This is a genomic window from Noviherbaspirillum galbum, from assembly GCF_010974945.1.
Taxonomy (GTDB): Bacteria; Pseudomonadota; Gammaproteobacteria; order Burkholderiales; family Burkholderiaceae_D; genus Noviherbaspirillum; species Noviherbaspirillum galbum.
Genome location: NZ_JAAIVB010000012.1, coordinates 225,750 through 283,420 on the forward strand (window position 1 = coordinate 225,750; position 57,671 = coordinate 283,420).

The 57,671-nt window shown below is 65.6% G+C and carries 44 protein-coding genes (2 of these 44 cut by a window edge); 10 read left to right on the top strand and 34 right to left on the bottom strand.

The features are described from left to right. The 7 genes from G3574_RS05115 to G3574_RS05145 form a co-directional block, all read right to left on the bottom strand. Window positions 1–630: the 5' portion of a sodium-translocating pyrophosphatase gene (locus G3574_RS05115; RefSeq protein WP_163960924.1), read on the bottom strand. 1,518 nt of this gene lie to the left of the window's left edge; only the first 630 of its 2,148 coding nucleotides appear in the window; it begins with the start codon at window positions 628–630; its stop codon lies beyond the left edge, outside the window. A gap of 211 nt (window positions 631–841) precedes the next feature. Further along, window positions 842–1,498 carry an adenylate kinase gene (adk, locus tag G3574_RS05120; RefSeq protein ID WP_163960925.1) on the bottom strand — a complete coding sequence of 219 codons (657 nt, stop codon included), beginning with the start codon at window positions 1,496–1,498 and terminating at the stop codon, window positions 842–844. Window positions 1,499–1,645: 147 nt separating this feature from the next. Further along, on the bottom strand, window positions 1,646–2,428 hold the full coding sequence (gene kdsB, locus G3574_RS05125; RefSeq protein WP_163960926.1) for a 3-deoxy-manno-octulosonate cytidylyltransferase: 783 nt from the start codon (window positions 2,426–2,428) through the stop codon (window positions 1,646–1,648). A 53-nt stretch (window positions 2,429–2,481) separates the two neighbouring features. Then, window positions 2,482–2,664, bottom strand: coding sequence for a Trm112 family protein (locus tag G3574_RS05130; protein ID WP_163960927.1), 183 nt, complete (start codon window positions 2,662–2,664; stop codon window positions 2,482–2,484). Further along, window positions 2,645–3,658 (bottom strand): tetraacyldisaccharide 4'-kinase, encoded by a 1,014-nt coding sequence (gene lpxK, locus G3574_RS05135; RefSeq protein ID WP_407941619.1) that lies wholly within the window; start codon window positions 3,656–3,658, stop codon window positions 2,645–2,647. The genes G3574_RS05130 and lpxK overlap by 20 nt, the downstream gene beginning before the upstream one ends. Before the next feature lie 9 nt (window positions 3,659–3,667). Continuing rightward, complete coding sequence (locus tag G3574_RS05140) at window positions 3,668–4,099, bottom strand: ExbD/TolR family protein (protein WP_163960928.1); 432 nt, start codon at window positions 4,097–4,099, stop codon at window positions 3,668–3,670. A 23-nt stretch (window positions 4,100–4,122) separates the two neighbouring features. Continuing rightward, the gene (locus tag G3574_RS05145; RefSeq protein ID WP_163960929.1) at window positions 4,123–4,728 is read right to left on the bottom strand and encodes a MotA/TolQ/ExbB proton channel family protein; all 606 of its coding nucleotides are present in this window, start codon (window positions 4,726–4,728) and stop codon (window positions 4,123–4,125) included. A 416-nt stretch (window positions 4,729–5,144) separates the two neighbouring features. Between G3574_RS05145 and xseA the strand changes: the two genes are divergently transcribed. The 3 genes from xseA (at window position 5,145) to G3574_RS05160 (ending at window position 8,291) form a co-directional block, all read left to right on the top strand. Then, the gene (gene xseA / locus G3574_RS05150) at window positions 5,145–6,509 is read left to right on the top strand and encodes an exodeoxyribonuclease VII large subunit (protein WP_235953026.1); all 1,365 of its coding nucleotides are present in this window, start codon (window positions 5,145–5,147) and stop codon (window positions 6,507–6,509) included. A 135-nt stretch (window positions 6,510–6,644) separates the two neighbouring features. Next, window positions 6,645–7,223 carry a superoxide dismutase [Fe] gene (gene sodB / locus G3574_RS05155; RefSeq protein ID WP_163960930.1) on the top strand — a complete coding sequence of 193 codons (579 nt, stop codon included), beginning with the start codon at window positions 6,645–6,647 and terminating at the stop codon, window positions 7,221–7,223. 153 nt (window positions 7,224–7,376) lie between these two features. Beyond that, window positions 7,377–8,291, top strand: a complete 915-nt coding sequence (locus tag G3574_RS05160) for a LysR substrate-binding domain-containing protein (protein WP_163960931.1) — start codon at window positions 7,377–7,379, stop codon at window positions 8,289–8,291. 49 nt (window positions 8,292–8,340) lie between these two features. On the opposite strand, the gene G3574_RS05165 is transcribed toward G3574_RS05160, so the two are convergent. From G3574_RS05165 to G3574_RS05195, 7 genes are all read right to left on the bottom strand, one after another. Then, on the bottom strand, window positions 8,341–9,345 hold the full coding sequence (locus G3574_RS05165; protein WP_163960932.1) for a TRAP transporter substrate-binding protein: 1,005 nt from the start codon (window positions 9,343–9,345) through the stop codon (window positions 8,341–8,343). A gap of 59 nt (window positions 9,346–9,404) precedes the next feature. Continuing rightward, window positions 9,405–10,259: an HpcH/HpaI aldolase/citrate lyase family protein gene (locus G3574_RS05170; RefSeq protein WP_163960933.1), complete on the bottom strand. Its 855-nt coding sequence runs from the start codon at window positions 10,257–10,259 to the stop codon at window positions 9,405–9,407. A 1-nt stretch (window position 10,260) separates the two neighbouring features. Then, on the bottom strand, window positions 10,261–11,622 hold the full coding sequence (locus tag G3574_RS05175) for an MmgE/PrpD family protein (RefSeq protein WP_163960934.1): 1,362 nt from the start codon (window positions 11,620–11,622) through the stop codon (window positions 10,261–10,263). 21 nt (window positions 11,623–11,643) lie between these two features. Further along, complete coding sequence (locus tag G3574_RS05180; RefSeq protein WP_163960935.1) at window positions 11,644–12,822, bottom strand: CaiB/BaiF CoA transferase family protein; 1,179 nt, start codon at window positions 12,820–12,822, stop codon at window positions 11,644–11,646. Window positions 12,823–12,831: 9 nt separating this feature from the next. After that, complete coding sequence (locus tag G3574_RS05185) at window positions 12,832–13,992, bottom strand: acyl-CoA dehydrogenase family protein (RefSeq protein WP_163960936.1); 1,161 nt, start codon at window positions 13,990–13,992, stop codon at window positions 12,832–12,834. A 12-nt stretch (window positions 13,993–14,004) separates the two neighbouring features. Then, a complete protein-coding gene (locus G3574_RS05190) occupies window positions 14,005–14,874 on the bottom strand; it encodes an FAS1-like dehydratase domain-containing protein (RefSeq protein ID WP_163960937.1) in 870 nt (289 codons plus the stop codon). Window positions 14,875–15,022: 148 nt separating this feature from the next. Further along, complete coding sequence (locus G3574_RS05195) at window positions 15,023–15,622, bottom strand: TetR/AcrR family transcriptional regulator (RefSeq protein ID WP_205609665.1); 600 nt, start codon at window positions 15,620–15,622, stop codon at window positions 15,023–15,025. Between the two features lie 169 nt (window positions 15,623–15,791). On the opposite strand from G3574_RS05195, the gene G3574_RS05200 reads away from it, so the two are divergent. Then, complete coding sequence (locus G3574_RS05200) at window positions 15,792–16,610, top strand: metal-dependent hydrolase (RefSeq protein WP_163960938.1); 819 nt, start codon at window positions 15,792–15,794, stop codon at window positions 16,608–16,610. A 26-nt stretch (window positions 16,611–16,636) separates the two neighbouring features. Here the strand turns inward: G3574_RS05200 and G3574_RS05205 are convergent, their stop codons facing one another. From G3574_RS05205 to G3574_RS05220, 4 genes are all read right to left on the bottom strand, one after another. Continuing rightward, complete coding sequence (locus G3574_RS05205) at window positions 16,637–18,313, bottom strand: N,N-dimethylformamidase beta subunit family domain-containing protein (RefSeq protein ID WP_163960939.1); 1,677 nt, start codon at window positions 18,311–18,313, stop codon at window positions 16,637–16,639. Window positions 18,314–18,439: 126 nt separating this feature from the next. Continuing rightward, window positions 18,440–20,731 (bottom strand): CHASE2 domain-containing protein, encoded by a 2,292-nt coding sequence (locus G3574_RS05210; protein WP_163960940.1) that lies wholly within the window; start codon window positions 20,729–20,731, stop codon window positions 18,440–18,442. Between the two features lie 12 nt (window positions 20,732–20,743). Continuing rightward, window positions 20,744–22,372 carry an HD family phosphohydrolase gene (locus G3574_RS05215; protein ID WP_235953034.1) on the bottom strand — a complete coding sequence of 543 codons (1,629 nt, stop codon included), beginning with the start codon at window positions 22,370–22,372 and terminating at the stop codon, window positions 20,744–20,746. Window positions 22,373–22,400: 28 nt separating this feature from the next. Further along, complete coding sequence (locus G3574_RS05220) at window positions 22,401–23,171, bottom strand: MBL fold metallo-hydrolase (RefSeq protein ID WP_163960942.1); 771 nt, start codon at window positions 23,169–23,171, stop codon at window positions 22,401–22,403. A 313-nt stretch (window positions 23,172–23,484) separates the two neighbouring features. Here G3574_RS05220 and G3574_RS05225 point away from each other — a divergent pair, with 313 nt between their 5' ends. After that, on the top strand, window positions 23,485–25,857 hold the full coding sequence (locus G3574_RS05225; RefSeq protein WP_163960943.1) for a GspE/PulE family protein: 2,373 nt from the start codon (window positions 23,485–23,487) through the stop codon (window positions 25,855–25,857). Window positions 25,858–26,787: 930 nt separating this feature from the next. Here the strand turns inward: G3574_RS05225 and G3574_RS05230 are convergent. The 3 genes from G3574_RS05230 to G3574_RS05240 are packed head-to-tail and all read right to left on the bottom strand — an operon-like array spanning window position 26,788 to window position 35,227. Beyond that, a complete protein-coding gene (locus G3574_RS05230; protein ID WP_163960944.1) occupies window positions 26,788–27,678 on the bottom strand; it encodes a FecR family protein in 891 nt (296 codons plus the stop codon). Further along, window positions 27,647–33,607: a beta strand repeat-containing protein gene (locus G3574_RS28065; protein WP_205609666.1), complete on the bottom strand. Its 5,961-nt coding sequence runs from the start codon at window positions 33,605–33,607 to the stop codon at window positions 27,647–27,649. The genes G3574_RS05230 and G3574_RS28065 overlap by 32 nt, the downstream gene beginning before the upstream one ends. 21 nt (window positions 33,608–33,628) lie before the next feature. Then, window positions 33,629–35,227: a ShlB/FhaC/HecB family hemolysin secretion/activation protein gene (locus G3574_RS05240; protein WP_163960945.1), complete on the bottom strand. Its 1,599-nt coding sequence runs from the start codon at window positions 35,225–35,227 to the stop codon at window positions 33,629–33,631. A 402-nt stretch (window positions 35,228–35,629) separates the two neighbouring features. On the opposite strand from G3574_RS05240, the gene G3574_RS05245 reads away from it, so the two are divergent. Beyond that, window positions 35,630–38,665 (top strand): bifunctional diguanylate cyclase/phosphodiesterase, encoded by a 3,036-nt coding sequence (locus G3574_RS05245; RefSeq protein ID WP_235953073.1) that lies wholly within the window; start codon window positions 35,630–35,632, stop codon window positions 38,663–38,665. Window positions 38,666–38,690: 25 nt separating this feature from the next. Here the strand turns inward: G3574_RS05245 and G3574_RS05250 are convergent, their stop codons facing one another. Then, window positions 38,691–39,434 carry a Mut7-C RNAse domain-containing protein gene (locus G3574_RS05250; protein WP_163960947.1) on the bottom strand — a complete coding sequence of 248 codons (744 nt, stop codon included), beginning with the start codon at window positions 39,432–39,434 and terminating at the stop codon, window positions 38,691–38,693. A 178-nt stretch (window positions 39,435–39,612) separates the two neighbouring features. Here G3574_RS05250 and G3574_RS05255 point away from each other — a divergent pair, with 178 nt between their 5' ends. After that, window positions 39,613–40,452, top strand: a complete 840-nt coding sequence (locus G3574_RS05255; protein ID WP_163960948.1) for a universal stress protein — start codon at window positions 39,613–39,615, stop codon at window positions 40,450–40,452. Window positions 40,453–40,607: 155 nt separating this feature from the next. Here the strand turns inward: G3574_RS05255 and G3574_RS28640 are convergent, their stop codons facing one another. The 5 genes from G3574_RS28640 to G3574_RS05280 all read right to left on the bottom strand — a co-directional run bounded on the left by G3574_RS28640 (window position 40,608) and on the right by G3574_RS05280 (window position 46,747). Further along, window positions 40,608–42,293, bottom strand: coding sequence for a methyl-accepting chemotaxis protein (locus G3574_RS28640; RefSeq protein WP_163960949.1), 1,686 nt, complete (start codon window positions 42,291–42,293; stop codon window positions 40,608–40,610). Window positions 42,294–42,541: 248 nt separating this feature from the next. Beyond that, window positions 42,542–42,916: a DUF1850 domain-containing protein gene (locus G3574_RS05265; protein WP_163960950.1), complete on the bottom strand. Its 375-nt coding sequence runs from the start codon at window positions 42,914–42,916 to the stop codon at window positions 42,542–42,544. After that, entirely contained in the window at window positions 42,913–45,003 is a 2,091-nt protein-coding gene (locus G3574_RS05270) for a TRAP transporter permease (protein WP_163960951.1), read from the bottom strand. The genes G3574_RS05265 and G3574_RS05270 overlap by 4 nt, the downstream gene beginning before the upstream one ends. Before the next feature lie 109 nt (window positions 45,004–45,112). Next, window positions 45,113–46,072, bottom strand: a complete 960-nt coding sequence (locus G3574_RS05275; protein ID WP_163960952.1) for a TAXI family TRAP transporter solute-binding subunit — start codon at window positions 46,070–46,072, stop codon at window positions 45,113–45,115. Between the two features lie 321 nt (window positions 46,073–46,393). Next, complete coding sequence (locus G3574_RS05280) at window positions 46,394–46,747, bottom strand: hypothetical protein (protein ID WP_163960953.1); 354 nt, start codon at window positions 46,745–46,747, stop codon at window positions 46,394–46,396. Between the two features lie 612 nt (window positions 46,748–47,359). On the opposite strand from G3574_RS05280, the gene G3574_RS05285 reads away from it, so the two are divergent. Next, complete coding sequence (locus tag G3574_RS05285) at window positions 47,360–47,653, top strand: hypothetical protein (protein ID WP_163960954.1); 294 nt, start codon at window positions 47,360–47,362, stop codon at window positions 47,651–47,653. A gap of 228 nt (window positions 47,654–47,881) precedes the next feature. After that, window positions 47,882–48,151: a GlsB/YeaQ/YmgE family stress response membrane protein gene (locus G3574_RS05290; RefSeq protein ID WP_163960955.1), complete on the top strand. Its 270-nt coding sequence runs from the start codon at window positions 47,882–47,884 to the stop codon at window positions 48,149–48,151. An 83-nt stretch (window positions 48,152–48,234) separates the two neighbouring features. Here the strand turns inward: G3574_RS05290 and G3574_RS05295 are convergent, their stop codons facing one another. The 3 genes from G3574_RS05295 to G3574_RS05305 all read right to left on the bottom strand — a co-directional run bounded on the left by G3574_RS05295 (window position 48,235) and on the right by G3574_RS05305 (window position 51,065). Beyond that, window positions 48,235–49,464, bottom strand: coding sequence for an acyl-CoA dehydrogenase family protein (locus G3574_RS05295; protein ID WP_163960956.1), 1,230 nt, complete (start codon window positions 49,462–49,464; stop codon window positions 48,235–48,237). Between the two features lie 115 nt (window positions 49,465–49,579). Further along, window positions 49,580–50,350 carry an SDR family oxidoreductase gene (locus tag G3574_RS05300; RefSeq protein WP_163960957.1) on the bottom strand — a complete coding sequence of 257 codons (771 nt, stop codon included), beginning with the start codon at window positions 50,348–50,350 and terminating at the stop codon, window positions 49,580–49,582. 7 nt (window positions 50,351–50,357) lie between these two features. Continuing rightward, window positions 50,358–51,065 carry a histidine phosphatase family protein gene (locus G3574_RS05305; protein WP_163960958.1) on the bottom strand — a complete coding sequence of 236 codons (708 nt, stop codon included), beginning with the start codon at window positions 51,063–51,065 and terminating at the stop codon, window positions 50,358–50,360. A 103-nt stretch (window positions 51,066–51,168) separates the two neighbouring features. Between G3574_RS05305 and G3574_RS05310 the strand changes: the two genes are divergently transcribed. Then, a complete protein-coding gene (locus G3574_RS05310) occupies window positions 51,169–52,155 on the top strand; it encodes a LysR family transcriptional regulator (RefSeq protein ID WP_163960959.1) in 987 nt (328 codons plus the stop codon). A gap of 58 nt (window positions 52,156–52,213) precedes the next feature. Here G3574_RS05310 and G3574_RS05315 read toward each other — a convergent pair whose 3' ends face one another. The 4 genes from G3574_RS05315 to G3574_RS05330 all read right to left on the bottom strand — a co-directional run. After that, window positions 52,214–53,761: a methyl-accepting chemotaxis protein gene (locus tag G3574_RS05315; RefSeq protein WP_235953036.1), complete on the bottom strand. Its 1,548-nt coding sequence runs from the start codon at window positions 53,759–53,761 to the stop codon at window positions 52,214–52,216. Between the two features lie 234 nt (window positions 53,762–53,995). Beyond that, window positions 53,996–55,387, bottom strand: coding sequence for a class II fumarate hydratase (gene fumC / locus G3574_RS05320; protein ID WP_163960960.1), 1,392 nt, complete (start codon window positions 55,385–55,387; stop codon window positions 53,996–53,998). A 74-nt stretch (window positions 55,388–55,461) separates the two neighbouring features. Continuing rightward, window positions 55,462–56,115, bottom strand: a complete 654-nt coding sequence (locus G3574_RS05325) for a DUF599 domain-containing protein (protein ID WP_163960961.1) — start codon at window positions 56,113–56,115, stop codon at window positions 55,462–55,464. Window positions 56,116–56,193: 78 nt separating this feature from the next. Beyond that, window positions 56,194–57,671 carry the final stretch of an EAL domain-containing protein gene (locus G3574_RS05330; protein ID WP_163960962.1) on the bottom strand. Its footprint extends 1,786 nt past the window's final position, so the window shows 1,478 of its 3,264 coding nt (coding positions 1,787–3,264); its start codon lies off the right edge, out of view — the gene reads right to left on this strand; its stop codon occupies window positions 56,194–56,196.

Genomic DNA, 57,671 nt, shown 5'->3' on the forward strand with positions numbered 1-57,671 from the left:
CACGGCCGGGTTGCGCGGATCGTCCTCGGGGATGCCGGCTTCCACCTTGCCTACAAGGTCAGCGCCCACGTCGGCGCCCTTGGTGAAGATGCCGCCGCCTAGGCGCGCGAAGATCGAGATCAGGGAAGAGCCGAAGGCCAGCCCCAGCAGGGGCTTGAGCGTGCCGGCGTCGATGGTCTTGCCATTGGTGATGAACCAGTAGAACAGGGTGACGCCCAGCAGGCCGAGGCCGACGACGAGCATGCCGGTGATGGCGCCGCCGCGGAAGGCCACCGCCAGCGCGGGGCCGATGCCGCGGGTGGCCGCCTGCGCGGTGCGCACGTTGGCGCGCACCGACACGTTCATGCCGATGAAGCCGCAGGCGCCGGACAGCACGGCGCCGATGATGAAGCCGATGGCGGTGGTGACGTCGAGGAAGACGCCGATCAGGATGGCGAGCACGACGCCGACGATGCCGATGGTCTTGTACTGCCGCGCCAGATACGCTCCGGCGCCCTGCTGGATCGCGGCGGCGATCTCCTGCATGCGGGCGTTGCCGGCATCCTGCGCGAGAATCCAACTGCGTGATACCAGTCCGTAGATCACGGCGATGATGCCGCATGCCACGGCTATCCACAAGCCTGTTGCCATTTCGACTCCTCCATGTTGTATACGACTTAGTTAGAACAACCACGTAATCGGAGGACGGCCAGACTGCCTGCGTCGACCCCGACGACGTACTGCAACAACTTTGCGCTACCGGATTCGAGAACCTGCTTGCTGCTTGCTGCTGGCGCGATGGCATGGGGCCTGGGTCACGCGCCATGAAAAAAGCGGACACAAGGTCCGCTTTGTTAGTAACTTACTCGGCTAGGGCCGCGAACGCCTTGTCGCGGATCGTATCTACGGGCCCTACCCCGGAAATCTTCCTGTATTTCGGTGCGCCCGACTGACCGGACTGCGCCCACTTGTTGTAGTACCCGACCAGCACTTCGGTCTGTTCGTGATACACCGCCAGGCGCTTGCGCACCGTCGCTTCCTTGTCGTCGTCGCGCTGGATGAGTTCCTCGCCGGTGACGTCGTCCTTGCCTTCCGCTTTCGGCGGATTGAATTTCACGTGATAGGTCCGGCCCGACGGCTGGTGCACGCGGCGGCCGCTCATGCGCTCGATGATGGCTTCGTCGGGCACGTCGATCTCGAGCACGTAGTCGATGGCGACGCCGGCTTCCTTCATCGCGTCTGCCTGCGGGATCGTGCGCGGAAAGCCGTCGAACAAGTAGCCGTTGGCGCAATCGGACTGCTTGAGGCGGTCCTTCACCAGGCCGATGATGATGTCGTCGGAAACCAGGCCGCCGGCGTCCATGACCTTCTTGGCTTCGATGCCCAGCGGCGTGCCGGCCTTGACGGCAGCGCGCAGCATGTCGCCCGTGGAAATCTGGGGAATGTTGTACTTTTCCTTGATGAAATTGGCTTGGGTGCCTTTACCGGCACCGGGCGCTCCGAGAAGGATGAGGCGCATTTGGGGTTTCCTAACAAGTTTAGATTCTTTTGCCGTGGTCTGGTGCCGCGATGGGGGACCGCTCCTGACCGGTCCGAGACATGCTTTTTACCACACGAACTTTGCATGAAACTTACCACAGAATTTCACCGGATCGGTGTTTTCCTGTCAATTCTTCGCGTTTCCTTGAGCGAAATGCAGGCGCACGCGGGCCAGGTCTTCGGGGGTGTCGACACCAGAGGCGGGAGCATCCGGCGTGAGGTGCACAGCGATCGGATAACCATGCCAGAGCACCCTGAGCTGCTCCAGCGCTTCGATGCGTTCCAGCGGCGATTGCGCCAGTCCGGGGTACGCTTGCAGGAATGCATTGCTGAAGGCATACAGGCCGATGTGGCGCAGCGGCCTGTAGCCGTCGGGGAGCGCGCCGGCATCGCGGACAGAGGCGTCGCGGGCGAAGCCGTCGCGGTGCCAGGGAATGGTCGCGCGCGAAAAGTAGAGCGCCCTGCCCGCCTTGTCGAGCACGACCTTGACCACGTTGGGATTGAATGCGTCCTCGGCGCTGCCGATGGGATGCGCGGCGGTCGCCATCGGCACGTCCGCGCCGATCAGCGCGGCGGTCGCGGCGATCAAGCCGGGATCGATCAGGGGTTCGTCGCCCTGCACGTTGACCACCACCGCATCCGGCGCCAATTGCATGGCGGCAGCCACCTCGGCGATGCGGTCGGTGCCGGAGGGATGGTCGGCGCGGGTCATGCGCGCCTGCACGCCGTGCGCCTCGCAGGCGGCGAGGATGTCGGCATGATCGGTCGCCACCACCACCCGGCTCGCGCCGGACAGGGCGGCACGTTCGGCGACGCGCACTACCATGGGCTTGCCGGCGATGTCGGCCAGCGGCTTGTCGGGCAGGCGGGTGGATGCCAGGCGCGCGGGAATGATGACGGTGAAGGTCATGGGTGAGCAGCGAATAAGTAAGAAAGCAATGGCCGCAATGGCGGCCGTGCGGCCTACTTGGCGGCGGGCGGCGCGTTCAGGTCGCGCGCCTGGTCGGCCCACATGATGGGTATGCCGTCGCGGATGGGATAGGCCAGCTTGTCGGCGTTGCAGATGAGTTCCTGCGCGGCCTTGTTGTATTCCAGCGGGCTCTTGCAGATGGGGCAGACAAGGATGTCAAGCAGTCGGGCGTCCACGACATTTCTCCAGGATTCGTTCAGCGAGCGCATCGTCGATGCGCGCCGACACGGGCACGACCCACAGGCGCGGATCGTTTCTCAACGTGTCGATTCGCCTACATTTTACTGCATCCTTCTCCGTCAGCAGGATGATCTCGGCCTGCACGCCGGCGAAGGGATCGTTCCCGAAATCGAAATGGTCCGGCAAAGGCAGTTCGCGGAAGGCGATGCCATGGCCGCGCAGCATGCCGAAGAACCGCGCCGGGTTGCCGATGCCCGCGGCGGCAACGATATGCTCCCTGGCACGAAGCGAGGCTAGCGGCAGCGATTGCGAGGGATCGGAAAGACGCTCCGCCCGGTCGCCTTCCAACCGCATGCGGTAGGCCGGCTCCGGGATGCCAGGCGGCGGCGACTCGGCGTTGTAGACCGTGAAGTCGCGCCTGCGGCCGGGCGGCTCGCGCAGCGGGCCGGCGGGGAGCACCAGGCCATTGCCATTGCCGCGCGCATCGCAGATCACGATCTCGACATCGCGCGCCAGCGCGTAGTGTTGCAGGCCGTCGTCGGACACGATGACGTCGACCTCGGGGTGGGCCGCCAGCAGCGCCCTGCCCGCCTCCACCCGCCGGCGCCCGACCATCACCGGGCAGGCGGCCCGCTGCGCGATGAGGACCGGCTCGTCGCCGGCTTCCGCGGGCGAAGACCCGGGATGCACTTCGCGCACGCCCTCGGCCGCCGCGCCATAGCCGCGCGAAATCACTCCCGGATGCAGGCCGGCGTCGCGCAGCTTGCCGGCGAGCCAGATGGTGAACGGGGTCTTGCCGGTACCGCCGACGAAGATGTTGCCGACCACGATGACCGGCACGGGAAGCCGCTGGGGCTGGGCGGCGCGCCTGCGCAATCCGGCGAGCGCGCAGAAGGCGAGCGACGCCGGCCACAAGGCGCAGGCCAGCGGACCGCGCCTGGACCAGGCGCGCATCAGGATGTGTTCGAGCTTGTCGGCGTCGCGGGGCAAGGCCGGCCGCTACTTCTTGCCTGCCTGCGCGGCGAACGTGACTTTCTCGAAGCCGGCAAGGCGCGCGGCTTCCAGCACGTTGATCACAGACTGGTGCGCCGCGGTGGCGTCGGCATTGATGATGATGACCGGGTCCTTGCGTCCCTGGCCCTTGGCGTTGGCGGCGTTCTTCAGTTCTTCGGCCAGGGCGGCGGCATCGCGCGCCGCCACCTGGGCGTTGTCGATGGCGTAATGTCCTTGCGCATCTACGCCCACGTTGATTTCCAGCGGCTGCTCGATCGCCTTTTCGGCGTCCGCCGTCGGCAGGGTGATCTGCAGCGCGGTGAACTTGCTGTAGGTGGTCGTGACCATGAGGAAGATGAGGATCACCAGCAGCACGTCGATGAACGGGATCAGGTTGATTTCCGGATCCTCGCGATGCTTGCCTTTGCGGAAATTCATGGCGCGGTTTCTTCCTGTTCAGCTTACTTGCGATTGCCGTGAACGGTATCGACGAACTTGACGGCCTGCTGCTCCATCTCGACCACGAAGCTGTCGACCAGCGCGCGGAAGTGGCGGTAGAACACCAGCGCGGGCATGGCGACCGCGAGGCCGAAGCCGGTGTTGTAGAGGGCGACGGAAATGCCGTGCGCGAGCTGGGCGGGATTGGTGCCGGCGGCATTCTGCGCGCCGAAGATCTCGATCATGCCGACCACCGTGCCGAACAGGCCCATCAGCGGCGCCAGGGTGGCGACGGTGCCCAGCGTGGTCAGGAAGCGCTCGAGTTCGTGGGCGGCGGCGCCGCCGGCTTCCTCGATGGATTCCTTCATCACGTCGCGCGGCGCGTTGACGTTGCGCAGGCCGGCGGCAAGCACGCGGCCCAGCGGCGAATTGGCTTCGAGGTTGGCGATCACCTCCGGCGTAGTCTTGCCGTTGTGGTACACCCGGATGACTTCGTCGAGCAGGCTGGGCGGGAGGATGCGGCTGCGGCGAAGGTACAATAGCCGCTCGATGATGAGCGCCAGGGCGATGACGGAAGCGATCAGCAGCAGATAGATGGGCCAGCCGGCGGCCTGGATGATGGCGAGCAAAACGAGCTCCTTGAAACGTTGGGCGGTGGTTCGGTGGTTCGGCAAGATCGCCGGCGGCCACGCGTGTCGATGGCGATGCAGCGCGGAGCCGTCCGGCAAAAATTCTTTGGATGCAGAATGTATCCTGTCGGGACCCGCGGGGCAAGGCCACAATGGCATGATCGGCAGCGGCGGCCCGGCGAACGTTTGTCGAAAAGTTTTACACAGGCTTGTGGATAACTTTGTGCGCAACTTCTTTGGCTTTTCGCAAAGTGCTTGATTCGTAAGAATTTTCCGATTCCACCCGGAAAAATTCCCACCCGCCTGGTCATAAGAAAATCAAGCACTTAGCACGAATCAACCTTGATTGTAAATAAGTGTGTCGGCTTGCGTCAGCGCATGCATGCCTGTGGACATGTTTGTTTTAGGGAGAACTCTTGAGTCGCGAATTTGAAGCGGAACAAGGCGCCGAGGCCGCGCCGGCGGTGCTGACCGTCTCCGCCCTGAACCAGGCGGTGGCCCGGATGCTCGAGCGCAGCTTTCCGCTGGCCTGGGTGTCGGGAGAGATCTCGAACTTCACCCGCGCGTCGTCCGGCCATTGGTATTTCACTCTCAAGGACGATGCCGCCCAAGTGCGGGCGGTGATGTTCCGGGGCCGCGCGCAACACGCCGGCTTCACGCCGCGGGAGGGGGACAAGGTCGAGGTGCGCGCCCTGGTCACGCTGTACGCGGCGCGCGGCGACTACCAGCTCAACGTCGAGGCGATCCGGCGCGCCGGCATCGGCAACCTGTTCGAGGCCTTCCTGCGCCTCAAGGAAAAACTGGAAGCGGAAGGCCTGTTCGATTCGGAAAGAAAGCGGCCGATTCCCGTCTTCGCCCGTACCATCGGCATCGTCACCAGCCCGCAGGCCGCCGCCCTGCGGGACGTGCTGACCACCTTGCGCCGGCGCGCGCCGCACGTCAGGGTGATCCTGTATCCGACGGCGGTGCAAGGCGAGGGAGCCGGTTTGAAGATCGCGCAGGCGATCGCCACCGCCGCCGCGCGCCAGGAAGTCGACGTGCTGCTGGTGTGCCGGGGCGGCGGCAGCATCGAGGACCTGTGGGCATTCAACGAAGAGGTGGTGGCACGCACCATCGCCGATTGCCCGATGCCCGTGATTTCCGGCGTGGGCCACGAGACCGACTTCACCATCGCCGACTTCGCCGCCGACCTGCGCGCGCCGACGCCGACCGCCGCGGCGGAACTGGCGACCGCCCCGCGCGATGCCTGGCTGGCGCTGCTGGAATCGCATGCCGATGACATCCACCGCGCCATGCGCCGCCGCCTGTCGGATGCGTCGCAGACCATCGACTGGCTGTCGCGCCGCCTGGTCAGCCCGGCCTCGGCCATCACGCGCGACCGGCTCAGAGTGCAGGCCTTGCAGGCCCGCCTCGGCCATGCCACGCGCACGCCGCTGGTCGAGGCGCGCCACAGCCTGCGCCAGCTCGAGATACGGCTGGCCGCCAGGCAACCCGACCTCGCGCCCTTGCGCGGCCGGATCGCCGACCATGGCCGCCGCCTCGCCGCCGGCTTGTCGGTCCGACTGGCGCAGCGCCGGCAGGCGCTGGATGCGCTGCAAGCCCAGCTCGAGCTGCTGAATCCGCAGCGAACCCTGGAACGCGGCTACGCCATGATCACCGATGCCAAGGGCAGGATCGTGCGCGATCCGAAGCAGCTGCATCCGCGCGAGCTCGTGACCATGCAGCTTGCCGCGGGTAGCGCGGAGGTCGGCATCGCCAGCGTGCAACCCTTGCTGGAATGAGCCGCGGGCCCGGACGATGCCGGGCTTCGCCGAGATCAAGGCAAGCGGCCGCGCCCATGCAGCCGATCCGCTTCCGACATACAATTGGGTTCTTTCAAAAAGAGCATCGACAGCACACAACAGAAAGGAACCACGATGGAACACACTCTCCCGCCCCTGCCCTATGCAATGGATGCGCTGCAGCCCCACATGTCCAAGGAAACGCTGGAATTCCACTACGGCAAGCATCACCAGACCTACGTCACCAACCTGAACAACCTGATCAAGGGCACCGAGTTCGAAAACGCGTCGCTCGAAGACATCATCAAGAAGTCGTCCGGCGGCCTGTTCAACAATTCCGCGCAGGTGTGGAACCATACCTTCTTCTGGAACTGCCTGAAGCCGCAAGGCGGCGGCGCTCCGACCGGCGCGGTGGCCGATGCCATCAACGCCAAGTACGGTTCCTTCGACAAGTTCAAGGAAGAGTTCACCAAGTCCGCCGTCGGTAATTTCGGTTCCGGCTGGACCTGGCTGGTGAAGAAGGCGGACGGCTCGGTGGACATCGTCAACACCTCCAACGCCGGCACGCCGCTGACCTCGGCCGACAAGCCGCTGCTCACCGCCGACGTCTGGGAACATGCCTACTACATCGACTACCGCAATGCCCGCCCGAAATTCCTCGAGGCATTCTGGAACCTGGTCAACTGGGATTTCGTGAACAAGAACTTCGCCTGATTTTCCTTTGCCGCAACAGCCGCCGTTGCCCGTGCACCGGCGGTTTACAAGGCCCGCCGCGCGCGGGCTTTTTCTTTCCTGGCGCATTCATCGCCTGACGAGCACTTTCCCCACGTACAATAGGCATTCCCTGCCATATTGCTCATCATTGCCATGCTGTTCGATCTGACCGACCTGCGGCTGTTCATCGCCATTGCCGAACTCAAGAGCATGACGCGCGCCGCCGAGCGCCTGCACCTGTCGCTCGGCGCGGCGAGCAGCCGCATCAAGGAACTCGAGGCCCGGTTCGGCGTACGCCTGCTGTATCGCGAAAGCAAGGGCATGCAACTGTCGCCCGCCGGGGAAACCCTGCTGGCGCATGCCCAGCAATTCATGCAGCAGGTCGAGCGGCTGAAGTCCGACATGCAGCAGTACAACAACGGCATCAAGGGACATATCCGCATCTTCGCCAACACCACCGCCGTGACCGAATTCATGCCGGAAGTGCTGGGCGATTTCCTGGTGTCGCATCCCCAGGTGGACGTGGCGCTGGAAGAAAGGCTGAACCACGACATCGTGCGCGGCGTGCAGGAAGGCACCGCCGACATCGGCATCATTGCCGGCGACATGCAGGTGCCGGGCCTGGAAGTGCTGAACTTTTCCACCGACCGCCTGGTGCTGGTGACGCCCGCGAACCATCCCCTCGCCGGCAAGGGCGCGGTGCTATTCTCAAGCACCCTGGAATTCGACCACATCGGGCTGCACGAAGGCAGCACCCTGCATCACTTCCTCAAGCGCATCGTGACCGAGAGCCGGCAGCAGCTGAAGCTGCGCATCCAGGTCCGCAGCTTCGAGGCGATGTGCCGCATGATCGAGGCGAAAGTGGGCATCGGCATCCTGCCGCAGTCGGCGGCGCAGCGGCTGAGCGCCTCCATGGCGATCGCGCTGGTCGACCTCGACGATCCATGGGCGGTACGGGAACGCAGCGTGATCGTTCAGCACCTCGACCAGCTTCCCGGCTACGCGCGCGAGCTGGTCGAATGCATCCGGGGCTGGGGCAAGGGGTCGGCCGGCGGCGCGGCGAAATGACAGGCGGCGCCCCTTCCCGGCCTGGGGAAGGAGCGCGCGATGTGGAGCCTTACTTGAAGCCGAGCGCGGCGGATTCCTTGTTCACCGAGTTCACGAGGTCGGCGCCGATGCGGCCGGCCATCTCCTTCTGCACCGGCAGCATGGCCTTGCGCCATTCCTCGCGCTGGGCGTCGTTCAACTGGTAGATGGTCGTCTTGCCGGCCTTCTTGATGCCTTCCATCGCCTGGTCGTTTTCCTGCTGCGCGATGGCGTTGGTGTACTTGGTGGCATCCTTCATCGCGCCTTCGAGCGCGGTGCGGATGTCGGGCGGCAGGCCGTCCCAGAACTTCTTGTTCACGATGACCGCATAACCGATGTAGCCATGGTTGGACATGGTCAGGTTGGTCTGCACCTCATGCATCTTCTGGGTGTAGATGTTCGACGGCGTGTTCTCGGTGCCGTCGACCACGCCGGTCTGCAGTGCCTGGTACACCTCGGAGAACGCCATCACCTGCGGGTTGGCGCCGAGGGCGCGGAACTGAGCGTCGAGCACCTTGGAAGACTGGATGCGCATCTTCAGGCCCTTGAAGTCGGCCGGCGTGCGCAGCGGCTTGTTGGCGGACATGACCTTGAAGCCGTTGTCCCAGTAGGCCAGGCCGGTGATGCCCTTCGATTCCAGCTTCTTGAACAGGTTCTTGCCGATCGGGCCTTCGGTGACGCGATAGAGCACGTCCTTGCTGGGGAAGATGTAGGGCAGGTCGAAGACTTCGAATTCCTTCACGCCCAGTGGGCCGAACTTGGCCAGCGAGGGCGCGAGCATCTGCACCGCGCCGAGCTGCAGGGCCTCGAGCTCTTCCTTGTCCTTGTAGAGCGTGCTGTTGGGATAGACCTCGACCTTGACCCGGCCGTTGGTGGCTTTCTCGGCCAGCTCCTTGAAGCGTTCCGCGCCCTTGCCCTTCGGCGTATCGTGCGCGACCACGTGGCTGAACTTGATGACGATGGGGGCCTGTGCGAAGGCGCTGCCGGTGCAAGCCAGGGCGGCCGCGAGGACCAGATGGACGATGCTGCGGTTCATGATGTCTCCTTTGTTGTGAAGTGATCGGGCTCGGCGTCCCGTCATTGTCTTGCTTGGTGCTACGTTGCGTCACCTGCCTTGCCGCCAGCGGCATCGCGTGCTGCCATTGCGGCGATCCTTTCCGCGCGCAGGATGACCGGCCGGTCGATCATCTTGCCGTCGAGGGCCACCGCGGCGCCCTGCGCGTCGCGCGCGGCCTGCAGGACGCGCACGGCCCAGGCCGCTTCTTCCGCGGTCGGCGCGAAGCCGGCATGCACCGCCCCGATCTGCCTGGGATGGATGCACAGTTTGCCACCGAAGCCGAAGCGGCGTGCGCGCAGGGTATCGCGGCGCACCTCTTCCTCGGCATCGATGGCCGTGCAGACGCCGTCCACCGGCGGCGCGAGGCCCGCGAGCCGCGACGCCAGCACCAGTTGCGAACGGAAGAAGGCAAGCTCTTCGTCGTCGCCCTCGATGCCGAGGTCCAGCTTCAGGTCGATGGAGCCGAACATTAGGCGCCGCACGCCGGATGCCGCCGCCACTTCCTGCAGCCGCGCGAATCCGGCGCCTGATTCCATGAGGGGATAGATGCGCCGGCAGCCCGCCGCCGCGACCCGCCCGATGACGTCCGCGCTGTCCGCCTTGGGCAGCACCACGCCGGCCACGCCGGGCATGCCGCACAAGGCAAGGTCATTCTCGAACCATTCCGTGTCGGCGGCATTGATGCGCACCAGCACTTCATGCCGTGGCGACAGCCAGGCGCGCAGCGCGTCGCGCGCTGCCGTCTTGCCGGCGGGCGGCACTGCGTCCTCCAGGTCGACGATGACGGCGTCGGCGCCGGCCGCGCAGGCGCGCTCGAAGCGCTCCGGGCGGCTGGCGGGCACGAAGAGATAGGAGCGCGCCGTGATCTTGGCCAAGTCGGCCAGGTCAGCCATGTCAGCCGCCTACAAGGAAATGGCCGACCGGCCGGTCGCTCGCCAGGTTCCAGATCCGCTCGGAGGCGAGCTGCATTTCCTGCAGCGTCGCGCCGCCGCTGAAGTCGGCGAGGCGCATGACCTTCTGTTCGAGCTCCATGCGGCTCAGCGTGTTGCCCGGGTCGCCCTTCGGTTCGTCGACCCGTCCGTGGAATTCGCGGCCATCCACGGTGCGCACGATGGCCTTGCCGATCCAGCGCGCGGGATAGGCGCGGTCGACTTCCTCGTCGAGCTCCATGCTGACCTTGCCGCGGAATCCCGCAATGCCCGGGTCGTTGAAATGATCGGCGAATTCCTTCATGCCGGCGCGGTGGAACTGCGCCACCAGGCCCAGCACCGTGCCCATGGAAAACTTCGCCTGGTGCACGGTGCGCGGATCGACCACCGGCCCGAGCACGTCGATCGCGCCCTGGTGCACGAGCGTCCGCACGGAAGCGATGTCCTGCGGCGTCAGGTTGTGCTGGCTGACGATCTGCAGCAAGGCATCGGCCGCCGGATGGGTATGCCGGCAGGATGCGTGGAACTTGAAGGAGGTCTCCGCCAGCGCCCAGCGTTCGCCGAGACGGTCGGTGAGGCGCGACGGATCGGCCTCGCGCGTCATGCCGGCGGCCATGCCCTGCGGGCCTTCCAGGATGTGCTTGGCGCCGGTAAAACCGTCCTGGGCGAGATAGGCTGCCATCAACCCGCTCGCTGCCGCGTGCGCGGTGTGCAGCTGCTTGGAGTCGGCGGCGTCGCGCAGGAATTCCCACAGGCCCGCGGCCTGGGTGCCGGCCGACCCGAAGGCGTCCAGCATCTGTTCCGGCGTCAGGCCGAGCAGGCGGCCGGTCGCGGCGGCCGCGGCCACCGTGCCCACCGTGCCGGTGGTATGGAAGACCTTGTAGTGCGAACGGCCGAGGAACTCGCCGATGCGGATGCCGACCTCGTAGCCGGCCACCACCGCCACCAGGAATTCCTTGCCGCTGCGGCCAAGTTCCTGGGCCACCGCCAGCGCCGGCGGAAACACCACCGCTGCCGGATGGAACACCGAGCCGTTGTGCACGTCGTCCTGTTCGGCAAAATGCGAAGCCGCCGCGTTCACCATGGCGGCGAACAGCGGCGTGGTGCGGCGGCGGGAGACAAGCACCTCGGCCTTGCCCTCGCCCGGGCCCATGGCGCGGGCGAAGCGTTCGATGGTCTCGACCGGGCGCGCGCCCTTGCCGGCGACGGCCGAGCCGAACCAGTCGAGGAAAAGGTCTTCGGCGCGGCGGACCACCGCGTCGGGAATGTCTTCGAAGCACAGCTGCGCGGCGAAGGTGGCGAGGGTCTTGCTGGGATGATCGTTCATGGCGGAATTCGTCGAAAGAAATCAGATGGCTTTTTCCTGGCGCAGGCGGGCGATGGCCTCGCCGTCATAGCCGAGCGACCCGAGGATGGCCTCGGTATGCTGGCCCAGCGCGGGAATGGGGTCCATGCGCGCCGACCAGGCGTTGACCGCGCCGGCGGGCAAGGGGGCGGGAACCGGGCCGGCCGGCGTGCCGACCGGCACCCAGCGTTCCCGGGCCTTGAGCTGGGGATGGTCCCAGAGGTCGTGCATGTCGTTCAGGTGGGCGTTGGCGATCTGCGCCTCGTCGAGGCGGGCGATGACCTGCTCGCCGCTGAGCGAGGAAAAGACCTCGACGATGATGGCGCGCAGCTCGGCGCGGGCGGCGTTGCGCCGCGAATTCGAGCAGAAGCGTTCGTCGGTGGCGAGCGCCGGCTGGCCGAGCACCTTGTCGCAGAAGGCCACCCATTCGCGCTCGTTCTGCAGGCCGAGCATGACGGTCTTGCCGTCGCCGGCCGGGAACGGCCCGTAGGGATAGATGGTGGCATGCGCGGCGCCGGCGCGCGGCGGCGGCGTTGCGCCGTCATAGGCGTAGTACAGCGGATAGCTCATCCACTCCACCATGCTCTCCAGCATGGACACGTCGATGCTGCAGCCCTTGCCGGTCTTGCCGCGCTGGATCAGGGCGGCAAGGATGTTCGTGTAGGCATACATGCCGGCGGCGATGTCGGCGATCGAGCAGCCGGCCTTGGCGGGGTCGTCGGGCGTGCCGGTGATGGACAGGAAGCCGGATTCGCTCTGGATCAGCAGGTCGTAGGCCTTCTTGTCGCGGTAGGGGCCATCCGCGCCATAGCCCGAGATGTCGCACACGATCAGGCGGGGATACCTTTCCTTCAGCGCGTCCCAGGACAGCCCGAGGCGCGCCGCCGCGCCGGGCGCGAGGTTCTGCACCAGCACGTCGGCCTGCTCCAGCAGGCGGTGCAGGATGTTGTCCGCCTCGTCATGCTTGACGTCGAGCGTGAGGCTTTCCTTGGAGCGGTTGGTCCAGACGAAATGCGAGGCCATGCCCTTGACCCGTTCGTCGTAGGCGCGCGCGAAGTCGCCCACGCCCGGCCGCTCTACCTTGATGACGCGCGCGCCGAGGTCGGCCAGCTGGCGGGTGCAGAACGGCGCGGCGATCGCGTGCTCGAGCGTGACGACGGTGATGCCATCGAGTGGTCGCATGCCGGCTCCTCAGAATGAACGGGGCAGGCCGAGGATGTGCTCGGCCACGTAGGACAGGATCAGGTTGGTGGAGATCGGCGCCACCTGGTAGAGCCGGGTCTCGCGGAACTTGCGCTCGACGTCGTACTCGTGCGCGAAGCCGAAGCCGCCGTGGAACTGCAGGCAGGCGTTGGCCGCTTCCCAGGACGCATCGGCGGCCAGCATCTTCGCCATGTTGGCCTGCGCGCCGCAGGGCTGGTGGGCGTCGAAAAGCTCGCATGCCTTGTAGCGCATCAGGCTGGCGGCCTCGATATTGACGTAGGCCTTGGCGATGGGAAACTGCACGCCTTGGTTCTGGCCGATGGGACGGCCGAACACCACGCGCTCGTTGACGTACTTCGTGACCTTGTCGATGAACCAGTAGCCGTCTCCGATGCACTCGGCGGCGATAAGCGTGCGTTCGGCATTGAGGCCGTCGAGGATGTACTTGAAGCCCTTGCCCTCTTCGCCGATGAGGTTTTCCTCGGGGATTTCCAGGTTCTCGAAGAAAAGCTCGTTGGTCTCGTGGTTGACCATGTTGATGATGGGGCGCACCGCCATGCCCTTGCCGATGGCCTGGTGCAGGTCGACCAGGAAGATCGACATGCCTTCGGACTTCTTCTTGACCTCGGCCAGCGGCGTGGTGCGCGCCAGCAGGATCATCAGGTCGGAGTGCTGCACGCGCGAGATCCAGACCTTCTGGCCGTTGATGACGTAGCGGTCGCCCTTCTTCACCGCGGTTGTCTTGATCTTCGTGGTGTCGGTGCCGGTGGTGGGCTCGGTGACCGCCATCGATTGCAGGCGCAGCTCGCCGCTGGCAATCTTCGGCAGGTAGGCGCGCTTCTGCGCTTCGGAGCCGTGGCGCAGCAGCGTGCCCATGTTGTACATCTGGCCGTGGCAGGCGCCGGAGTTGCCGCCGGCGCGGTTGATCTCTTCCATGATGATCGAGGCCTCGGTCAGGCCGAGGCCGGAACCGCCGTACTCCTGCGGAATCAGCGCGGCCAGCCAGCCGGCCTTGGTGAGGGCATCGACGAATTCCTCGGGATAGCCGCGCGCCTCGTCGATGCGGCGGAAGTAATCGGCGGGGAATTCGGCGCACAGGCTCCGCACGGCATCGCGGATGTCCTGGTAAGCATCGTGCTGCACTTGCATGGATTCTCCAGATCAGGAAAGGATGGCATCGGCCTGCATGGCGAGTTCGCCGCGCAGGTTGGCGGCCCACAGCTTTACGCTGCGGCCGTCGGGGGAAGGTTCGCCGCAGACCTCGAAGGGCTCGATGTCGAACAGCGGCCCGACCGCGCGGAAATTGAATTCCGCCAGCCGGGCATTCGGAAGATGGCGATGCAGCAGGTCGGCCAGCATGGTGGCGATCAGCGGACCGTGCACGATCAGGCCGGGATAGCCTTCGACTTCGGTGACGTAGCTGCGGTCGTAATGGATGCGGTGGCCGTTGAAGGTCAGCGCGGAATAGCGGAACAGCAGCACCGGGTCGGGCTTGACGAGGCGGGTCCAGGTGGCTGTCTGCGGCGCCGGCGCCCCAGCCTTTGTCGTTGCCGCGGCGCTGCCCGGCGCCGGCATGTCGCGGTAGACGATGTCGTGTTCCTCGGTGACGGCAACGACGCCATTGCTGGCGATTTCATGCTTAACGGTAACGAAGGCCAGCGAGCCGGTGCGTCCTTCCTTCGCATCGACCTTCATGATGCGCGAGGTGCGCGTCGCCTGCGCGCCGACAGGCAGCGGCGCCTCGAAGCGCAGTCGGCCGCCGGCCCACATGCGGCGCGGCAAGGGCACGGGCGGCAGGAAGCCGCCGCGTTTCGCGTGTCCGTCGGGCCCGACTTCGGATTGCGGATGCACGGACCAGAAATAGATCCAGTGCCAGAGCGGCGGCAGGGCCTCGCCGGGCGCGGGCGCCTGGTTGCGGTCGAGCACCGCGGACAAGGCGGCGGCCATCCCGGGATGGATCAGGTCATGGTGCTGTTCGGACTTGTCTATCCATTGCCGCAGCAGGGGCAGGTCGATTGCAGTGTTTTCCATCTGGCTTGGAGCAAGAATTGCAAGGTTGGTGCCCAGTTTCCCGCAGCGCGATGGGCCTCGCAATGCGGATTTTCCGAAGGGGGGCTTCGGCACCATCGGCAGGCCGGCCGCTGCTTCGGCCCTGCCTGCGCCTTGCATTCAGCCAGCGTCAGGCGACCGATCTGACCAGCTGCACGGAGGGGGCCACCAGCTCGCGCAGCGAAGATTCCCGTCCATCTTCGATCGCCTGCAGCACGAGCTCGTTGATGCCGCCGACCACGGCCATCGCCATCTCCGCGCTCAGGGCCTTGCCGGGATCCAGGTCGGGATTGCCATTCACGACCTGCAGCATGAAGTTGGCGATTTCGGTGTTCATGCGCCGGCGCGCGGCGAGGCCTGGCGCTCCCAGGCCGAGGATCTCGATGAACAGCGTTCGCAGCAGGACAGGATTCTGCGACAGGCAGGAGAAGTAGGCCGACAGTGCCTGCTCGACCTGCCCGTGCCAGTCCCGGGCCGGATCAATGGCTTGCCGCAGCACGTCGAGCGCATTGCGGCTGGCGGCCTCGTACAGGGCGATGAGACATTCGGCCTTGGTCTGGAAATGCTCGTAGAAGGTACGGCGGGAAACGGCCGCCTCCCGGACGATGTCCGCGATCGTGGCGTCGGCATAGCCCTTCACGGCGACGGCCTTGCTCATGCCATCCAGCAAGCGCTGGCGATGGCTGGCGATGCTTGCGTGCAAGGCTGTAGGCGTGGTCGGATGGTTCATGTTCGGGCTGGAAAGAGTGGCGTTGCAAAGGCAAGGCGCCGGTCGGCCATGTTCACGATTGGTACTTGACAGTACCACGGAACGCTTCCAATATGATGCCATGGTACGGTGTCGTACCAATGTTTTGTTTCATTCAAGATAGCCCAAACGGGTTTTCACGGAGACCGCCATGACCGAACTCGTCGTACGCCGCCTGCTGATCGACCTCGACACCCCGCTCGGACGCCATTGGTTCGGCGGCGATGCGTTCCGCACGGCGTTCTTCAATGCCCTGTCGATGAGCTTCCCGGTGGGCGAGCAATTCTTCATCGATTCGGTAAGGAACGGCTACAAGGCGCTGCCTCTGGAGCAGCAGGAAAGCTACAGGCAGGAAGTGCAGGGATTCATCGGCCAGGAAGCGACGCATCGCCGCATCCACGGCCTGTTCAACGCGCACCTGGAAAAACAGGGCCTGGTCAACGCCTGGGCGCCGCGGGCGCAGAAGCGCATGGCCCTGCTCGAAGGCACCGACCCGCGGCATGCGCTTGCGATCACCGCCGCCAACGAGCACTTCACCGCCATCTTCGCCGAATGGATGCTGGCCAACCACGACCTGCTGGATGGCGCCGAACCGCGCCTGAAGACCATGTGGCTGTGGCACAGCGCCGAGGAGTCGGAACACAAGAGCACCGCGTTCGAGCTGTATCGCGCGCTCGGCGGCAGCGAAAGCTGGCGGCTTGCGTGGTTCCGGCGCGTGACGTGGATCTTCCTGAGCGATGCCTTGCGCCAGACGGTCAATAACCTGCGTCGCGACGGCACGCTCTGGCGCTGGAGCACCTGGAAGAGCGGCGCCGCCTACCTGCTGGGGAGGCGCGGCTTGCTGCGCCAGGCCTATGGCGCATGGCGGGACTACTTCCGCGCCGATTTCCATCCCGCGCAGCAGGAGAACCGACACTCCGCGCAATGGCTGGCGGACAACGCCGGGCAATACTCGCTGGTGGGACGGTAGGTTTAAACGCGGGCCGCCCGGCGCGGTCAATGCGCCCTGGTGAAGCGGTCCATTACGTTCTTCATCATGCGCTGCGCCGCCGGGTTCGCCCTCCCCGCCGCTTCGCCGAAATCATCCAGTCCCCAATGCCACTGGATGGACCCGGTGGAGAACACGCCCGCGCCGCTGTCCGCGGTGTAGTACACCATGCTCGAACGCCTGACCTCGAGCACCGGGCATCCCGCGCCCGGGCAGGACGGCGACCGCACCTCGTAGGGAGAAGACGCGAGCACCTGCAGGTTCGGCGGCGAGCTTGCAGGATCGATGCGGTCGACTTCATAGCCCAGCAATCCGCGCAGCACCGAGCCCTTGCGCAAACCAGAGCCTTCGCAGATCCAGCCGGAACAGTCGTCCATGACCATGTCGAGATCGACGGAGTTGTAGTCGTACATCACGCCCACGAGCGCCGCTTCCGGGCGCGCGGGCCGGCCTGGGCGCCCGCTCCTCCACAGTTCGGTCGCGAGTGTGGGCCTGCTGCCATACAGCGGATCGGCCACCGGCGCATCATACTTGTAGCAGACCACCGTGCGTCCCTGGGCGCCGTCGCCGCCCGCTTCCAGGCGGACCTGCCAGTACCCGGCGTTCGCGCCGAGGAAGGCGAGGTTGACGCCGGCGTCGCGCGCGCCCTCGATTGCATCGCGCATGGCGAGCGTCCAGTATTCGTCGTGGCCGGCGGAGATGAAGGCGCGCGACCGCCGCAGCATGGCGGGATTGGCGTCGGTATCGATGTTGGTACAGTACTTGACGTCGACGCCCTCGCGTTCAAGATAGCGCACCAGCATGATTTCCCAGCTGAGGAAGTCGCCGGCGCCCTTGCCGTTGAAGGGCCGCATGGGATTGCGGTACGGCCGGTTGAGGGACACCTTGTAGGCCGCCTTGCCGTTGAGCGAATAGGAAACGTAGAGACAGTAACCGCCCCAGTTGTTGTAGGCGGCGTAGGTCGTCACGCCCGACTGCACCAGCGCGGCGGCATCTCGCTCATCGTCGCGCACGGTAAAGATGATGTAGCTCTGCTTGCGGCTGCGCCCGGCGGTAAGCTTGACGAGGTAGACGCCGCTGGCCCAGTCGGTCGGATCATCGGGATTGCGGGGAATGTCGAGCACGTAGGGATCGACCCACTGGCATTCCACGAGCCGCGTGGACAGGTCCGCCGACGGCGCCGGCTGGCGGCGTCCCTGCCGCGTGACCGGGCCGGCGACGAGACGGCCGCCGCTGCCGCCATACCAGCCGATGCGGTACACCGCCAACGTGTACTGCGGCTCGGCGGTATTGACATACAACTGGATGGAGTCGCCGCGCGCCACGCTGGCCGCCGATGCATACCCCTCGATCTCGCCGGCCGAGGCAGTGTTGGCGTCCGCGATCAGCCAGTCCTCGGTCACGCCCTCGTCGCGGCCCTTGGCGTTCTCGCGCTGGATGGCGTTGCCGCTCGGCGCCGGCGCAGGTGCAGGGGTGGGTGCCGGCGTTGGGGCGGGCGAAGGCGAAGGCGTGGGCGCTGGCGATGGTGCGGGTGAAGGCGACGGAGCAGGCGGGCTCGGCCGCGGTGCGTCGAATGCCGGCGCCACTACGCTGGCGGGTGTCTTGTCGCCACCGCCGCCGCCGCAGGCGGTGGCCGCCATGGCGGAGAGAAGCGAGAGAAAGCGTCGTCGGGAATAGCGGGCCATTTGTTGTTATCTGTCGAGCGAACGGCAGGTTGTTTGCTCACAGAGTCTAGCGCCGGCGATGTTCCCCGCTTTGATCGGTTTCAACGGCGAGCGATGGCGCGCTTCGCCAGATTGATGTCATCGGTGTCACTTGGTGTCGAAGGTGGTCACGCCGTCCCAGCCTTCGCCCGGCGGCTGCTCGCGGTAGCGGCGCACGCGCCCGAGGTAAAGCTGGTAAAGGCGGCGCTCCGGCGCTTGCCTTAGCAGCTCCTGCAGCAGGCCTTCCGCCGCATCCCACTGCTGCGCGCGAACCATGGCCAGCGCCTCGTGCCAGCGCCCGATCTCGGCCTGCATCGTTTCATTGACATCGCCGGACCGACCGACGGGTTCGTAGATGGGCACCGGCTCGTTCTTGCCCTTGACCCGCACGCGGTCGAGTTCGCGGTACACAAAGCCCGGCGCGGCCAGCCGGGTCGCCTCGCCCACCAACAGCCCGACGCCGTATTCCTTGGTGATGCCTTCGAGCCGCGAGCCGAGGTTGACCGCGTCGCCCATCACCGTATAGGCGCGCCGGATGCGCGAACCCATGTCGCCCACCCGCATCTCGCCGGTGTTGAGGCCGATGCCGATGTTGAGCGCGGGCCAGCCGCGGGCGCGGAAATCGGCGTCCAGCCTGGCCGCGGATTCGAGCATCTTGAGGGCGGTGGCGACGGCGCGGCTGGCGTGGTCGGGCAGCCGCACGGGCGCGCCCCAGAATGCCATGACGGCATCGCCGATGTACTTGTCCAGCGTGCCCCGGTTGCCGCGGATGTCTTCCGACATGGCGGTCAGGTAGAGGTTGATGTACTCGCGCAGCGCGTTGGCGTCGAGGCCTTCCGAAATCGTGGTGAAGCCGCGCACGTCGCAGAACAGCACGGTGAGCTCGCGGGTCTCGCCTTCCATGCTGTAGCTCGCCGGGCTTTCCGCCATTTCCGCGACCAGCTCGGGGGCGACGTACTCGCCGAACAGGCTGACCATCGCGCGGCTCTTGCGGAACTCGAACAGGTAGCCCCAGGCCAGGTTGAACAGGAACAGCGCCGCGACCAGCAGCAGCGCGGGCGCCACCGGGATCACATAGTCGAGCGTCTCGAACATGTAGAGGTTGCTGGCGATCACCGCCCCGCCCGCGGCCAGCGAAACGGCGATGGACGCCAGCGGTGCCAGGGCCGGCAGCAGCAGGCCCAGCGCCAGGCCAAGGCCGACCGCATAAGCCAGCTGCACCGCGTAGTGGAAGTCCGGCTGCTGCTTGTAGACGCCGTCAAGGATGGAAGAAATTATGTTGGCGTGCATCTCGACGCCGGGATAATCGACATTGGTCGGCGATACGCGCAAATCCTTCAGGCCCGCCGACGTCGTGCCGACCAGTACGATGTTGTCCGCCAGGACATCCACCGGCAGCCGCTCCTTGAGCACGTCCACTGCCGAGACATAGCGGTATTGCCCGCCCGCCGGGCCGCCGGTGCCGCGGTAGTTCACGAGCATGCTCAGGTCGCGGTCCAGGGGAATCATCATCGGCCGGGGTTTGGTGTTGAGCTCGAGCCCCTTCAGCGCGCCGTAGGCGCGTGCCGACGCCGCGTCGAGGTGCAGTTCCTCGGCGGTGTAGAAGACCGGCTTGACCCGGCTCGCCCCCAGCGCCATGCGAACGGTGGAGAAGGCGAGCGATTCGTAATACCCGTCGCCATGCCGCACCAGCAAGGGCAGGCGCCGAATGATGCCATCGTCATCCGGCCAGGGGTTGATGAAGCCGCCGGCCCGCGCGGACTGCTGCAGCAGGGGCAGGTTGCCCGTGTATTTGCGGTACTCCTGGGCGTCCAGGTCCTGGCCGCCCAGCGCCGCCGTGGTGAACGCCGGCCGGGGCAGCATGCCCTTGTTGACGTCGCGTTCCTCGTTCGAGAAGAAATACCCCAGCACCGCCGGACGCTCGGCCAGGGCTTGGGCGAACCGCGCGTCGAAGTCGAACTGCGGACGGATCTTGTCGAGCCGCTGGGCGAAACGCGGGATGTCGCCGAATTCGCGCTGGGCGATCGTCTGCAGGGTGGCGAAGCCGGCGCTGTTGTCCGGTTCGGGAAAGGTGACGTCGAAACCGACCGAGCTCACATGGTATTTGTCGTCGAGCTTGCCGACGAGGTCGGCGAGCACGTCGCGGCTCCACGGCCAGCGCCCGACCTCGCCGATGCTTTTCTCGTCGATGTCGACGATCACCACGCGCGGATCGAGTTCGCCATGCTGGGCCCGGATCCGCGAATCGTAGGCGAAGACTTCCAGCCTGTCGACGATGCGCGAACCGATCTCTTCCTTGATGTAGAGGCAGGCAAGCAGGGTCAGCCCGGCCGCGACGGCCCACTGCGCCCCGTACTTCCTCGACAGCCGCCCCGGCAGGATCAGTCGCGTCAGCTTCATGGTCGCCGGGCGCTAGGGACGGTAGCCGGGAATGAGGGATTCGTCGACCTCGTCGATCTGGGACGGGTCCATGAATTTTTTCGCGTACTGCAGGTAGACCTTCTGCCGGACGAAGATGTCGAACAGGTCGGGGTCGATGTGATTGCGTTGGCGGAAGCCGCCGAGGATGACGAGCGACTCGGACAGGGTGTTGCCCTTCTTGTAGGGGCGGTCCTTGGCGGTCAGGGCCTCGAAGATGTCGGCGATGGCCATGATGCGGGCCTGCACCGACATCTGCTCGCCGCGCAGGCCGCGCGGATAGCCGTTGCCGTCCATGCGCTCGTGATGGCCGCCGGCATACTCCGGAACGAGTTCCAGGTGCCGCGGCCAGGGCAGCGACTCGAGCATGCGGATGGTGACCGAGATATGGTTGTTGATGATCTCGCGCTCGGCCTCGTTGAGCGTGCCGGCGCGGATGGTGAGGTTCGCCACTTCCTCGGCGTCGAGCAGGTCGCGTTCGTTGCCGTCCGGCGCGATCCAGCGATGGCGCGCGATCTGCCTCACCCTTTCCTGGTCTTCCGGCCGCATGAATTCGCCGCCCACGTTGGCGCGCCGCAGGAAGGCGCGGTCCTCGTCCAGCCCGGCGAGGCGCGCGGACAGCAGCTGGTTGATCTCGGCGTGGCGCCTGGCATCGTTGCCGGCGGCGAGCTTGTCCTTGAGCGACTGGATCTCGGCATCGCGCTTGAGCACTTCGAAACGGGCGTCGACCAGGTGGATGCGGTCGAAGATCGTTTCCAGCTTGGTCGCCTTCTCGACCACGTGCACCGGCGTCGTGATCTTGCCGCAGTCGTGCAGCAGGCCGGCGATCCACAAGGCCTTGCGGTCGCGGTCGCTCATGCTGAAGGCGGCGAACGGCCCGTTCGCGGTCTCGTGCACCGCCTGGGCCAGCATCATGGTCAGCTCCGGAACGTGCTCGCAGTGGCGTCCGGTGTGCGGCGATTTTTCATCGATGCCGATGTTGATCAGCTTGACGAAGGCCTCGAACAGTTCTTCCAGCGTCTTGATCAGCGACTGGTTGGTGATGGCGATCGCGGCCTGCGAGGCCAGCGCCTCGATCAGGCGCTGGTCGGACTCGCTGAAGGCCTGGATCGCGCCGGAGCGCTTGTCCCGGGCATTGATCAGCTGCAGCACGCCGGTCAGCGCGCCCTCATGGTCGCGCATCGGCACGGTCAGGAAGGATTGCGAATGGTAGCCGTGCGCAACGTCGAACTGGCGCATGCCCGAGAAGTTGAAGCCCTCGGCCTGGTAGACATCCGGGATGTTGACCGAGACGCCGGTATTGGCGGCGTAGGCCGCCACCGCGGCCATGTTGGGCGCGCCGGACGCGGTGGACAGGGGAATGTCCGGCAATGTGACGGGTTCGCCGCCCTGCCCGCCCAGGTACATGCCAAGGGTATCGTTGATCGAGATGCAGAAGCTAAGCGCGCAGCGGTCGCGGGTGACGCGGTACAACGTACCGCCGTCGGCGCGGGTCATGTCCTTGGCCGCCCTCAGGATGCGTTCCAGCAGCGCGGCGGTATTGGTGTTGGCGCTGAGCTCGACGCTCAGTTCGGTCAGGCGTTCGAGGCGCTGGGCGACCTCGGCATGGGTAAGGTCGCTCAAGGGGCGGCTCCGGCGGGACGTTGGGCGTTCATTCGAAATCGAAGACGTCGCCGCCGCGCAAGGCGCGGAACGGCCGGCCGCCGGCATCGCCGCGCAGCTCGTCCATGATCTGGTCTTCCTGGCCTGGCTTGAGGTGGTAGATCAGGAACTCGACCGCCCGCGGGACGCCGGCGATGTCGTCGAGCAGGGTGCGCGGGCAGAAATGCATGGACAGGTTGGCAAGCTCGAGCTCGGCGTTCGGGAAGGAGCAATCGACGATCACCCGGCTCAGGCGCGGCTGCGCCGCGAGCGCCTGCCACAGTTCGGGGGTGCTGCACATGTCGCCCGAGAACACGAAGCCGTCGCGGCCGTTGTCCACGTGGTAGGCCATGGATCCGCGGGAATGGCGCACGGCGTGCGGCGTGACCACGCGGCCGCCGAGTTCGATGCGGTCGCCGGGACGGAAGGGCTGCAGGCGGCAGGTCGGATCCTCGGCGCTGGGGATGGCGGTGAAGTCCGGCCACAGGACCCAGTTGAAGAGCGAAGTCTTCAGCGCCTCGATCACCTGTTCCGAGGCATGCACCGTCACCGGCCCGGACCGCTTGCCCCGCACCGCGTCCACCAGCAGCGCCAGCCCGGCCACGTGGTCGAGATGGGCATGCGTCACGAAGACATGATCGATGCGCACCAGCTCGTCGATGTCGAGATTGGTGATGCCGGTGCCCGCGTCGAACAGGATGTCGTGGTCGAGCCGCAGGCAGGTGGTGAACCGCTGGTGGCCGCCGATGCCGCCCGCGCAGCCGAGTATGTGAAGCTTCATGATCCCGATCCGTTTCAGAACGGGGCGAGGAACGCGTGACAGCACCGAGCGCCGCTTCGAACGAAGCCGTTCCCGCCGGTCTTGCGCCGTTTTCCTAGCCTCCCGTTGTTTTTCCGAATTGTAGACTGAAACACGGGGCTTGCGGCTGCCTGCCTTCCCGTTTTCGGCGCAGCCAAACCGATCCGCAAATATTCCGCATCCCCGATGACACTTATTTGCAACGCGACTTATATAATCGGGAATGGATCAGGAAGGCGCATCCGGCCGGCCGGGACGCCCTGCTCCGCTTCCCATGACAGATGGATAACACACGATGAGCGCGGTTCTCGGCACCCAGACGCCGGCAGGCTCCCAGGATGAAGTCGCGTCGCGGCTGGACTTCCTCAGGAAGCTGCAGGCGGTCACCAACAAGATTCACTCCACGGCCAACGTCGACGAGATCATGCTCGACCTGTCGCAGGACATCTGCGACCTGTTCGACGCCGACCGCCTGACGATCTACGCCCTGGCCGAGGACAAGGCCTCGATCGTTTCCAAGATCAAGACCGGACTGAATTCCGTCAACCAGCTCAAGCTGCCCATCTCCGACCAGAGCGTGGCCGGCTACGTCGCCCTGGTGCGGCGGGCGGTCAACATCCGCGACGTCTACGACGAGCAGGAGCTCAAGGCGCATTCGCCGAAGCTGCATTTCCTGCGCGAGGTCGACAAGCGCACCGGATACCGCACCAAGCAGATGCTGGTCGGTCCCATCGTCGACGAAGCCAGGGGCGAGTTGCTCGGCGTGGTCCAGCTCATCAACCACCGCGACGGCGACACCTTCCCGGCGGTGCTCGAGGAAGGCATCCGCGAATTGTGCAAGACGCTCGCCATCGCCTACACCCAGCGCCTGCGTCCGGCGCCGCTGCTGCGGTCCAAGTACCACCAGCTCGTCTCCGACGCCGTCCTGTCCGCCGGCGAACTCGAGGAAGCCACGCGCGCCGCGAGGAATTCCGGCAGGCTGGTGGAAGACCACCTGGTCGAGGAGTTCCAGGTCAAGCTCGCCTGGATCGGCGTGGCCCTGTCGCGCTTCTTCGGCCTGCCCTACGAACCGTTCCGCCAGGACCGGGTGAGGCCCTCCGACCTGCTGAAGAACCTCAAGCGGGAATTCATGGAGCAAAGCCAGTGGCTGCCCATCGAGGACGGCCCGGAAGGCATGGTGATCCTCGCCACCGATCCCGAGCAGGTGAGCAACGCGCGCGTCATCAACACCATCTTCCCCAAGGCCAGGCTGGCCTACCGCGTCACCACCCATGCCGAGTTCCGGCAGACGCTCGACCAGTTCTTCGGCGCGGAGAGCAGCCTGGAAACCGTCGTCGACCTCCTGTCCGGCCTCGACGACGACGATGACGACGGCACCGACATTTCCGAAGCCGACCTGTCCGCCGCGGCCGAGAACGAACTCGTCAAGCTGGTCAACAAGATCATCATCGACGCCTACCGCGCCGGCGCGTCCGACATTCACATCGAGCCCCGTCCCGGCAAGGAAAAGACCGTCATCCGCTTCCGCAAGGACGGCTCGCTGGAAAACTACATCGAGGTGCCGGCGAGCTACCGCAACGCCCTTGCCGCGCGCATCAAGATCATGTGCGAGCTCGACATCTCGGAGCGCCGCAAGCCGCAGGACGGGAAGATCCGGTTCAAGAAGTTCGCGCCGCTCGACATCGAGCTGCGGGTCGCCACGATTCCCTCGGCGGGCGGCGTGGAAGACATCGTCATGCGCATCCTGGCCGCCGGCGAACCCATCCCGCTCGAAAAGCTTGGCGTGCTGCCGCACAACCTCGAGCGCCTGAAGAACACCGTCACCAAGCCCTATGGCCTGTTCTTCGTCTGCGGTCCCACCGGCTCCGGCAAGACCACCACCCTGCACTCGGTGCTGCACTACCTGAACACGCCCGACACCAAGATCTGGACCGCGGAAGACCCGGTCGAGATCACGCAACGTGGCTTGCGCCAGGTGCAGGTCAACCGCAAGAGCGGCCTCGACTTCGCCACCGCCATGCGCGCCTTCCTGCGCGCCGACCCGGACGTCATCATGGTCGGCGAAATGCGCGACAAGGAAACCGTGGCCATGGGCATCGAAGCCTCGCTCACCGGCCACCTCGTCTTTTCCACCCTCCACACCAACAGCGCGCCGGAATCGATCGTGCGACTGCTGGACATGGGCATGGACCCGTTCAACTTCGCCGACGCCCTGCTCGGCGTGCTCGCCCAGCGTCTCGCCAAGCGCCTGTGTTCCCACTGCAGGCAGGCGTACGAGCCGACCGCGGAAGAACTCGAACTGCTGCTGGCGGAATACTGCGAGGAATTGCGCGGCACCGAGTCGTTCAGGTCGGACGCGGACGCGGCGCGCACGGATGTTCTCGCCGGATGGAAACGGCGCCATGGCGATGCGCATGGCAAGTTCACGCTCTACCGCGCGGTGGGCTGCGATCAATGCAACCAGGGGTACAAGGGACGCGTCGGGTTGCATGAATTGATGATCGGGACCGACAGGCTCAAGCGGCTGATCCAGGAGCACAGCCGGGTGGCGGTGCTCCTGGCCAGCGCGCTGGAGGATGGGATGCTGACGCTGAAGATGGATGGGATCGAGAAGGTGTTGTCGGGGATTACGGATGTGAAGCAGGTGCGGGCGGTGTGTATCAAGTGAGCGGGGGCGGTAGTGGCGGTTGCTGTCACTATCGGCTGTGGTTGTCGTTCCTACCTGCCGTCTTGTCCGCGCCCGCCTTTGTTATCCCCATAGCTCGACGTCGTCCCAAAAACGCGCCGTCATTCCCGCGAAGACGGGAGACCCATTGCGGGGTTCTCTCCAGTGAACCGGTTGCGGTTCCCACTCCGTGGGGGCTTGCCGGGGCTGGTCCCGGCGGCCCAGGTACTTTCTTTATCAGCAGACCCTAGGCGGGCCCTACGAAAGTACCCAAAGAAAGCTGCTCCAACACCCATGTGGGAGTCACTTCGGGTGACCTCGTCCGATGGGTTGAGGGGATGCCGTTCTCCGCGGTAGTAATCACCTGAACGGCAGATGGTGGCTCGACCTCCTGCCGCATCGGCATGGCTCGAGCCTGTTCCGACGGCGGGGAGCAGGAATCCGCAATCGTGCCAATGCCTACTGCCTTTCAAGCACCCTCCGGATTGTTCCCTCCCTTTCAAGGGGGGCCGCCGAGGTGGAGGGCTAGGGTGGGGATGGGTTTCGGCCGCATGTAGAGAACAGTATTTATTTCGCTGGCGAGGTCAACGCTGTTCTTTGCTCGCACCGGAAACCCATCCCCACCCTAGCCCTCCCCTTGAAAGGGAGGGAGCTTGGTAGTCAAGGCGCGGATGTAGTGGCGGTGGCGGTCGCCGCAGTCATCATTCGCCGTAACGCGATGCCGAAGGCGAGCCTGCGGCGTCCCTTCTGACGTCGCCGAAAGGGAGGGCGGCAGCAGGGTAAGGGCCAATCCCGGCTACGCCCCACGGAGTGGAAACCCCAACCGGTTCACCGGAGAAAAGGCAGAATTGGGATATCCCCCTCCACGGGAACGGGAACGAGATCGAGAACGCCAACCCTAACCACAGACGCCATCGTTACAATTCACTTCCATCACCTCACCTCACAATCAACCCCGCCGCTGCTCCCCTGCGTCGCCGTCCCACCCGCCGGACTCGACGACGAAAACGCCGGCGGCGGCTGGAACTGCATCCCCGGATTATTCGGCAGCACCACCGGCGGCAGGCTCATCGACGGCGCATATCCGAACTGCCCCGCACTGAAATTCAGCGATCCCCCGGAGTTGCTGAGATTGACCATCCCATCCAGCACCTGCAGGTAAAGGCCGGGAGCGCGCCCGCCTGGCGCTGAAGGCAAGTTCAATTGCGCCAGCCGGGGCATGCCCAGCATCTCGATCGGCGCGGCGGCCGGGCTATCGCTGACCACGTCCCCCGCCATCCGCACCGCCATGCCCTGCGGCAGCGAGGCCATGCTCGCCATCGCATAGGACGCGACGGCGGCCGCGTCGGGCGCGACGTATTCCGCGATGAAGATGGTGCCGCGGATGCCGATGGTCGCCGTCGGCGTGTTCAGGCCGAAGCGTTCCTTGCTGCGCTTGCCCAAGGTGCCGGTGACCGCGCGCAGGCCGCCCTTGACCAGGCTGAAGACCGCGCTGTCCTTGTCGGGCCGGGCTTCGTCGAAGGCGAAGTTCTCGATCTTGAACTGGGTGTTGGGACGCAGCGTGATCTCGCTGTTGTCGGTGAAGCGGATGCGGGCATAGGTATCCTTCTCGCTGATCAGGGTATCGCCCTGCTCCACGGCCGACTTCAGGGCGAGGGCCTTGACGGTGCCGTCCTGCTTGCGCGCCATCAGCGGTCCGCTCAGGTTGACGACCGTGCCCGCGACCTCGCCCGCCCAGGCCAGCGTGGAAACCAGCGCGGAGGCCAGCAGCGAGCCGGCCAGGCTGAACGCCTTAATTGCAGTAGAGTTTCTTGACGGTGTCATTGATCTTTACTCCCTCATCCTTGCCGCCGGCGCCATCCTGGCGCTCGTCCTTTTTATCGCCCGAACCCGACTGCTTCGAGCCGGATGCCGATGCCTGCTTGCTGCCCGTAATTTGCTGGGCGCCGATGGTAACGGCGAGGTCCGTCTTGTTGCTGGTCGAGATCAGGGTGTTGAGCAGGTTCGTGATGGCGACGCCGGCGGCGTCGGTACCCGTCGTTCCCACGGTCCCCGTACCCGTACCGGTGCCCCCTTGGGCGGTGCCGGTGTTGTTGCCGTTCGTGTTCCCGGTTCCGGTGTTGCCGGTGTTGCCGGTGTTGCCGGTGTTGCCGGTGTTCGTGTTACCGGTGCCCGTGTTCGCGGTCGGCAGGACAGCGCTGCAGCCGGGGAAGCTGGAATTGGTGGTGCACTGGCCCAGCGTCGGCAACACCGCGGAACAGCCTGACAATGACGGCGTGGCGGTGCACGCTGCCAGGGTCGGCAGGATGATCGAGCAGCCCGTCGTGGCAGGCGCGGCGACGCAGGTTGCCAATGATGGCAGCACCGCCGCGCAGCCCGCGGTCGACGGCGCCGTCGTGCACGCTGCCAGCGTAGGCAGCACCGCCGTGCATCCGATGGTTGCCGGAGACGCGGTGCAGGTGGTCAGGCTCGGCAACACGACGGAACAACCCGCGGTGGACGGGGCAGCCGTGCAAGCCGCCAGGGTCGGCAGCACTGCGGAACAGCCCGCTTTCGCCGGCGTCGCGGTGCAGGCAGCAAGCGTGGGCAGCACCACCGAGCATCCCGCGGTGGCGGGCGAGGCGGTGCAGGCACCGATCGTCGGCAGCACGGCCGAGCAGCCTGCCGTGGTCGGCGCGGCGACGCAGGTTGCCAGTGCGGGCAGGACGGCCGAGCATCCCGCCGTCGCCGGCGCGGACGTGCAAGTCGCCAGCGTCGGCAAGACTACCGAGCAGCCTGCCGTTGCCGGAGAGGCCGCGCAGGTGGCAAGGCTCGGCAACACGGCGGAGCAGCCTGCCGTGGCGGGCGCGGTCGTGCATGCGGCCAGTGTCGGCAGCACGACCGAACAGCCGGGGGTGGTTGGTGCGGCCGTGCAGATGGCGAGCGAAGGCAGCACCGCCGTACAGCCAGCCGTTGCCGGCGTGGCGGTGCAGGTAGCGAGGCTCGGCAGCACGGCGGAACAACCCGCCGTCGTCGGCGCGGTCGTGCAGGTCGCGAGCGTCGGCAGCACTGCCGAGCAGCCTTCCGCCGCCGGCGTGGCGGTACAGGTTGCCAGGCTTGGCAGCACCACCGAACAGCCTGCCGTCGCCGGCGCGGCGACGCAGGCCGCCAGGGTGGGCAGCACGGCGGAACATCCCGCGGTCGTTGGCGACGTGGTGCAGGTCGCGAGCGTCGGCAATACCACCGAGCAGCCTGCCGTGGCGGGCGCGGCCACGCAGGCGGCCAGCGTCGGCAGCACGGCGGAGCAGCCCGCCGTCGCCGGCGCAGTCGTACAGGTGGCGAGCGAAGGCAGGATGACGTTGCAGCCGAATGTCGAGGGGCTCGCGGTACAGGTCGCCAGGGACGGCAGGATGGCGGAACAGCCGGGGGTGGCCGGCGCGCTCAGGCATGTCGCCATGCTCGGCAACACGCCGGCGCATCCATACAGCGAGGGATCGGCGACGCATTCGTTGATCGTGCGCGGCGGCGGCGGCGGAGGCGGCGCGGGATTGCGGTTGGCCTGCTTGACCGTGCCGACGGGCACGGTGCCGTTGATGACGATCGCATCGCCCGCCTTGAGCGTCACCGTGCCGGAGGTGCTGACCATGCCGGTCGAGGAAACGGTGAGCTTGTCGGCGCTGCTGCCGGTGGCGCCCGCCTCCAGGTCGATCGCACCCGAGGTCGAACTGACGGTGCCGTCGATCGTCAGCGGACTGTGCGCGACGATGCTGATGCTGCCCGTCGAGGTGCTGACCGTCGAGCCCGAGCTGACCGTGGTTGCGCCGTTGTTGCTGATGCTGATCGTTCCGCTGCTATTGGCCGAGACGTTGCCGATGGAAAGCGTGCCCGTGTTGCTGAGGCTGATGGACGAGGACGTGCCGGTGTTCGAGGCGCTGATGCTGCCGACGGCCGAGGTCAGCGAAATGCCGGTGTCGGCGGTGGCGCTGAGCGACGCGCCGCTGATCAGGCTGCTGCCATTGAGCGAACCCTTGCTGGCGGAAAGCGTGACGGTGCCGCTCGACGCGCTGCTGGCGTTGATCGGCGCAAGCACCCGGATGTCGCCCGCATCGGCCGTGAGGTTGATCGCGCCGCTGGACGCGGTGACGCCGCTGCCAGACAGGCTGATCGTCTGGCTGTTCTTGAACGACACCGAGGCCGCGTTGCTGATCTTCAGGTTGTCGATGGTATTGGCCGCCGTGCCGAGGCTGATCGCGCCGCTGGCGGACAGGTTGAGGGTCTTGGCCATGAGCTTGGCATTGGCGGCGGACTGGCTGATGGTGCCGCCGGAGGTCAGTTCCATCACACCGTCGTTGTAGGCGCGTATTGCCGGGCTGTTCGATGCTTCGCTGGTGTTCCTGACGACCAGGTTGCCGGTGTTGCGGAACTTGAAGTCCTTGGTGATGGAGGTATCGCCCGCGCTGCCCGACAGATAGGTCACGCCGTTGTTCCAGCTGTCGAGGCTGACGTTCCCCTTGGCCGACGCGTCGAGCGCGGTGGCGCTGATCGGCTTGGTCTGGGTGATGTTGCCGCCCGCGTACAGGCCGATGGTGCTGAAGCCGGAAGGCAGGGAGCCCGACATGCCATAGTTGAGATTGCCCGCGCTGTGCGCGCCGATGCTCAAGTAGTCGGTGCCGACGAACTTGGACAGCATGTCTGCCGTCAGCGTCAAGGTGTTGGCGATGTCGGCATCGGCCAGCGCGACGTCGCGGTTGGCGGTGAGCGGGTGCACCCAGATCTGCCCGCTGTTGGCCTTGACCTGTGTGCCCGTGCTGTCCATTGCCAGGGTATCGGCTTCAATCTCGACTTCCGAGCCGGTCAGCGAATTGTTGCTCGACACCGAGACCTTGGAAGCCGACAGCTTCAAGGCATTGCTCGCCGTGATCGGCTTCGTCTGGCTGATGGTGCCGCCGGACGCCAGTTCGATCTTGCTGAAATTGACCGGCAAGGAACCGGTCATGGTGTAGGCGAGGTCGCCGGCGGAATTGTCGCCCAGCTTGAGGGTGCCTTCGCCGGTCAGCTTGCCGAGCACGTTGGAGGTCACGTTCAGGTTGCCGGCAACATCGGTATCCGTAATGGAAATCTGCCGGCCCGAGGTCTTGGGATGGATCCACAACTGCCCGCTGCCGCTGCTCACCGATATCGAGCCGGTGCCGGCGCTGAGGGTATCGGCGGCGATCTCGACGCCGACTCCGCTCAACGAGGTGTTGTCAGGCAGGCTGACCGACGAGGCCGACATCTTGAGCAGGCCGGTGGTGGAAACGCTGAACTTGGTTGGCGCGAAGATCGGATTGACCAGCGTGCCGTCGCCGGTATGCTGCAGGTAGACCTGCGCCGGGGCGCTGCTGGAATTGCCAATGGCGATGGCGGCATTGCCGCTGCCGCCGACCGACTTGGTCTTGAGCGGCGCGGTGGCCAGGCCGATGGGACCGCTGTCGGCGGTGTACTGCAGGCGCAGGTCGTTCGAGGTGATGGTGCCGCTGCCCGAGATGCCGGTGGTGCCGCCCTTGATGTACACGGTGCTGCCGCTGATGTTGTCGTTCACCTTCACGCCGGCGGCGAGGCCATTGATGGTGAGGTTGCCTTGCGCCGTGAGCGGCCCGGCGATGGTGATGCTCGGGTTGTTGCCCGGGTTGCCGTCACCGGCATTGATGGTGATGTCCTGTCCCGACACGGAGCCCGAGTAGCCGAATGAGGAATCGGTCACGATGTTGGTCCAGTAACTGCCCGTCGACGCGATCGTGACGTTCTTGCCGCCGCCTGCCGACACCGCGCCCCTGACGATCATCAGGCCGCCGTTGGCGGTCAGGTTGATGCTGCCGTTAGTGGTGGAGACGCCGGAATTGCTGACGATGAACGCCGAGGGGTCGGTGACGGTGATGTTGGCATTGGCGCCGCTGGTGGTGGCCGAGAAATCGCCATCCACGCCGGCCAGGCTGATCGAACCGGCTGAGGTGAGCGACATCGCGCCCGCCAGGTTCACGCCGCTGGTCAACGTGCTGGTGCCGGTGCCGCTGATGCCGCCCGAGCCCGCGTTGATCGTGATTCCGCCATTGCCTTGCACGCCGGCGCTCGCCAGGGTCACGCCACCGCTGGCGCCCGTCTTCAACGTGACGCTGCCGGTGGTAGAGATGCTCTTGCCGGCAGCGACGCTGATCGATCCGGTGGCGTCGGCGAAGCCGGCGGTGAAGGTCATCGGCAGGTTGTTGCTGCTCGACACGCTGGCGTTGACGGTGATGTCCTTGTCGGCGGTCAGCGTCAGCGACGCGCCGGAGCCTCCCGACAGGCTCGCCAGCGCGCCGGCGGAAGAATCCACCACGATGCTGCCGCCGGTGCCGGTCTTCACCTGCACCGCGGTGCCGCCGGCGACGGCAGTGCTGATCGCGGTGTCGATCAGCATCGACGCGCCGGTGAGCGCCTTAAATACGCCTGCCGGCGATTCGGTGGTGGTGCTCGCGCCGCCCGCGACCGAGGAGTTTGCGATGGTGATGTCGGCCGGGTCCAGCAGCCAGGTGCCGCCCTTGCCGGCGGCGGCGCCGAGGTCCGGCGTGCCCTGCACGTCAAGGTAGCGCTTGCCGGAAGTCTCGGCGAAGCCGCCGTTGCCGCCCTGCGCGCCGCCGCGCGCGGAGATCGCGCCGAGGCTGCGGGTCGTGTCGTCCGCCCAGACGATGACCTTGCCGCCGTCGCCGAGTCCGAGCGCATCCGCCCTGATCGAGGCTGACGGCCCGACGTAGGTCACGGCCGCATTGTTCACCAGCGGATTCGCGCCCTGGTAATCGCCGCCGACCAGGGCGGTGCCGCCGCCCTGGATGCCGGAGACGTCGACCTTCGCGTCGCCGGTCAGCGCCACGCGGCTGCCCAGCACCTGCACTTCCCCTCCCCTGCCGGCGCCGGTGGCCGTGGTCTGGCTGCCCGCGTCGAGCAGCGTGTCGCCGCTTGCCTTCAAGACGATCTTTCCGTTTTCGCCGACCACCGCGCTGTTGGCATTGATCACGCCGCGCTGCGTGACGAGGGCGCCGAAGATGCCCGCCCTGCCGCTCTGCGTGACGATCTGGCCGAGGTTGAGCGCCCGGTCCTGCGGCGCGCTTACCACCACCTGCAGGTTGGGATCGGCGGAGTCGACCAGCTGCACGCTGCGGCCCGCCGCCAGCATGACCTCGCCCTTGGGCGAGGTGATCAGGCCGCTGTTCTCGACGTTCGGCGCGATCAGCACCACTTGCCCGCCCGCCGGCGTGGTGATGGCGCCGGCATTGCTCAGGTCGCCGGCGGTCCCGCCGGCCTTGAAATTCCACTTGCCCCTGATGAAGTCGTCGTTCGCGATGTCCAGCGTGGAAGCCACCAGCCCGGCGGTGTCCACGCGCGCGCCCTGCCCGAACAGGACGCCGTTCGGATTGATCAGGAACACCCGCCCGTTCGATTGCAGGGCGCCGAGGATGCGCGACGGATCCTGGCCCACGATGCGGTTGAGCACCGTGCTGCCGCTGCCCTGCTGCAGGAAGCGCGTGATCTCGTTGCCACCGATCGAAAACGATTGCCAGTTGATGATGGCGCCCGGCGTATTGGCGATGGTGAGGATGTTGCCCTGGCTGGCGAAGCTTGCCTGGCCGTTGACGACCTGCGGTGCGAGCGGATTGGCGGCGGCCGTGCCGAAGCAGCCGGCGATCAGGACGCACAGCATGCGCCGCGCCAGCGCGCGGGATGCCGCCGCGTGTTCATGGGAAGGATGACGGGTGTTCATGAGCTTTCCTTGCATCGTGCTCTAGTAGTTCAGGCTCAGGCGGAAATGCAGCTTGCGCTCGCCCTTGGCTTGCAGGGGGCCGGCATTGATGACCTGGCCGAGATCGAGCTGCATGGCGGCGCGGTTGCCGAGGGCGAGGCGCATGCCAACGCCGGCGCTGCCGATGGATCCCTGCGCGGCTTCGCCCGGCAAGGGCTTGTTGCGCGACACCGACGCGGTGTCGTAGAAGGCGAGCGCGCGGCACTGGGCAGCCATGCCCGCCATCCCGCCGCACAGGTTCGGGGTGTAGACCTCGGCGTTGACCAGCCATCCGGAATCGCTGGACAGCTCTCTTTCCTCGAAGCCGCGCACCGACGCCATGCCGCCGGCGCCGAACTGTTCGCCGGGAACCAGGGCATCCCCGGTCGTCTGGCCGGTGAGGTTCAGGCGCCACTGCCAGTCCTTGGCGAACACGCTTGCCAGCGCGGCGTTGTAGCGAAGCAGGGTGTAGGCGGCCGGCGCGCCGGCGCGCACGCGTTCGAAATCGGCGGCGGTGCCGCGGGATCCGCCGGGCAGGTTGCGCACCAGCGTGGCGCCGACGTTCAGCTCCGTGCCGTTCAGGCCCAGCGTGCCGTTGTACGCCAGCGAGACCGGATGGACGGTGACGTCGTTGCCGAGCTGCACGCCCGACAGGGAAACGTTGTTCTGGAAGGCCTTGTAGTCGAGGCCGTAGCTCAGGCGGTGTTCGTAGTCGCCGATGCGCTTCAGGTTCTGGTTGTAGCGCGCGCCGAGCACCGAGCCGCGACCGCTGACCTGCAGCGCGAAGATGCCGGCGGTGACCGAACCCGAGTCGACGTTGGAATAGCTCGCGAACAGGTCGAGCGAATCGCCGAGCGCGTAGAAGGGAATGTGATAGCCCGCGCCATAGACGCTGACCTTGCTGGGCTTTTCCACCGTGGTGGTGTATTGCACGCTCAGCACCTGGTCCAGGTTGGCGACGTTGGCATGCTGCGCCTGCAGGGTCAGGTGGGTATTGCCGGTGCTGGAGTTGCCGCTGTTGTCGAGGCTGCCCATGAGCTTCCACGGGCGTTCGTCGCTGACCTTGAGGATGGCGTCGATTTCGCCATCCTGCTGCGCGGACTGGAGCTGCAGGTTGACCTTCTTCGCCGGGTTCTCGTTGGCGAGGCGCAGGCTCGACGACGCCCTGGCCACATCCGGCGTGATGCCCTCGCGCAATGCAGGCACGCTGGCGCGGATGTTCATGGTGTCGAAATGCTGGTTGCCCTCGACCCGCACCTTGCCGATCTTGGTTTCGACCACCTGCAGGCGCACCACCCCATGGTTCAGTTCCTGCTCGGGCAAGGCCACCTGCACCACGCTGTAGCCCGCCTTGCGGTATTCCTCTTCCAGCGCCTCCAGCGCGCGCTGCACGTCGCTGAAGCTGCGGTTCCTGCCGGCGAAGGCCTGCACCGCGGCATCCACCCGCTTGGCGGGCAGCAGGGTATTGCCCTGGACGTCGAAACGATTGATGTCGAAGCGCACGACGTCGTCAGGCGCGCCGGGAAGGCTGGAAGCTAGGAGGGGCGTCGCCGGCATGGCAAACGCCGCGCCGATCAGGAGCCGCAGGAAGGTGTTTCGCATGGTGTGGGATAGGATGTGTTTCCAACCGTTTCCGTCCTTGACTTGACGGGACCGATTGCCATTGCGCAACTATAACCTCCAGCTTGATATTTCTCAATTTGCCATCAAGCCTTTCATGCTTCTCCCCGGGTGGATGGGCAAAAACGTTGCAGACGCGCCTTGCCGTTCTTGCAACACGTCCTGGCCGGAATTTCCTGCGCCGGCGGCGGCAACGATTCGCGACATGGCAGGTCTACCGTCTACCGAAAGAGGGCCTTTACTTAGGTTCAAATCGCCCGGCGACGCTTTTGCGTCTCTTCAATTCGGCATCCGGCCGCGGGTGGCATAGTCGGGCATCCACGGTTGCGGATATACATTCATAGAGGCAAGGCGATGGGGCTGCTTCGAGAACGCTTGCGCAAGATGCTTCTGCCTTTGACGGCCGAACCCGCGTCCGCATGGACGATCGCGGGCCGCTTCGTGGTGCTGGCGGCGCTCTGCCTCGGCGCCTCGAGCGCGTCGCGCCAGCTTGCCATTCCTCCCAGCGTCGTGAGCGCATTGTGGCCGCCGTCGGCGGTTGCCCTTTGCGGCCTGCTGGCCTGGGGCTGGCAGATGATTCCCGCGATCTGGCTGGGCTGCGTCCTCGCCGCCTTCCTGGCCGGCATCCCTCCCCAGACGGCGGCGCTGGTAGGCCTCGGCAATGCCCTCGAGCCTGTCATTGCCTTGCTGCTGATGCACCGCGTGTTCCGCCGCGGCAGCGATCTCTACCACTACGACAGGGTGTTCAAGTTCATCGGCATCGCGGCGGCCAGCGCCATGATCTCCGCCACTGTCGGCACGAGCGCCCTGGCGCTGACCGATCCAATCGACCGCGGACCGTTCGCGGTCAACTGGCTGACCTGGTGGCTCGGCAATTCGAGCGCGATCGTGATCGTCGTGCCGCTGCTGATGTCCTGGAACGCCGGCGCGTCGATCGCCTGGACGCCCCGCAAGCGCATCGAGGCGGCGGCCTTCGCCATCCTGCTGCCGGCGACGTCGCAGCTGGCATTCAGCCGGATCGGCGGCGAACTCGACCTGAGCTATCTCTGCCTGCCCTTCATCCTGTGGGCGGCCTTCCGCTTTTCGCTGTGCACGGTCACGTTGACGACCGGCCTGATCTGCGTCATCGCCACCTGGAACACCACACACGGGCTGGGTCCGTTCGCCTCCAGCGACCTCAACACCTCCTACCTCGTGCTGATGACCTTCACCGGCGTGGTCGGCACCATGGGGCTGGTGCTGGCCGGACTGGTGCACCGCTACCGTGAAGCCGAACGTTCCCTGCGCGCCGAACGCGACATGCTCGAGCTGCGGGTGCAGGAACGCACCGAAGGCCTGGCGAGCGAACTGGCCCAGCGCCGCCGGGTGGAAGCCGAACTGGCGGATGCCCAGCACCTCGCCGGCATCGGCAGCTGGCTCTGGGATCCGGTGCGCCGGACCGTGCACTGGTCCGACGAGCTGTACCGCATCGTCGGCGCCGAGCGCGGGTCGTTCGTGCCCGACCCTACGTCATGCCTGGCCCTGATTCATCCCGACGACCTGGCCCAGGTGGAACAGGCGATCCGCCAGGGGTCGACCGAGAGAACGCCGTTCGAGCTCGAGCACCGCCTGCTGACCCTGCAGGGAGAAACGCGCATCGTGCTGTCGCGCGGCCAGGCGGCGCATGCCGATGACGGCAAGCTGCGCATCCATGGCACGGTGCAGGACATCACGAAGGCGAGGGGAACGGAAGCGTCGCGCCGGGAGGCGGAGTCCCGTTACCGTACCCTGGTGGAGGTATCGCCGGACGCGATCCTGGTGCAGCAGGACAGCAGGTTCGTCTTCGCCAACGAGGCAGCCGTTCACCTGCTTGGCGCGTCGTCGCCGCAGGAAGTCATCGGCAGGTCGATCTACGACTTCATCCATCCGAGCTATCACGAGCTGGTGCAGGAACGCCTGCTCTACCTGGAAGACGGCGAACAGGTCCTGTCGCTCGAGGAGAGGCTGGTGCGGCTGGATGGCTCCGAAGTCGACGTCGAGGTCAATTCGGCGCCCTTCCAGCATGACGGCCGGTCGGCCTCGCTGTTCATCATGCGCGACATCACCGAGCGCCGCCGGTCCGTCGAGCAGATGGCCTACCTCGCGCACTATGATTCCCTGACCGGCCTGCCCAACCGCATGCTGTTCCACCAGCGCCTCGAGCACGCGCTGCACCTCGCGGAACGTCCCGGGCAGACGCTGGAGATCCTGTTCCTCGACCTCGACCGCTTCAAGAACATCAACGACACGCTCGGCCATGCCACCGGTGACCTGGTGCTGAAGGAAACCGCCCTCCGGCTGCAAGGCATCCTGCGCGATTCCGACACGGTGGCGCGCCTGGGCGGCGACGAGTTCGTGGTGCTGGTGGAAAACATCGACGAACCGCACCGCGGCGGCAAGATCGCTGAAAAGATCCTCAATGCCTTCAAGGCGCCCTTCCTGCACGAGCATGAGCCTCTGAGCATCAGCACCAGCATCGGCATCGCCAGCTATCCCGACGACGGCCGGGATGCCAGCACGCTGCTCAAGAACGCCGATATCGCGATGTACCGGGCCAAGGAGCTGGGACGCAACAATTTCTGCTACTACTCGCCGGAACTCAACCGCCACAGCACCGAGCGGCTCATCATGGAATTCGCGCTCTCCACCGCCATCCAGAACGCGCAGCTGTTCCTTCTCTACCAGCCCAAGGTCGACCTGCTGACCAACCGCATCACCGGCATGGAAGCCCTGCTGCGCTGGCGCCATCCGACCCTCGGCCTGATCGCGCCCGACAAGTTCATTCCGCTCGCGGAAGAAACAGGGCTGATCATTCCCATCGGCTACTGGGCGATCCGGGAAGCCTGCGCGCAGAACAGGAAATGGCAGGACTACAACACGACGCGTCTGCGGGTGGCGGTCAACCTCTCGCTGCGCCAGCTGAACGATTCCAGCCTGATCGAGAATATCCGCGCGATCCTCGACGAGACCGACCTCGATCCGCGCTACCTCGAACTCGAGATCACCGAGACGGCGGTCATGTCGAACCCGGACAAGGCGTCGGCGCTCCTGAACGAGTTGCGGGCAATGAACATCAGCGTCGCGATCGACGACTTCGGCACCGGCTATTCGTCGCTGGCCTACCTGAAGCAGTTTCCGATCCGCGCCGTCAAGATCGACCGCTCGTTCGTGCAAGGAATTCCGGCCAACCATGACGACTCGGCGATCACCAAGGCCATCATCAACCTCGCCCACAGCCTCGAATGCAGCGTGATCGCGGAGGGCGCCGAGACGCAGCAGCAATACGATTTCCTGCGCGACCACGACTGCGACAGCGTGCAGGGATATTACTTCAGCGAACCGATGTCGGCCGACAGCTTCGGCGACCTGCTGCGCACCCAGACCACGCTGACCATGCACTGACGCGCCGCCGCGCGTCCGGCTACGGTCAGGACTTTTCCTCGCCCAGCATGGCCGCGACGCGGCGCCGCATGCGCGCCACGTGCGATCCTTCCCAGTACACCTGCAGGCAGGCTTCGCACTCGAAGAAGCGCTCGTGGGCGCTGCGACTGTGCGCCGGCACCCGATGCTCCACCTTGTCCTTCTCCACCTTGCGCAACAGGCCATTGCAGCCGAGGCAACGCGTCAGCGCGCGCGCCGACGCGGCGAGCCGGTAACGGGCCACCACCTCCGCGATCTGCGCGTCGGTATCGACCGCATGCAGGTAGCAGCCATGCAGGATTTCCTTGCGGATGAGCAGGTCGCGGTCGCGGCTGAGAACGATGCGGTTGTCGGCGGCGGCGATGCGCGCGACTTCCGCATCGTCGTAGTCATTGCGGTACAGCACGTCGAAGCCCAGCATGCGCAGGTATTTTGCGAGCTGGCCGAGATGCGCGTCGGCGATGAAGCGCGGCGGATCGGGCTGCGGCGGCCGCAGCAAGACGGCGCCCTCCTCCGCGCCCGCCGCGGGATAGATGGCGACCTCGTCGCCGTCCTGCAGGCGGTGTCCGAAACCCGCCGCCGCGCCGTTCACCAGGATGCGCTGTACCTCGGTATGCGGCACGCCGAGCGCCTCGATCATGTGCTTGACGCTGGCATCGGGAGGGCAGGCGTGGCCCACCCGCTGCCCTCGTTCCCGGGGCGGCAGGAAATCATTCAGTTCGGCAAAGAAACGGAAGCTGGCGCGGACCATTCCGGTTGGACAGCATGCGGCACCTGAAGTGCGTGCGCCGGCTTACATGCGCGCAAGTTCGCCGGCATGGCGCGCCATGCCATCCGCACGCGTTTGACGCGCATCAATCGTCGTTATGTCGACTTTCGGTTCAAGGCAGTCTAACGCGTAACCGGCCAGCAAGGCCGCAGGAGAAATCATGTCCTACAAGACCGTCCTCGTGCACGTGGACGAATCGGAACACGCGGTGGCGCGTATCCGCCTCGCGGCCAGCATCGCCATGACGCAGAGCGCGCATCTCATCGGCACGGCGATGACCGGCGCATCACGTTACCTGGTACAGACGCGCATGCTGGCGGAGATGGATCCCCACCTCAAGACCCACCTCGATTTCCTCAAGGAACGCGCCCGGCGCGGGCTCGACATCTTCGACAAGACGGCGCAGCAGGTGGGCATCGCCTCGCATGAAAAGCGACTGGTCGACGACGAAGCCGGCGGCGGCATCTGCCTGCAGGCGCGTTATGCCGACCTCGTCGTCATCGGCCAGAACGACCCTGACGAACGCTCGCCCGTGGTCATGCCCGACTTCCCGCAGTACGTCGTGCTCAATTCCGGGCGCCCGGTGCTGCTGGTACCCTACAGCGGCCAGTGCGAGCACATCGGCAAGCAGGTATTGATCGCGTGGGATGGCAGCATGTCCGCCACGCGCACCGTCACCAATGCCATACCCCTGCTTCGCCGCGCGCAGATCGTGGAGGTTGCCGTCATCAATGCCGGGGCCTGGACGCAGACCTATGGGGGGTTGCCCGGGGCCGACATCGCTACTTACCTCGGACGGCATGGCATCACGGCGGAGGTGGTGCAGCACCAAGCCGATGAAGCGATCGGGCCGGCCTTGCTTGGGCTGGCGGAGAAGCAGCAGGCGGATTTGCTCGTGATGGGGGGGTATGGGCACACGCGCTTCCGCGAGATCGTGCTGGGCGAGGTGACGCGGGTGGTGTTGGAGAGGATGGCGATGCCGGTGTTGATGTCGTATTGAGGGGCGACGGTCACCTGCGTTCCGACTGCCGCCATGCTCCCCGACTACTTGTGTCATCCCCGCGGAGGCGGGGATCCCGCTTTCGTGCTGTCCTGGCCGGCTCCGGCGACGGGGAGCACCAAAGACCACGTCGTCGGCTCAGGTGGTTGCTCGCATCAAAACTCCGTCCACTCCTCCCCGGCCATCGCATTTCCCCTTGCCACCTGCCGCCCTGCCGGCACCACTGCCCGTGACGCCGCCGCCGGCGCGGCAACCATCACTTCGCCGGCAGGCGCGGGCACGCGCACCGACGCGCCGGCGCCGAGCTTGAATATGCTTACCACGTGCGACAACCCCATTGCCTGCTCCTGCATGGACGCGGCGGCGGCGGCGGCTTCTTCCACCAGCGCGGCGTTCTGCTGGGTCACCTCGTCCATCTGGTTGATGGCGAGGTTCACCTGTTCGATGCCTTGCGTCTGCTCCTTGCTCGCCACCGAGATCTCTTGCATGATGTCCGTCACCCGCTTCACGCTGGCAACGATCTCCTGCATGGTGGAGCCGGCTTCGTCGACGAGGCGTGCGCCGGTGTCGATCTTTTCGACGGAGTCGTCGATCAGTTCCTTGATCTGCTTGGCGGCGGCGGCGGAGCGTTGCGCGAGCTGGCGCACTTCGGTGGCGACGACCGCGAAGCCCTTGCCCTGCTCGCCCGCGCGCGCCGCTTCGACGGCGGCGTTGAGGGCGAGGATGTTGGTCTGGAAGGCGATACTGTCAATGACGTCGATGATGTCGACGATCTTCTTCGCCGAGTTGTTGATCGAACCCATGGTGTGCACCACCTCGGAGACGACGGAGCCGCCGCGCACCGCCACTTCGGATGCGGACATGGCGAGCTGGTTGGCCTGGAAGGCGCTGTCGGCGTTCTGCTTGACCGTCGAGGTCAGCTCTTCCATCGACGAGGCGGTCTCTTCCAGCGAGCTGGCCTGGGTTTCCGTGCGTGCCGACAGATCCATGTTGCCGGAAGCGATCTGGCTGGAGGCGGTGGCGATGGTTTCCGTGCCGGTGCGCACTTCGCTCACGATGCGCACAAGGCTTTCGTTCATTTCCTTCAATGCCTGGAGCAGTTGTCCGGTTTCGTCGGCGCTGTCGACCTCGATGCGGTTGCTGAGGTCGCCGGCCGCCACGCTGCGCGCGATCTTCACTGCCTGCGACAGCGGCCGGGCGATGGAATGCATGAGCCAGAGGCAGATCGCGGCGGCGATCAGGATGGAGACCAGCATGCCGGAGAGGCAGGCGTTGCGGACCAGGAGATAGCGTTCCTGGGTAGCGTCGAACTCATGCTTGGCGGCGTCGAGCTGGAACTGCAGCAGGTTGTTGGTGGCCTTGTTGATCTCGGCGGCGTGCTGGTGCATCGGACCGCGCATGGTGGCAGTTGCCTTGGGAATGTCTCCTGCCCGCAAGGCAGTCTCTGCCGGCTTCAGGCCCTCGCTGACGAACCGCGCGCGCGCCGCGACGAAGAGATCGGCCAGTTCCTTTTCCCGGGGCGTGATGTTGCCGTGCACGTAGGCTTGCCAGAGCTTGTCGATTTCCTGCACGCGCGCATCCACCGCATCCATTTCCTTGGCGATGCCGGCGCTGTCGTCGCTGGTGGCTTCGGCCACGGCAATCTGGTTCTGCTGAATGAGGCGCACGATGCGGTCGAGCTGGCCGGTCGGAACGAGGCGGTCTTCATAGTTGTCCTTCAACGCTTCATTCGCCGCATACAGGCTCGTCAGGCCGATGAAGGCGCCGCTGATGCACATCAGGCAAAGAAAGCTGACCACGAAGATCAGGCGCGACTTGATGCTCAGGTTCTTGAATAACATGGACTTCCCCGCAGAGTTGGCTTGGCTTGACGACAGGACGGGCCCGTGCCGCGCGCTATGACGTTGATATTTATCAAAATAACGGGACCAGAATAGGTGTTCCCGTTTTTGCAAACATTGATCTCAGTCAATTTTTCCAATATGTGAGCGCGCGCTGCCCGCGACGGTGCCGGGCGGCGTCATGGAAGGCTTGAAGTGTTCCCTTTTCGCCTCAATCCCGCACCGCGGTGCAGGCGGCAAGGATCAGCTCAAGGGCAGGAAGAGAGGGTGACGACGGGTGCCTGCTCGACGGAGCCGGCGAACTCGCTCATGGAATGGCACCGGCCGTCCCAGCAGAGCTGGTAATCGGCGACATAGCCCGAGCGGGCGAGATCGATGCTAGCGAAGGAAGACACGGCGGGCCGGTAATGCCAGGCGCCCTGACGAAAGACCGCGTCGTCGGGCGGTTCCATGCCGGCGCCGGAACCGCGAATGCGGGCTTCCTCGAGTTGCAGGCGCCCGCCGACGACGCGGTAGTCTTCTTCCCAGCGTATCTTTTCGATGGAATGGGTCCAGGCCAGCGTGAAGGCCTGGACAGGAACGACCACCGACAAGGCGGCGGCCGCCAGGCACAATGCCGTCATGCCGGCGCCAGGCGCTTTTTCTGCCAGAGATGCCAGCCAACGAAGCCGGCCGTCATGGCGAAACCGATTTCATCGGTCAGCGGAATGGCCGCCACCAGCAGGCAGGCCGCCACGACCACGACTACGCGCTCCATGGGCTTGAGCGGCATGGCGAAGAAACCCACCGTGCCCGCTGCCCACAAGGCGATCGCTACCACCGCCTTAAACACCACGTACGCAACGCTCAATGCCGTCCAGTCGCCCTGAAGCATCAGCTCGGGCGAATACACCGCCATGAAGGGCACGACGTAGCCGGCAATGGCGATCTGCGTCGCCTTCCAGCCGATCTTGTCAGGATCGTCCTTGGCGATCGAGGCTGCGGCGAAGGCGGCGAGCGCGACCGGCGGCGTCAGGTCGGCCATGATGCCAAAGTAGAACACGAACATGTGCGACACGATCAGCGGCACGCCGAGCTTGAGCAGCGCGGGCGCGGCGATGGCGCTGGTGATGATGTAGTTCGGGATCGTGGGAATGCCGGTGCCGAGCACGAGGCAGGCCACCATCGTCAGGATGAGCGACAGGAACAGGCTCTTTTCGCCGATCTCGAGGATGTAGCCCGCGAAGGTCGAGGCCGCGCCGGTGAGCGACAGCACGCCGATGATCACGCCGACGATCGCGCAGGCGACCCCGACCACCAGGCCCTGCTTCGCGCCGTCCACCAGGCTCTGCCGCAGCACCGCCAGCGTCACCCGCCCCTCGCGGTTCATGAACGAAACCAGGCACAGCACCGCGATGACGGCGATGATCGCGTAGATGCCGAATTTTGCGAAGCTTGCCGCGCCGAGTCCGACGGCCAGCCAGAACACGTAGCGGAAGGCGGCCGGCGACAGGCGCGCGGCGATGCCGGCGCCGAGGATGAGGATGGCGGTCAGGGCGAGTCCGGTCAGGCCGGCGAACATCGGCGTGAACCCGTGGAACAGCATGTACACCAGCGCAGCCAGCGGCAGCGCGAGGTGCCAGTCGGTCTTGAGGGCGCGCCAGGCGCTCGGGATCTGGTCCTTGGGGATGCCGAGCAGGCCCATGCGCCCCGCTTCCAGGTGAACCATGGCGAAGGCGGTGAAGTAGTACAGCACCGCCGGGATGATGGCCGCCTTCACGATGTCCGAGTAAGGCACGTTCAGGGTTTCGGCCATGATGAAGGCGACCGCGCCCATCACCGGCGGCATGATCTGCCCGCCCATGGAAGCCGTCGCCTCCACCGCGCCGGCGAACACGCCGGTATAGCCGAAGCGCTTCATCAGGGGAATGGTGAACTGGCCGACGGTGAGAACGTTGGCGACGCCTGATCCGGAAATCGTGCCCATCAGGCCGGAGGATATGACCGCCACCTTGGCAGGGCCGCCCTGCGCGCCGCCCACCAAGCCGAGCGCGACGTTGTTGAAGAGGCGGATCATGCCGGCATGCTCGAGGAAGGCGCCGAACAGGATGAACAGAAAGATGTAGGTGGCCGACACCATCGTCGGCGTGCCATAGATGCCTTCGGTGCCGAGGTAAAGCTGGTCGATGATCTGGTCGAAGCCGAAGCCGCGATGGGCCAGCGCGCCCGGCAGGTATTGTCCGAACATGCCATAGAGCAGGAAGGTGCCGCAAATGATAGGCAAGGCCTTGCCCATGATGCGGCGCGACGCCTCGAACACCATGACGACCACGATCGCGCCCACCACCAGGTCCGTCGTGGTGGGATCGCCGGCGCGCTGGATCAGGTCCGCCTCGAAGATCCAGTGGTAGAGCGAAAGGCCGAAGCCGCCTGCGGCCAGCAGCCAGTCGTACCAGGCGATCCGGTCCAGCGGCTGCTTCGCGTTCAGGGGATAAAGCAGGAAGGTCAGCATCAGCAGGAAGCCGACGTGGATCGAGCGGATCACCAGGCTCGACAGGGGGTGGAAGGCCGCAACGATCAGCTGGTAGGTCGAAAACGCGAGCGCCACGCCGATCATGACCTTGAGCGCAATGCCGACGAGCTTGCGCTGCGTTCCATGTTCCTCGAAGTCGTCGATCGCCGGCGGCGGGCCGTCACCCGGCGCGGGAGCGTGCAGATCCATGTGAGCCATTCGTCCATCCTCCTGAAAGTATCGGCGCAGGTTCCGTGCCTGCGCTCTCGTCGTGTCGGCGGGCGGCGCCGGCCAGGCCGGCGGCCGCGTCTTGCGCAAGAATGCGGCGTTACTTCAGGACGCCGATTTCCTTGAAATACTTTTCGGCGCCGGGATGCAGCGGCACCGGCATGCCCTGGGTCGCCGCTTCCTTGCGGATGGACTTCGCCGCCACGTGGGCCGCGGTCATGGCATCGAGGTTGTCGAACATCGCCTTGGTCATCTTGTAGACGGTGTCGTCGGCCACCCCGGAGTGGGTCACGAGGAAGTTCTGCACGTAGGCGGTCGGCACGTTGGCGGCCTGGCCTTCATAGGTATTGGCGGGGATCACGCCGGACTGGTAGGCCGGGTCGCCGACCTTGGCCACGACGTCGGCCGGCACCGGCACGACCACGATCTTGACCGAGGTGGACAGGTCGCGCAGGGAGGACACGCCGAGGCCGGCGGACTGCAGCGTCGCGTCGAGCTGGCGGTTCTTCATGAGTTCCACCGATTCGCCGAAGGGCAGGTATTCCACCTTGGCGAAGTCCTTGTAGGTCAGGCCGGCGGCCTTGAAGATGGCGCGGGCATTGAGTTCGGTGCCCGACTTGGGCGCCCCGACCGAGATGCGCTTGCCCTTCAGGTCGGCCAGCGACTTGATGCCCGAATCCGCCGAGGCCACGATCTGGATGTAATTCGGATAGACGCCGGCGATGCCGCGCAGCTTCTTCAGCGGCGCCTTGAAGCCAGCCTCCTCGTCGCCCTTCCAGGCGTCGGACAGGGAATCGCCAAGGGTGAAGGCGACTTCGCCGCGTCCTGCCTGCAGCAGGTTGAGGTTTTCCGCGGAGGCCTTGGTGGCCTGCACCGAGGTCTTGGCATTGGGGAGTGCCTTGCCATAAATCTGGGAGAGCGCCACGCCGAGCGGGTAATAGACCCCGCTGGTGCCGCCCGTCAGGACGTTGATGAACTGCTGTTGTGCCTGCGCGGGCGCGATGCCGGCAAGCCCGCACGCCGCGATCAACAGGATGCGGCGCAGAAGGCGTGATGTCATGCTTGTCTCCGTTAGGTTGTCAGTTCGGCTTCATGCCGAATCATTGGCCATTGTATAAGGTCTTGGATCGTCGTGTCGCGAGGAAAAACAGGAAAGCGGCGAACGCCGGCGATGACGGTAATGACGAGGTAAAGCGCGGGAAGGTAACGATGGCTTCGCTGGCGCGCCGCGGTCGGCGCATGCGGGGGCGTGGATACGGTCTTGCGGGGTCTTGCGGAGGGCGGGGGTGCCACACGGCGGCTTGCGCCGCGCGTGTGCCTGTGTGGTGGTCTGCCGGCGCGGGGCCGGCGCTGCCATGGAGTGACTGATGAACCGCCGGGCTTAGTGCAGTGCGCCCTGCTGGCCGCCGCCCTGCGGGGGCGTGCTCTGCTGGGTGGCTGCGTTGGCATCCGGCTTCGGCTTGCCTTGCGCGTCGCTCAGGCGATACTTGGTGCGGCGATCGCCCATGAGGTCGCGCAGCTCGCGGATGCTCATGCCGGTCGTCTCGTGCATGCGGATCAGCAACGATGCGCCGATGGGCAGGCGGCGGTGGCGGATCTTGCTGATCACCGGCGGTGCCACTTCGAGCATACGGGACAAAGCCGCATCGTTCTTCAGGTTCATCTTTTCAAGCAGCGTATCCAGCAACCTGTTCGGGTCGTAGGTTTCCTGCCCTGCCAATGCGTGGTCGTTCATGATCTGCTCCTCGGTAAGTGTTGTGACCATACTCAGGTGTAACAAATGACAGCTTGTTCCCCATTAAGTTTCCCGGTGCAATAGAAATTGTTTCAAAATCTTTCGGACTCCCAGCAAGCATGATCTTGCAGGCAGCGGGATGAATTTTGTCGGTCATCAAGGCTATCTTTGCTGCCACCTGAAGCTATGGAGTTTGCATATCGGAAAAGATTCCCTCGGCAATACAAATTTGCATCGCACCGGATAAATTTTTCCGCTTCCCTGCAAAGCAGTCGGCTTTCTTTACATTTTTACATTGGCCCCTCCCGCCCTACAGGACATCGTTGCCGGCGGTCACCCATGCCGTCCGGCCCGGTTCATGACATTGCTCATGAACGTCCGGGCAAGGCTTGATCTGTATTGTTTTCAATCCCTTGGAACAATTACATCGGACGCCCCGCGCCGCCGTTTTGGCTGCGCTCGCGGGCGCACGACGGAACGGGCACAAGATTTGCACCACTCCCTGCATCGCTCTTTGCCCATGAACTGATCATTCCCTTGCCTCGCCGGCGGACCGGCGGGAAGGTGGCGAGTCCGCACGGCGCAGGCGCAGCAACAAGGGGAAATCGGCACATGGAATCAGGTGACAACCCGATGCTGGTGATTTGCATATCACCTGGCATCAACGATAGGTGGGACGTATCGGAAAAGGGTTTTGAGGAACCGCTTGCCTCGTTTTACGAGAAGGAGGATGCCTATGCATATGCAACTGCATTGACCAGGACCCGGAAGAACGCGACCGTCCTGCTCGAGGACAGGGAAGGCTTTTCGCCTCTCCTGCTTCCGCAGGTTCAGGACGACGTGTCTTCGGGCGACGAAGGAGCGCGGCATGATGGCCACGGCTGGCGGAGACCGGGGCTTGCATGACGCGGCGTATCCGGACCTGCCGTCGTCGCCGGCCTGGTTGTTCCGGAGTAGTCAGCGGTGACTGAGGAAGCACCTTGCTGCAAGTGGCGGAGAGTCACCATCCGCGCGGGCGCTGCCAGCAAGGCAATCAGACACCAACCGATTTTGAATCACCGGCTGGCAATGAACCAATCTACAAGTTGTCAGTCTATTACGTAGCCAGTTTTTCAACATACTTAGGAGGTAAACATGAACTTCATCATTTGGATCGTTGTTGGCGGTATCCTGGGTTGGCTTGCTAGCCTCGTCATGCGCACTGACGCCCAGCAAGGCGTTCTCCTGAACGTGATCGTCGGTATTGTTGGCGCGCTCCTCGGCGGCTGGCTCCTCGCACCGCTGTTCGGCACGGGCACCATCAATTCGAATGATTTCAGCATCTCCTCGCTGCTGGTCTCGTTCCTTGGCGCAGTGATCCTGCTGGCCATCGTCAACCTGCTGCGCCGCGGCACGCCGCGCTAAGCAAGACAGGCTGAAACAAACTCTCCGCTTCGTTTCGGAGCCGCTGCGCGAAAGCGCACCGGCTCCGAAATTTTTTGTGCTTCTCAGTGCGCCTTCTTCGGCTTGTACTTCGACAGTTCCAACTTGCCGATCTGGTTGCGATGCACCTCGTCCGGACCGTCGGCGATGCGCAGCGAACGCGCGCTCGCATAGGCATGCGCCAGGAACTCGTCGGCCATGCCGCCGCCGCCATGGACCTGGATGGCCCAGTCGATCACCTGGCATGCCATGTTCGGCGCGGCGACCTTGATCATGCCGATCTCCTTCAGCGCGGCCTTGTTGCCGACGGTGTCCATCATCTGCGCGGCGTTGAGCACGAGGAAGCGCGCCTGATCGATCAGGATGCGGGCTTCGGCGATGCGCTCCAGCGTGACCGTCTGGTCGGCGACCGGCCTGCCGAAGGCGACGCGTCCAAGCGCGCGCTTGCACATCTTCTCCAGCGCGCGCTCGGCGAGGCCGATCAGGCGCATGCAGTGGTGGATGCGGCCCGGGCCGAGGCGGCCCTGCGCGATTTCGAAGCCGCGTCCTTCTCCCAGCAAGATGTTCGTTGCCGGCACGCGCACGTTCTCGAACAGCACTTCGCCATGGCCGTGCGGCGCATCGTCGAAGCCCAGCACCGGCAGGTGGCGCAGGATGGTCACGCCCGGGGTATCGCGCGGCACGACGATCATCGACTGCTGCTTGTGCTTGTCGGGATTGTCGGGGTCGGTCTTGCCCATGAAGACGAACACCTTGCAGCGCGGGTCGTTCGCGCCCGATGACCACCACTTGCGGCCATTGATGACGTAGTGATCGCCGTCGCGGGTGATGCGGCTTTCGATGTTGGTGGCATCCGACGACGCCACTTCCGGCTCGGTCATGGCGAAACAGGAACGGATTTCGCCGTTAAGCAGCGGCGTCAGCCATTGCCGCTTGATTTCCTCGCTGGCGTAGCGCTCCAGCGTTTCCATGTTGCCGGTGTCCGGCGCCGAGCAGTTGAACACTTCCGCCGACCAGCCGGCGCGCCCCATGATCTCGCACAGCGGCGCGTATTCGAGATTGGTCAGGCCGGCGCCCTTGTCGGATTCGGGAAGGAAAAGATTCCACAGGCCCGCCGCGCGCGCCTTGTCCTTGAGCTGTTCCATCAGTTTCGTCGGCACCCAGGCATCGCCGTTGCGGCGGTTGTCGGCGATCTCCTGGTGAAACCTGGCTTCATTGGGGTAGATGTGTTCGTCCATGAAGGCATTCAGGCGTGCCTGCAGTTCTTTTACCTTGGGGCTGTATTGGAAATCCATGATGTTGCTCCGGAGTGAGGGTAGAGAAAAACGAAAGCGATAGGGACGACAAGGGCCGCCTCCCCGCGAGGGGAGGAAAAAAATGCATGCCGTGGGAAAGATCTCCCCGGGCGGGTCAGCCGATCAGGTAGCCGCCGTCGACGTTGATGCAGGTGCCGGTGGTGTACGACGACGCCGCCGACGCGAGGTAGAGCACCGTGCCGGCCATTTCGTCGGGATGCGCGACGCGCCGCATCGGCACGCGCGGCATGAGACGATCCAGCACGGCCGGATTCTGCACCAGCGCCGAGGCAAACTTGGTGTCGGTGGCGCCTGGCAGCAAGGCGTTGACGCGCACGCCCTGCTGCGCGCATTCCTTGGCGAAGGCCTGCGTCATGGAAATGACCGCCGCCTTGGTGATCGAGTAGATGCCCTGCTTGTCGCCGGGAATGATGCCGTTGACGGAAGCCACGTTGATGATGCTGCCGCCGCCGTTCTTGGCCATGAGCTTCACGCCCATCACCGAGCTGAAGAAGTAGCCGCGGATGTTGACGTCCACGGTCTTCTGGAACGAGGACAGGTCGGTGTCGGCGATGTGTCCGAAATAGGGATTGGTCGCCGCGTTGTTGACCAGGATGTCGAGCTTGCCATGCCTGGCTTCGATCTCCTGGAAGGTGGCTTCGATCTGCGCCATCTCGCCGATGTGGCAAGCCATGGCCTCGGCCGAACCGCCGGCGTCGCGGATGGCGGCAACGACCGCCTCGCAGGCGTCGAGCTTGCGGCTCGATACGATGACGTGCGCGCCGTAGGCGGCGAGGGTCTTGGCGATGGATTCGCCGATGCCGCGGCTGGCGCCGGTGACGAGCGCCACCTTGCCGGTGAGATCGAAGAGCTTGTCGGGATTCATGTCTGGCCTATCGGTAAGTGATGGAGTTCGCATCGCCCAGCCATTCGAGGTGGGCGTAGTTGTTGAGCGTGCTGAGGGTAACGTGGCCGGGGCGGTAAAGCAGCTTGGTGACGGCGCAATTGACGAGCGACCAGTTCAGTTCCGCCACCTGCCGGTCGCCGATGCCCAGCAGGTGCTGGCAGAGGGTGGCGATGGTGCCGCCGGAGGTGAAGACGATGATGTTCTGCGACTTGTCCGCGCCGTCGAGCAGGCGCTGCAAGGCCGCGACGCAGCGCTCGCGGAACACCGGCCACGGCTCGGCGTAATCGCCGTCATGCTCGCCGCTCATCCAGCGCGCCATGGCGACCTGGAAGATTTCCTGGAACGCATGCTTGGCCTTGGGATGAGAGGCGAGAAAGCGCTTCACCTCCTCCGGGTCCTCGAAGGGCGGATGGTGGCGCACCAGCACCTCGTGGTGGTTGTATTCATCGAAGCCGGGATCGGTGACCCAGTCGGTCTCGGCAATGCTGCTCTTGGGCAGCACCGAAAAGCAGGCATCGGCGGTCTGGCGGTGGCGGCGCAGGGCGCCGGTGACGACGCGGTCGAAGCGCTGCTTCGCGTTGGCGAACCATTCGCCGAGCAGGCGGGCCTGGGCGGCGCCGAGGTCGGAAAGCTGGTCATAGTTGGCGCTGCCGAAGGAGGCTTGGCCGTGGCGCACCAGGTAAATCTGTCCCATGTCGAGGTATCCGGTAAGGCAGGTGATTGGAGATTTGCGTACAGCATATCGCCTGGTCTAAAATCGATCAAATGAATAGTTCGAATCACATTTCATTAATTCCATGCATCTTTCCCGCATCGACCTGAACCTGTTCACCGTCTTCGACGCTATCTATTCCGAAGGCAGCGTGACCCGCGCGAGCCAGAAACTGAACCTGACCCAGCCCGCCATCAGCCACGCCCTGTCGCGCCTGCGGCAGCTGTTCGACGATCCGCTGTTCGTGCGGCAAGGCCATGCGATGGTATCGACGCCGCTGGCGCGCAGCCTGATCGAGCCGGTGCGGCGTTCGCTGCGCGGACTGGAACTGACCTTGCACGGACTCGACCGCTTCGACCCGGCCAGCAGCGACCGCGGCTTCAACCTGGCGCTGCGGGACGTGCTGGAGGCCACCATCCTGCCGCCGCTGCTGAACCGCGTGCGCGGCAACGCGCCCATGGTCGGCATCGCCGCCAGCCATGTCGAGCGGCGCGAACTGGAAAGCGAACTTGCGGCCGGCACGCTCGATGCCGCCATCGACGTGCTGCTGCCCTTGTCCAAGGACATCCTGCATACGAGGATCTACCAGGATACGACGGTGGTGGTTGTGCGCCGGGATCACCCGGCGATCCGCGGCCGCCTGGACCTCGACACCTACCTGGCGCAGGACCACATCCTGGCAAGCTCGCGCCGGCGCGGCCCGGGACTGGAGGATTTCGAGCTCAGCCGCCTCGGTCTCGAACGCCGCATACGGCTTCGTTGCCAGCATTATTTCGCCGCCTGCCGGGTGGTCAGCGAATCCGACCTCGTCCTCACCATGCCGGGACGATATGCCCATATCGCCAACGAACAGTTCGGCAACCAGATCCTGCCCTTCCCCATGGAAGTCCCGCCTTTCGACGTATTCCTCTACTGGCATGCCAACGTCGACAACGACGCGGCGAACAGGTGGATACGCGAGCAGGTGATCGAGTCGGTGCGGCAGCATCCGGCGGTGGCCGGCGTGCGGCGCGTCAAAAAAGCTGCGGGTGGAAAGGCAGCAAGCGGACGGGGGCAGGCAGGTTCGGACTAGTTCTCGCCTTCGGCGTCGTGTTCGTTTGCGCAGGAATGACAGAGTCAGCCAATCCCGCCTAGACCGACACCGACCGATACCCAACCCGGAACCCGCCCCAATGCCGGCCATTCACGTATATCGGCACCGACATGTCATGCATGACTTCACCGGTATCTCGCTTGTAGGTCTGCAGCAGGAAGGGCTTGGTATTCGCGCCGCAGCGCGTGCCGGTGCGGTCGCTGAAGATGCGCTTGGTGCGGTTGTTGACGAGGTCGACCTCGTAGTTGCCGGTGAGCGGCTGGGAAAATTTGCGATTGTGCGTCGGGAAGTAACCCTTGTCGTCGACCGCGCCGGCGTAGACCAGCTGGGGCATGGACTCGAGCAGCTTCTCCTGGATGGCGGGCAGGACGCGATCGGTGAAGCTGTCGAAGGCGGTGGTGTGCTTCTGCGGATTGGTGTGGGGGACCGGCCGGTAGGTGCGGTCGAACAGGGCCGCATCGGTGATCTGTCCGCCGGCGATCGCCTGCTCGAAGACCTTGCCGACCTCCTTCGCCGCCTGCGTCGCGGCCTCCAGGATGGCGTCGTGGGAAGTGGCCGACTGGGATTGCGCCGCCACGTCGAACAGGGTTTCCGCGCGCTCGGTGAGCATGATCGCCGAACTGGCGGCAAGCGGCAGCTCGCTCTCGGTCTCGCGCAAGCCGTCGCTGATGGCCGAGATGGCGGAGGCGATCTGGCTGGTGGTGTCGACGTGCTCGCGCGAGGCGGCGGCGATCATTTCGATCTCCTTCTGCGACACGCCGGCCGACTGCTCGATGCTGGTCAGCAGCCGGTGCACGCGCTCCACGTTCTGCGCGGCTTCGGCCACGCGCGCGGTCAGCGCCGACATGCCCGCGCCGGCGCGCTCGGATTCTTCATTGATCTCCCGCACCATCGCGCCGATGTCGTCGGTCGCGACCTTGGTGCGCTGGGCAAGCTGCCGGACCTCCCCGGCCACGACCGCGAAGCCGCGCCCATGCTCGCCGGCGCGTGCCGCCTCGATCGCCGCGTTGAGCGCCAGGAGGTTGGTGCGTGCCGCGATCTCATTGATGACCTCGGTGATGCCATGGATGCGGCGCGCCCTCTCCCGCAGGTCCGTCATCTTCGCCATGGCCTGGCGGGCATCCTCGCTGGCATCCTTGATCTGCCGGAGGCCCTGGTCGGCTTCCGTCTTGCCGGCCACGCTCTCGCTGCGCACGTTGGCGGCGATCTGGGACGCACGCTCGGCATTGGCGGCGATCTGCGCCGTGGTCTGCGCCGTCTGCTGCGACTTTCCCGCGATCTCGTCGGTGATGCGCGTGTCGTCGTCGATTTTCTTCTTGATGGAATCGATGAAATACGAGGTTTCCGCCGAACCGATCATCAGGGCGTCGATTTCGTTGCCGATGCGGCGGGAAAACTGATCGCCCGCGCTCTCCTTGCGCCCCGCGGTCAGCCGGTGGGCCAGGACGGCCAGCGCTGCCGCCAGCGCCGCCAGCCAAAGCGCGTTCATGGACGGCAGGAGCCACTGCGCGCAGGCGGCGGACAGGACGCCGGCGGCCGTGCAGGCAAGCGCGCGCAGCATGGCGCGGAAGATGCGAAGTGTCATGTTTCTCCCCTTGCGCGGGCGCGTCGACCGGCGCCATTGCCGGTCCGCTCCGCCGTTGTCACGTGACTCGTGCATGCCGCTGCCGTTTCGCACGCGAACATGGCCGAAGCATGCGCAGCTTTCTTTACACAGGACTTACAAAGTGTCCATGAAAGCCGCCGGCATGGCGATGCCGTTCCGGCAAGCTTGCCGGGAATGAGACAGCCGCGGCCGCGCAGGCCGAAGAAAACCGCGTCAGCGCGGCCCCGTCATGTCTTCCGGCCTCACCCAGCGGTCGAAATCTTCCTCGCTCACGTAGCCATAGGCGAGCGCCGCCTGCTTGAGCGTGGTGCCTTCCTTGTGGGCGCGCTTGGCGATCTGCGCCGCCTTGTCGTAGCCGATGTGCGGCGCGAGCGCGGTCACGAGCATCAGCGAGCGTTCCATGAGTTCGGCGATGCGGCCGGTGTTCGGCTCGATGCCGCGCGCGCAATGTTCGTCGAAGCTGCGGACGCCGTCCGCCAGCAGGCGCACGCTCTGCAGGAAGTTGTGGGCGATGAGCGGCTTGAAGACGTTCAGCTCGAAATTGCCGCTGGCGCCGCCGACGTTGATGGCGACGTCGTTGCCGAAGACCTGGCAGCACAGCATGGTGAGCGCCTCGCACTGCGTCGGATTGACCTTGCCGGGCATGATGGAGCTGCCGGGCTCGTTTTCCGGGATGCTGATTTCGCCCAGCCCGGAACGCGGCCCGGAAGCCAGCCAGCGGACGTCGTTGGCGATCTTCATGAGCGCCACGGCAGCGGTCTTGAGCGCCCCGTGCGCGGCCACCATGACGTCATGCGTGGCCAGGGCGAAGAACTTGTTCGGCGCGCTGCGGAAAGGCAGGCCGCTCTCGCGCTCCAGCTCCGCCGCCACCAGCCGGCCGAAGTCGGGGTGCGCATTGAGGCCGGTGCCGACCGCCGTGCCGCCCACCGCCAGTTCGCAGAGCGTGGGCAGCGTCTGGCGCACCAGTCCGGCCACATGGTCGAGCTGGGCGACGTAGCCCGAGAATTCCTGGCCGAGCGTGAGCGGGGTGGCGTCCTGCAGGTGGGTGCGGCCGATCTTGACGATGCCGGCGAACGCGTCCGCCTTGGCGGCGAGCGTGCCGCGCAGCGCTTCGAGCGCGGGCAGCAGGTGGCGCTCGACCACGGTGGCGGCGGCCACGTGCATCGCCGTGGGGAAGATGTCGTTGGAAGACTGGCTGCGGTTGACGTCGTCGTTGGGATGGATGGACCGTCCTTCGCCCCGGGTGCCGCCGAGCAGCTCGCTGGCGCGGTTGGCGAGCACCTCGTTCATGTTCATGTTGCTCTGGGTGCCCGAGCCGGTCTGCCAGACCGAGAGCGGGAATTCGCCGGCATGCTGGCCCGCGATGACTTCCTCGGCGGCTCGCACGATGGCGAAGGCTTTCTTGTCGTCGAGGGTGCCGAGTTCACGGTTGGCGAGCGCGCAGGCGCGCTTCACCCGCGCCAGCGCATCGACCAGCTCGGCCGGCATGCGTTCGGTGGAAATATGGAAGTGGTGCAGCGAGCGCTGCGTCTGCGCGCCCCACAGGCGGTCGGCGGGAACGTCGATCGGGCCGAAGGTGTCGTGTTCGGTGCGTGAGCCTGCCATGGCATCGTCTCCACAAATCTGGATTCGATTGCATCATGAACAAGTCGTTCATGTGTTGCTTGCCGTCAATGATTTTATCTTGCAGGATTGCGGTCGAGGATGTAGAGGGCGAGGACGAGCCCGATGCTCGCCAGCACCAGCAGACCGGGGCCGAACAGCCAGAAGACCAGCGGCACCGTCGTGAAGTAGGCGCGCATACCCACGCTGTAGCACTTGCCCGCGCGATTCAGGCGCGCTGCCACGCGCTCGGGCGCAAGCTGCCCGTTCGCCTCGGCGGCGGGAATGCTGATCATGAAGACCACGTGGTTGAGGATGCGCACGGTCATGGCGAAGGCGAAGAACGCCACGATGAGCACTGTCAGCAGGCAGACCACCTTGGTGACCCACCAGGCCGGCGCCGGTCCTGCGGCGCCGTCGAACACATGCCAGGTGTGCGACAGGTTTTCCGCCTGTCCCGACAGGGTCAGCGTGCCGATGATGAGCAGTACCGCCGACGAGGCCTTGAAGGTGGCTGCCATGACGTAGTTGCGCAGCGCCTGCACCGCCATGATGTCCTTGCTGCTGTTCCTCATCACCTCCGCGACCCAGACCTGGCGCGCGCGCTGGTTGATGGCGTGGATGGTGTAGTCGGGATCGCGGCGCACCTGGCGCACCAGGAAGGCGTAGTACCCTGCCAGCAAGGCAAGGCTGAAGGCGACGGCAAGCAGTTCTTGCGCCAGCTCGGACATGGCGGCTCCTGGATGTCGGGGAATCAGGCGAGGGTCATCGACGGGGTCCGGAGGGACGGCTGCCGGATGGTCGCGCCATCATACCGCCTCCGGCTGCCCCGCTGCCAGGCGCATCGCCGCATGGTGGCGGAACGCATCCCGCAGGTGGGCGCAGAGCTTGCTGCGGTCGATCGGCTTGGTCAGGTAGCGGAAGACCTGGCCTTGGTTGACGGCGTCGATCACGGTGTCGCCGCCCGATTCCCCGGAGAGAATGAGGCGCACCACGTCCGGATAGAGGATCTTTACCCGGTTCAGCAACTCGCTGCCGTTCATGCCACCCATCAGCTGGTCCGACACGATGACGTGCACCTCGTTCCGCGCCAGCTGGTCAAGCGCCTCGTGGGCCGACTCGGCAACCAGCACCTCGTATGCCTCCAGCTCGAGCACTTCCTTGAGCAGGACGAGCATGTCGACATCGTCGTCGACCAGCAGCACCGTCCTGCCGCTCACTGCCGGCAAGGCGGGCGCACGCTCCTTGCGCTGCGTCAGCATGTGGGCCACCTCGGGCGCGGGAACGGGCCGGCTGAAGTAATAGCCCTGCATGTAGTCGCAGCCGTGGCGCCGCAGGTAGGCAAGCTGCGCCTCGGTTTCCACGCCTTCTGCGATGACGTCGAGGCGCAGGCTGTGCGCCAGGGAAATGATGGACGTGACGATGGCGGCGTCGTCCGGGTCGACGGTGATGTCGCGCACGAAGGACTGGTCGATCTTCAGCAGGTCGATCGGGAAGCGCTTCAGGTAGGCAAGGCTGGAATAGCCGGTGCCGAAGTCATCGATGGACAGCTGCACGCCCAGCGTCTTGAGCTTGCGCAGCAGCAGCGCGGCGTGCTCGACGTCGGCCATCATCATGCTTTCGGTCAGCTCGAGTTCCAGCAGGTGCGGCGGTAGCCCGGTTTCCTGGAGGATGTCGAAGATCGTGGTGGCGAGGTCCTGCTGGTAGAACTGGCGGGCGGACAGGTTGACCGCGACCCGCACCTCGCCATAGCCCTCGCGCTGCCATGCCATGCTTTGCCGGCACGCGGTCCGCATGACCCAGGCGCCGATCGGCACGATCAGGCCCATTTCCTCGGCAATCTGGATGAAGCGCGCCGGCGACACCAGGCCGAGGGTCGGATGCTGCCAGCGGATCAGGGCTTCCACGCCGACCACCTGGTTGTTGTCGACGCTGACCTGGGGCTGGTAATGCAGCACGAACTCGCCGCGCTCGACGGCGTTGCGCAGGTCGCCCTCGAGGCGCAGCCTTTCCATGGCGCGCTCGTTCATGCTGGACGTGTAGAACTGGAAATTGTTGCGCCCGGTTTCCTTGGCCCGGTACATCGCGATGCCGGCGTACTTGATCAGGGCTTCGGGTTCGACGCTGTCACCGGGGCAGACGGCGACGCCCACGCTGCTGCCGATGACGAACTCATAGCCTTCGATCACCGTCGGCCCGGCGATGGCGTCCATGATGCGCTGGATGGTGGCCGGCACCAGCTTGTTGTCGGAACGTTCGGGAAGGATCATCACGAACTCGTCGGCCG

Coding starts and splice junctions, on each gene's coding strand:
- adk (WP_163960925.1), bottom strand. CDS start 1,498: ATGCGCCTCATCCTTCTCGGAGCGCCCGGTGCCGGTAAAGGCACCCAA.
- kdsB (WP_163960926.1), bottom strand. CDS start 2,428: ATGACCTTCACCGTCATCATTCCCGCGCGCCTGGCATCCACCCGCCTG.
- G3574_RS05140 (WP_163960928.1), bottom strand. CDS start 4,099: ATGAATTTCCGCAAAGGCAAGCATCGCGAGGATCCGGAAATCAACCTG.
- sodB (WP_163960930.1), top strand. CDS start 6,645: ATGGAACACACTCTCCCGCCCCTGCCCTATGCAATGGATGCGCTGCAG.
- G3574_RS05160 (WP_163960931.1), top strand. CDS start 7,377: ATGCTGTTCGATCTGACCGACCTGCGGCTGTTCATCGCCATTGCCGAA.
- G3574_RS05165 (WP_163960932.1), bottom strand. CDS start 9,345: ATGAACCGCAGCATCGTCCATCTGGTCCTCGCGGCCGCCCTGGCTTGC.
- G3574_RS05170 (WP_163960933.1), bottom strand. CDS start 10,259: ATGGCTGACCTGGCCGACTTGGCCAAGATCACGGCGCGCTCCTATCTC.
- G3574_RS05175 (WP_163960934.1), bottom strand. CDS start 11,622: ATGAACGATCATCCCAGCAAGACCCTCGCCACCTTCGCCGCGCAGCTG.
- G3574_RS05180 (WP_163960935.1), bottom strand. CDS start 12,822: ATGCGACCACTCGATGGCATCACCGTCGTCACGCTCGAGCACGCGATC.
- G3574_RS05185 (WP_163960936.1), bottom strand. CDS start 13,992: ATGCAAGTGCAGCACGATGCTTACCAGGACATCCGCGATGCCGTGCGG.
- G3574_RS05190 (WP_163960937.1), bottom strand. CDS start 14,874: ATGGAAAACACTGCAATCGACCTGCCCCTGCTGCGGCAATGGATAGAC.
- G3574_RS05195 (WP_205609665.1), bottom strand. CDS start 15,622: ATGAACCATCCGACCACGCCTACAGCCTTGCACGCAAGCATCGCCAGC.
- G3574_RS05200 (WP_163960938.1), top strand. CDS start 15,792: ATGACCGAACTCGTCGTACGCCGCCTGCTGATCGACCTCGACACCCCG.
- G3574_RS05205 (WP_163960939.1), bottom strand. CDS start 18,313: ATGGCCCGCTATTCCCGACGACGCTTTCTCTCGCTTCTCTCCGCCATG.
- G3574_RS05210 (WP_163960940.1), bottom strand. CDS start 20,731: ATGAAGCTGACGCGACTGATCCTGCCGGGGCGGCTGTCGAGGAAGTAC.
- G3574_RS05220 (WP_163960942.1), bottom strand. CDS start 23,171: ATGAAGCTTCACATACTCGGCTGCGCGGGCGGCATCGGCGGCCACCAG.
- G3574_RS05225 (WP_163960943.1), top strand. CDS start 23,485: ATGAGCGCGGTTCTCGGCACCCAGACGCCGGCAGGCTCCCAGGATGAA.
- G3574_RS05230 (WP_163960944.1), bottom strand. CDS start 27,678: ATGACACCGTCAAGAAACTCTACTGCAATTAAGGCGTTCAGCCTGGCC.
- G3574_RS28065 (WP_205609666.1), bottom strand. CDS start 33,607: ATGAACACCCGTCATCCTTCCCATGAACACGCGGCGGCATCCCGCGCG.
- G3574_RS05240 (WP_163960945.1), bottom strand. CDS start 35,227: ATGCGAAACACCTTCCTGCGGCTCCTGATCGGCGCGGCGTTTGCCATG.
- G3574_RS05245 (WP_235953073.1), top strand. CDS start 35,630: ATGCTTCTGCCTTTGACGGCCGAACCCGCGTCCGCATGGACGATCGCG.
- G3574_RS05250 (WP_163960947.1), bottom strand. CDS start 39,434: ATGGTCCGCGCCAGCTTCCGTTTCTTTGCCGAACTGAATGATTTCCTG.
- G3574_RS05255 (WP_163960948.1), top strand. CDS start 39,613: ATGTCCTACAAGACCGTCCTCGTGCACGTGGACGAATCGGAACACGCG.
- G3574_RS28640 (WP_163960949.1), bottom strand. CDS start 42,293: ATGTTATTCAAGAACCTGAGCATCAAGTCGCGCCTGATCTTCGTGGTC.
- G3574_RS05265 (WP_163960950.1), bottom strand. CDS start 42,916: ATGACGGCATTGTGCCTGGCGGCCGCCGCCTTGTCGGTGGTCGTTCCT.
- G3574_RS05270 (WP_163960951.1), bottom strand. CDS start 45,003: ATGGCTCACATGGATCTGCACGCTCCCGCGCCGGGTGACGGCCCGCCG.
- G3574_RS05275 (WP_163960952.1), bottom strand. CDS start 46,072: ATGACATCACGCCTTCTGCGCCGCATCCTGTTGATCGCGGCGTGCGGG.
- G3574_RS05280 (WP_163960953.1), bottom strand. CDS start 46,747: ATGAACGACCACGCATTGGCAGGGCAGGAAACCTACGACCCGAACAGG.
- G3574_RS05285 (WP_163960954.1), top strand. CDS start 47,360: ATGGAATCAGGTGACAACCCGATGCTGGTGATTTGCATATCACCTGGC.
- G3574_RS05290 (WP_163960955.1), top strand. CDS start 47,882: ATGAACTTCATCATTTGGATCGTTGTTGGCGGTATCCTGGGTTGGCTT.
- G3574_RS05295 (WP_163960956.1), bottom strand. CDS start 49,464: ATGGATTTCCAATACAGCCCCAAGGTAAAAGAACTGCAGGCACGCCTG.
- G3574_RS05300 (WP_163960957.1), bottom strand. CDS start 50,350: ATGAATCCCGACAAGCTCTTCGATCTCACCGGCAAGGTGGCGCTCGTC.
- G3574_RS05305 (WP_163960958.1), bottom strand. CDS start 51,065: ATGGGACAGATTTACCTGGTGCGCCACGGCCAAGCCTCCTTCGGCAGC.
- G3574_RS05310 (WP_163960959.1), top strand. CDS start 51,169: ATGCATCTTTCCCGCATCGACCTGAACCTGTTCACCGTCTTCGACGCT.
- G3574_RS05315 (WP_235953036.1), bottom strand. CDS start 53,761: ATGACACTTCGCATCTTCCGCGCCATGCTGCGCGCGCTTGCCTGCACG.
- fumC (WP_163960960.1), bottom strand. CDS start 55,387: ATGGCAGGCTCACGCACCGAACACGACACCTTCGGCCCGATCGACGTT.
- G3574_RS05325 (WP_163960961.1), bottom strand. CDS start 56,115: ATGTCCGAGCTGGCGCAAGAACTGCTTGCCGTCGCCTTCAGCCTTGCC.